Annotated in this window: 57 protein-coding genes (1 of these 57 cut by a window edge); 31 read left to right on the forward strand and 26 right to left on the reverse strand. The window is 58.1% G+C overall.

What is annotated here, in order from left to right; translation table 11 throughout:
- Positions 1-350, forward strand: the 3' end of a protein-coding gene (dusC, locus tag BHU62_RS04755; protein ID WP_073529450.1) for a tRNA dihydrouridine(16) synthase DusC. 583 nt of this gene lie to the left of the window's left edge; only the last 350 of its 933 coding nucleotides appear in the window; its start codon lies off the left edge, out of view; its stop codon occupies positions 348-350.
- 41 nt (positions 351-391) lie between these two features.
- On the opposite strand, the gene BHU62_RS04760 is transcribed toward dusC, so the two are convergent.
- The 9 genes from BHU62_RS04760 to BHU62_RS04800 all read right to left on the reverse strand — a co-directional run bounded on the left by BHU62_RS04760 (position 392) and on the right by BHU62_RS04800 (position 10,956).
- Entirely contained in the window at positions 392-658 is a 267-nt protein-coding gene (locus BHU62_RS04760; RefSeq protein ID WP_073529451.1) for a hypothetical protein, read from the reverse strand.
- 240 nt (positions 659-898) lie between these two features.
- A complete protein-coding gene (gene fbpC, locus BHU62_RS04765; RefSeq protein WP_073529652.1) occupies positions 899-1,945 on the reverse strand; it encodes a ferric ABC transporter ATP-binding protein in 1,047 nt (348 codons plus the stop codon).
- Positions 1,946-1,956: 11 nt separating this feature from the next.
- Entirely contained in the window at positions 1,957-4,035 is a 2,079-nt protein-coding gene (locus tag BHU62_RS04770) for an ABC transporter permease (RefSeq protein ID WP_073529452.1), read from the reverse strand.
- Positions 4,036-4,101: 66 nt separating this feature from the next.
- Complete coding sequence (locus BHU62_RS04775; protein WP_073529453.1) at positions 4,102-5,133, reverse strand: ABC transporter substrate-binding protein; 1,032 nt, start codon at positions 5,131-5,133, stop codon at positions 4,102-4,104.
- Positions 5,130-6,458, reverse strand: coding sequence for an MFS transporter family glucose-6-phosphate receptor UhpC (gene uhpC / locus BHU62_RS04780; protein WP_265341097.1), 1,329 nt, complete (start codon positions 6,456-6,458; stop codon positions 5,130-5,132). Before uhpC ends, BHU62_RS04775 begins: the two co-directional genes overlap by 4 nt.
- A gap of 60 nt (positions 6,459-6,518) precedes the next feature.
- The gene (locus BHU62_RS04785; protein WP_073529455.1) at positions 6,519-8,060 is read right to left on the reverse strand and encodes an MASE1 domain-containing protein; all 1,542 of its coding nucleotides are present in this window, start codon (positions 8,058-8,060) and stop codon (positions 6,519-6,521) included.
- Positions 8,060-8,689, reverse strand: coding sequence for a response regulator transcription factor (locus BHU62_RS04790; RefSeq protein WP_073529456.1), 630 nt, complete (start codon positions 8,687-8,689; stop codon positions 8,060-8,062). Before BHU62_RS04790 ends, BHU62_RS04785 begins: the two co-directional genes overlap by 1 nt.
- A gap of 123 nt (positions 8,690-8,812) precedes the next feature.
- Positions 8,813-9,577 (reverse strand): arylamine N-acetyltransferase family protein, encoded by a 765-nt coding sequence (locus BHU62_RS04795; RefSeq protein WP_073529457.1) that lies wholly within the window; start codon positions 9,575-9,577, stop codon positions 8,813-8,815.
- Positions 9,578-9,666: 89 nt separating this feature from the next.
- Positions 9,667-10,956 (reverse strand): oligosaccharide flippase family protein, encoded by a 1,290-nt coding sequence (locus BHU62_RS04800; protein ID WP_073529458.1) that lies wholly within the window; start codon positions 10,954-10,956, stop codon positions 9,667-9,669.
- 155 nt (positions 10,957-11,111) lie between these two features.
- On the opposite strand from BHU62_RS04800, the gene BHU62_RS04805 reads away from it, so the two are divergent.
- Positions 11,112-11,963, forward strand: coding sequence for an ATP-grasp fold amidoligase family protein (locus BHU62_RS04805; protein ID WP_073529459.1), 852 nt, complete (start codon positions 11,112-11,114; stop codon positions 11,961-11,963).
- A 52-nt stretch (positions 11,964-12,015) separates the two neighbouring features.
- On the opposite strand, the gene BHU62_RS04810 is transcribed toward BHU62_RS04805, so the two are convergent.
- Both BHU62_RS04810 and BHU62_RS04815 read right to left on the reverse strand, forming a co-directional pair.
- Positions 12,016-13,836: a hypothetical protein gene (locus tag BHU62_RS04810; RefSeq protein WP_073529460.1), complete on the reverse strand. Its 1,821-nt coding sequence runs from the start codon at positions 13,834-13,836 to the stop codon at positions 12,016-12,018.
- 197 nt (positions 13,837-14,033) lie between these two features.
- Positions 14,034-14,933, reverse strand: a complete 900-nt coding sequence (locus tag BHU62_RS04815) for a LysR substrate-binding domain-containing protein (protein ID WP_073529461.1) — start codon at positions 14,931-14,933, stop codon at positions 14,034-14,036.
- Between the two features lie 116 nt (positions 14,934-15,049).
- On the opposite strand from BHU62_RS04815, the gene BHU62_RS04820 reads away from it, so the two are divergent.
- Positions 15,050-15,829, forward strand: a complete 780-nt coding sequence (locus tag BHU62_RS04820; RefSeq protein ID WP_073529462.1) for a 2OG-Fe(II) oxygenase — start codon at positions 15,050-15,052, stop codon at positions 15,827-15,829.
- Positions 15,830-15,866: 37 nt separating this feature from the next.
- Here BHU62_RS04820 and ansP read toward each other — a convergent pair whose 3' ends face one another.
- Together ansP and BHU62_RS04830 are read right to left on the reverse strand one after the other, a co-directional pair.
- Positions 15,867-17,333, reverse strand: a complete 1,467-nt coding sequence (ansP, locus tag BHU62_RS04825) for an L-asparagine permease (protein WP_073529463.1) — start codon at positions 17,331-17,333, stop codon at positions 15,867-15,869.
- Between the two features lie 438 nt (positions 17,334-17,771).
- The gene (locus tag BHU62_RS04830) at positions 17,772-18,209 is read right to left on the reverse strand and encodes a PACE efflux transporter (RefSeq protein ID WP_019453963.1); all 438 of its coding nucleotides are present in this window, start codon (positions 18,207-18,209) and stop codon (positions 17,772-17,774) included.
- 112 nt (positions 18,210-18,321) lie between these two features.
- Between BHU62_RS04830 and BHU62_RS04835 the strand changes: the two genes are divergently transcribed.
- Positions 18,322-19,215: a LysR family transcriptional regulator gene (locus tag BHU62_RS04835; RefSeq protein WP_073529464.1), complete on the forward strand. Its 894-nt coding sequence runs from the start codon at positions 18,322-18,324 to the stop codon at positions 19,213-19,215.
- Between the two features lie 17 nt (positions 19,216-19,232).
- Here the strand turns inward: BHU62_RS04835 and BHU62_RS04840 are convergent, their stop codons facing one another.
- Both BHU62_RS04840 and BHU62_RS04845 read right to left on the reverse strand, forming a co-directional pair.
- On the reverse strand, positions 19,233-19,796 hold the full coding sequence (locus BHU62_RS04840) for a DedA family protein (protein WP_073529465.1): 564 nt from the start codon (positions 19,794-19,796) through the stop codon (positions 19,233-19,235).
- A 50-nt stretch (positions 19,797-19,846) separates the two neighbouring features.
- The gene (locus BHU62_RS04845; protein WP_073529466.1) at positions 19,847-20,524 is read right to left on the reverse strand and encodes a DJ-1/PfpI family protein; all 678 of its coding nucleotides are present in this window, start codon (positions 20,522-20,524) and stop codon (positions 19,847-19,849) included.
- A 91-nt stretch (positions 20,525-20,615) separates the two neighbouring features.
- On the opposite strand from BHU62_RS04845, the gene BHU62_RS04850 reads away from it, so the two are divergent.
- The 3 genes from BHU62_RS04850 to pbpG all read left to right on the forward strand — a co-directional run bounded on the left by BHU62_RS04850 (position 20,616) and on the right by pbpG (position 23,790).
- Positions 20,616-21,560, forward strand: a complete 945-nt coding sequence (locus BHU62_RS04850; RefSeq protein WP_073529467.1) for a GlxA family transcriptional regulator — start codon at positions 20,616-20,618, stop codon at positions 21,558-21,560.
- A 45-nt stretch (positions 21,561-21,605) separates the two neighbouring features.
- The gene (locus tag BHU62_RS04855; RefSeq protein ID WP_073529468.1) at positions 21,606-22,709 is read left to right on the forward strand and encodes an adenosylhomocysteinase; all 1,104 of its coding nucleotides are present in this window, start codon (positions 21,606-21,608) and stop codon (positions 22,707-22,709) included.
- Positions 22,710-22,860: 151 nt separating this feature from the next.
- The gene (gene pbpG, locus BHU62_RS04860; RefSeq protein ID WP_025160019.1) at positions 22,861-23,790 is read left to right on the forward strand and encodes a D-alanyl-D-alanine endopeptidase; all 930 of its coding nucleotides are present in this window, start codon (positions 22,861-22,863) and stop codon (positions 23,788-23,790) included.
- Between the two features lie 34 nt (positions 23,791-23,824).
- Here the strand turns inward: pbpG and BHU62_RS04865 are convergent, their stop codons facing one another.
- Positions 23,825-24,280: a GNAT family N-acetyltransferase gene (locus BHU62_RS04865; protein WP_073529469.1), complete on the reverse strand. Its 456-nt coding sequence runs from the start codon at positions 24,278-24,280 to the stop codon at positions 23,825-23,827.
- Between the two features lie 76 nt (positions 24,281-24,356).
- Here BHU62_RS04865 and BHU62_RS04870 point away from each other — a divergent pair, with 76 nt between their 5' ends.
- The 21 genes from BHU62_RS04870 (at position 24,357) to BHU62_RS04970 (ending at position 43,514) form a co-directional block, all read left to right on the forward strand.
- Complete coding sequence (locus tag BHU62_RS04870) at positions 24,357-24,761, forward strand: VOC family protein (protein ID WP_073529470.1); 405 nt, start codon at positions 24,357-24,359, stop codon at positions 24,759-24,761.
- A gap of 259 nt (positions 24,762-25,020) precedes the next feature.
- Complete coding sequence (locus tag BHU62_RS04875; RefSeq protein ID WP_073529471.1) at positions 25,021-25,590, forward strand: methyltransferase family protein; 570 nt, start codon at positions 25,021-25,023, stop codon at positions 25,588-25,590.
- A gap of 14 nt (positions 25,591-25,604) precedes the next feature.
- The gene (locus tag BHU62_RS04880) at positions 25,605-25,886 is read left to right on the forward strand and encodes a 2TM domain-containing protein (RefSeq protein ID WP_073529472.1); all 282 of its coding nucleotides are present in this window, start codon (positions 25,605-25,607) and stop codon (positions 25,884-25,886) included.
- Between the two features lie 4 nt (positions 25,887-25,890).
- Positions 25,891-26,136, forward strand: a complete 246-nt coding sequence (locus tag BHU62_RS04885; protein WP_049053149.1) for an acyl carrier protein — start codon at positions 25,891-25,893, stop codon at positions 26,134-26,136.
- Positions 26,137-26,143: 7 nt separating this feature from the next.
- Positions 26,144-26,920, forward strand: a complete 777-nt coding sequence (locus BHU62_RS24820) for a hypothetical protein (RefSeq protein ID WP_073529473.1) — start codon at positions 26,144-26,146, stop codon at positions 26,918-26,920.
- Positions 26,907-27,599 carry an ABC transporter ATP-binding protein gene (locus BHU62_RS04895; RefSeq protein WP_139282247.1) on the forward strand — a complete coding sequence of 231 codons (693 nt, stop codon included), beginning with the start codon at positions 26,907-26,909 and terminating at the stop codon, positions 27,597-27,599. The genes BHU62_RS24820 and BHU62_RS04895 overlap by 14 nt, the downstream gene beginning before the upstream one ends.
- 106 nt (positions 27,600-27,705) lie before the next feature.
- Positions 27,706-28,272, forward strand: a complete 567-nt coding sequence (locus BHU62_RS04900; protein WP_139282248.1) for a hypothetical protein — start codon at positions 27,706-27,708, stop codon at positions 28,270-28,272.
- Between the two features lie 36 nt (positions 28,273-28,308).
- Positions 28,309-29,202: an alpha/beta hydrolase gene (locus BHU62_RS04905; RefSeq protein WP_073529476.1), complete on the forward strand. Its 894-nt coding sequence runs from the start codon at positions 28,309-28,311 to the stop codon at positions 29,200-29,202.
- Entirely contained in the window at positions 29,199-30,428 is a 1,230-nt protein-coding gene (locus tag BHU62_RS04910; protein ID WP_073529477.1) for an ABC transporter permease, read from the forward strand. Before BHU62_RS04905 ends, BHU62_RS04910 begins: the two co-directional genes overlap by 4 nt.
- Positions 30,421-31,191, forward strand: a complete 771-nt coding sequence (locus BHU62_RS04915) for an outer membrane lipoprotein-sorting protein (protein WP_078062013.1) — start codon at positions 30,421-30,423, stop codon at positions 31,189-31,191. The genes BHU62_RS04910 and BHU62_RS04915 overlap by 8 nt, the downstream gene beginning before the upstream one ends.
- Positions 31,192-31,200: 9 nt before the next feature.
- On the forward strand, positions 31,201-32,118 hold the full coding sequence (locus BHU62_RS04920; RefSeq protein ID WP_073529479.1) for an alpha/beta hydrolase: 918 nt from the start codon (positions 31,201-31,203) through the stop codon (positions 32,116-32,118).
- 14 nt (positions 32,119-32,132) lie between these two features.
- Positions 32,133-33,275, forward strand: coding sequence for a hypothetical protein (locus tag BHU62_RS04925; protein ID WP_073529480.1), 1,143 nt, complete (start codon positions 32,133-32,135; stop codon positions 33,273-33,275).
- 127 nt (positions 33,276-33,402) lie between these two features.
- The gene (locus tag BHU62_RS04930) at positions 33,403-34,815 is read left to right on the forward strand and encodes a class I adenylate-forming enzyme family protein (protein ID WP_073529481.1); all 1,413 of its coding nucleotides are present in this window, start codon (positions 33,403-33,405) and stop codon (positions 34,813-34,815) included.
- A 36-nt stretch (positions 34,816-34,851) separates the two neighbouring features.
- Positions 34,852-36,003, forward strand: coding sequence for a hypothetical protein (locus BHU62_RS04935; protein WP_078062015.1), 1,152 nt, complete (start codon positions 34,852-34,854; stop codon positions 36,001-36,003).
- Positions 35,990-37,051 carry a hypothetical protein gene (locus BHU62_RS04940; RefSeq protein WP_139282249.1) on the forward strand — a complete coding sequence of 354 codons (1,062 nt, stop codon included), beginning with the start codon at positions 35,990-35,992 and terminating at the stop codon, positions 37,049-37,051. The genes BHU62_RS04935 and BHU62_RS04940 overlap by 14 nt, the downstream gene beginning before the upstream one ends.
- Positions 37,044-37,871: a hypothetical protein gene (locus BHU62_RS24575; RefSeq protein ID WP_078062017.1), complete on the forward strand. Its 828-nt coding sequence runs from the start codon at positions 37,044-37,046 to the stop codon at positions 37,869-37,871. The genes BHU62_RS04940 and BHU62_RS24575 overlap by 8 nt, the downstream gene beginning before the upstream one ends.
- Positions 37,871-38,392, forward strand: coding sequence for a hypothetical protein (locus tag BHU62_RS04950; protein WP_073529483.1), 522 nt, complete (start codon positions 37,871-37,873; stop codon positions 38,390-38,392). The genes BHU62_RS24575 and BHU62_RS04950 overlap by 1 nt, the downstream gene beginning before the upstream one ends.
- A 2-nt stretch (positions 38,393-38,394) precedes the next feature.
- Positions 38,395-39,366, forward strand: a complete 972-nt coding sequence (locus tag BHU62_RS04955; protein ID WP_139282250.1) for a hypothetical protein — start codon at positions 38,395-38,397, stop codon at positions 39,364-39,366.
- Positions 39,367-39,376: 10 nt separating this feature from the next.
- Positions 39,377-41,188 carry an acyl-CoA dehydrogenase gene (locus tag BHU62_RS04960; RefSeq protein WP_073529485.1) on the forward strand — a complete coding sequence of 604 codons (1,812 nt, stop codon included), beginning with the start codon at positions 39,377-39,379 and terminating at the stop codon, positions 41,186-41,188.
- Entirely contained in the window at positions 41,181-42,497 is a 1,317-nt protein-coding gene (locus tag BHU62_RS04965; RefSeq protein WP_073529486.1) for a hypothetical protein, read from the forward strand. Before BHU62_RS04960 ends, BHU62_RS04965 begins: the two co-directional genes overlap by 8 nt.
- 96 nt (positions 42,498-42,593) lie before the next feature.
- The gene (locus BHU62_RS04970) at positions 42,594-43,514 is read left to right on the forward strand and encodes a DUF808 domain-containing protein (protein WP_073529487.1); all 921 of its coding nucleotides are present in this window, start codon (positions 42,594-42,596) and stop codon (positions 43,512-43,514) included.
- Positions 43,515-43,538: 24 nt separating this feature from the next.
- Here the strand turns inward: BHU62_RS04970 and BHU62_RS04975 are convergent, their stop codons facing one another.
- The 5 genes from BHU62_RS04975 to BHU62_RS04995 all read right to left on the reverse strand — a co-directional run bounded on the left by BHU62_RS04975 (position 43,539) and on the right by BHU62_RS04995 (position 47,145).
- Positions 43,539-44,078 (reverse strand): GNAT family N-acetyltransferase, encoded by a 540-nt coding sequence (locus BHU62_RS04975; protein WP_073529488.1) that lies wholly within the window; start codon positions 44,076-44,078, stop codon positions 43,539-43,541.
- Between the two features lie 158 nt (positions 44,079-44,236).
- Positions 44,237-45,049 carry a MetQ/NlpA family lipoprotein gene (locus BHU62_RS04980; RefSeq protein WP_073529489.1) on the reverse strand — a complete coding sequence of 271 codons (813 nt, stop codon included), beginning with the start codon at positions 45,047-45,049 and terminating at the stop codon, positions 44,237-44,239.
- Positions 45,050-45,179: 130 nt separating this feature from the next.
- Positions 45,180-46,031, reverse strand: a complete 852-nt coding sequence (locus BHU62_RS04985; RefSeq protein WP_073529490.1) for a DUF1460 domain-containing protein — start codon at positions 46,029-46,031, stop codon at positions 45,180-45,182.
- A 104-nt stretch (positions 46,032-46,135) separates the two neighbouring features.
- Entirely contained in the window at positions 46,136-46,678 is a 543-nt protein-coding gene (locus BHU62_RS04990; protein WP_073529491.1) for a GNAT family N-acetyltransferase, read from the reverse strand.
- A complete protein-coding gene (locus BHU62_RS04995; RefSeq protein WP_073529492.1) occupies positions 46,678-47,145 on the reverse strand; it encodes an acyltransferase in 468 nt (155 codons plus the stop codon). The genes BHU62_RS04990 and BHU62_RS04995 overlap by 1 nt, the downstream gene beginning before the upstream one ends.
- A gap of 205 nt (positions 47,146-47,350) precedes the next feature.
- On the opposite strand from BHU62_RS04995, the gene BHU62_RS05000 reads away from it, so the two are divergent.
- The gene (locus BHU62_RS05000) at positions 47,351-47,941 is read left to right on the forward strand and encodes a Yip1 family protein (protein ID WP_073529493.1); all 591 of its coding nucleotides are present in this window, start codon (positions 47,351-47,353) and stop codon (positions 47,939-47,941) included.
- A gap of 54 nt (positions 47,942-47,995) precedes the next feature.
- On the opposite strand, the gene BHU62_RS05005 is transcribed toward BHU62_RS05000, so the two are convergent.
- The 4 genes from BHU62_RS05005 to BHU62_RS05020 all read right to left on the reverse strand — a co-directional run bounded on the left by BHU62_RS05005 (position 47,996) and on the right by BHU62_RS05020 (position 51,787).
- Entirely contained in the window at positions 47,996-48,847 is an 852-nt protein-coding gene (locus BHU62_RS05005; RefSeq protein WP_073529494.1) for a DMT family transporter, read from the reverse strand.
- Between the two features lie 539 nt (positions 48,848-49,386).
- Positions 49,387-50,037, reverse strand: coding sequence for a hydrolase (locus BHU62_RS05010; protein ID WP_073529495.1), 651 nt, complete (start codon positions 50,035-50,037; stop codon positions 49,387-49,389).
- Positions 50,038-50,303: 266 nt separating this feature from the next.
- Positions 50,304-50,879 (reverse strand): isochorismatase family protein, encoded by a 576-nt coding sequence (locus tag BHU62_RS05015; RefSeq protein WP_073529496.1) that lies wholly within the window; start codon positions 50,877-50,879, stop codon positions 50,304-50,306.
- Between the two features lie 59 nt (positions 50,880-50,938).
- Entirely contained in the window at positions 50,939-51,787 is an 849-nt protein-coding gene (locus tag BHU62_RS05020) for an NmrA/HSCARG family protein (RefSeq protein ID WP_073529497.1), read from the reverse strand.
- Positions 51,788-51,871: 84 nt separating this feature from the next.
- On the opposite strand from BHU62_RS05020, the gene BHU62_RS05025 reads away from it, so the two are divergent.
- Both BHU62_RS05025 and BHU62_RS05030 read left to right on the forward strand, forming a co-directional pair.
- Positions 51,872-52,249, forward strand: coding sequence for a winged helix-turn-helix transcriptional regulator (locus tag BHU62_RS05025; protein ID WP_078062018.1), 378 nt, complete (start codon positions 51,872-51,874; stop codon positions 52,247-52,249).
- Between the two features lie 217 nt (positions 52,250-52,466).
- Complete coding sequence (locus BHU62_RS05030) at positions 52,467-53,366, forward strand: pirin family protein (protein ID WP_201788366.1); 900 nt, start codon at positions 52,467-52,469, stop codon at positions 53,364-53,366.
- A 112-nt stretch (positions 53,367-53,478) separates the two neighbouring features.
- Here the strand turns inward: BHU62_RS05030 and dld are convergent, their stop codons facing one another.
- Complete coding sequence (dld, locus tag BHU62_RS05035) at positions 53,479-55,185, reverse strand: D-lactate dehydrogenase (protein ID WP_073529499.1); 1,707 nt, start codon at positions 55,183-55,185, stop codon at positions 53,479-53,481.
- Positions 55,186-55,309 lie beyond the last annotated feature (124 nt).

A 55,309-nucleotide genomic window follows, 5' to 3' on the forward strand; every position in this document is an offset into this window, starting at 1 on the left:
TCCCGGTGATCGCCAACGGCGAGATCTGGGATTACCAGAGCGCGCAGGATTGCCAGCAGGCGACCGGCTGCGACGCCATCATGCTGGGGCGCGGCGCGCTCAACGTGCCGAACCTGAGCCGGGTGGTGAAGTACAACGAACCGCGCATGCCCTGGCCGCAGGTGGTCGAGCTGCTGCAAAAATATGTCCAGCTGGAAAAGCAGGGCGATACCGGCCTGTATCACGTGGCGCGTATCAAACAGTGGCTGGGCTATTTGCGCAAAGAATATGACGAAGCCACCGAGCTGTTCAGCGAAATACGCGCGCTGACGACCTCGGGAGATATTGCACGCGTCATCTGCCGCAGCTAAAAATAAACCCGCACGCGGCGGGTTTATTTAAATCGCTATTATCAGGCGGCTTTGTCGAGACGGTTCATTTCAATCTCGATATCCTGAATGGTTTTTTCCAGCCCTTCCAGACAGGCGCCTTGTTTATTCAGCAGATCGTTGACGGCTTCGGCGAATGCCTTATTTTTGCATTCGCCGTGATCGAAGGCCAGCCAGTGTGCGGAGAGCGTCTCGGTGTTAGACTGCGCGTAGTGGCGCATTTCCTTCAGCTGAGAAGCGACGTTGCGTAAATTATCCAGCTGCGCCTTTGCGTTTGCATTGTTGCTCATGAATTTCTCCTTGAGTTGGCCGTTAAATAATTTTCACTGCGGGGTTAAGCTTAGCCTATCTAAATAAAAATATCACCCATGATGATTCGGGTGGTTATTTTTATTGAGGGTGCCGCGTTTATGCTTCGGTTGGACAATGACTTGGGTGGCGTTGTAAAAATAAATACGGTTTCTATGGCAGTTATTTTCGGCCACCCCATTCGGGATGGCCGTTATTTTAACGCTTAAGCGTGATGCTTATTACGCCGCGTCCGCCAGCACAAACATGCCGTAGGGGTGAATTTCCAGATAATACTGCTCGCCGACGTTCGGCTGCAGGCGGGTGGCGTTGACCTGCAGCAAAATCTGCTGCCCGCGCCACGTCACCGTCACCTCATACTGCGGCCCCATGTAGGCGACATGTTGGATCACGCAGCGCTGGCTGTCATCGCCACGCTCGCTCAGCGTGATCGCCTCCGGCCGCACGCCCACCGTGCCGGCGCCCTCGGCGGCAAAATGCGCAGGGCGTGGCAGACGATAGCCGCCGATATCGACATGCTCCGCGCTGAAGTTGGCCGGGAACAGGTTGGCGTCCCCCATAAAGCTCGCCATAAAGCGCGACGCCGGTTGCCGATAGAGGTCCTGTGGCGAGCCTATCTGCATGATATGCCCCTTGTTCATCACCAGCACGGTGTCTGATACCGCGAAGGCCTCGCTCTGATCGTGGGTCACGTACAGCGAGGTGATATCAAACTGCTTTTGCAGCTCGCGGATCTTTTCGCGCATGCTGCGGCGCAGGTTGGCGTCGAGGTTGCTCAGCGGCTCGTCAAACAACAGCACTTTCGGCTTGAGGATCAGCGCGCGCGCCAGCGCCACACGCTGCTGTTGGCCGCCGGAGATCTGATCGACATAGCGATCGTCGAACCCTGCCAGATCCACCATCGCCAGCGCTTCCTGCACGCGCGCTTTCACTTCGGCGCGCGGAATGCCGAGCATCTTCAGCCCATAGCCGACGTTTTCCCCCAGCGACATATGCGGGAACAGGGCATAAGACTGGAACACCATGCATATATCGCGTTGCTGAATGGAACTGTGGGTGACGTCTTCACCATCAATGAATATCTGCCCGTCGCTCGGTTTTTCCAGCCCGGCGACCAGGCGCAGAATAGTGGTCTTGCCGCAGCCGGAAGGGCCGAGCAGCGTCACCATTTGCCCCTGAGGGATGGTGAGCGTGATGTTATCGATCACCGTGTTGCTGCCGAATCGCTTGGAAACGTTGCGCAGTTCGACGAAATTTTTCTGACTCATAATGCGCTCCATTACGCCTGGTTTTTGGCTTTTGAACGGGAGATGCGTGCCTCGCCGATCAGCCAGTCAAAGATGAAAATAATCGCCAGCATCACCACGATCAGAATTGAACCGTAGGCAATCGCCACGCCGTATTCGCCGTCTTCCACGCGGTTGAGGATGTAGGCGGTCGCCACGCGGGTATCGGGCGTCACCAGGAAGACGATGGCGCTGACGGTGGTGATGGCGCGCACGAAGCTGTAGATCAGCGCCGACAGGATCGCCGGGCGTAGCAGCGGCAGCAGGATGTGCGTGATGGTGCGCAGCGAGCCGGCCCGCAGGCTGAGCGAAGCTTCGTCCAGCGATTTGTCTATCTGGCCCAGCCCGGCGATCCCGGCGCGAATGCCCACCGGCACGTTGCGCATCACCATGGACATAATCACGATGGCCGCCGTACCGGTGAGGTACACCGGCGCGCTGTTAAAGGCGAGAATGTAAGAGACGCCCGCCACGGTGCCCGGTACCGCAAAGCACAGCATGGTGGTGAACTCGATGGTCTTTTTGCCCTTGAACTGTTGGCGTACCACGATCCAGGCGATCAGCAGACCGAACGCGGCGGTGATCGGCGCGGCGATCCCGGCGTACAGCAGCGTGTCGAGCAGCGAAGGCCAGGCGCCGTCGCTCATGCCTTGGCCGAACAGCTTGATGAAGTTATCCAGCGTCAGCGTGTAATCCACGCCCCAGTTAACGGTGAAGCTGCCGTAGAAAATGCTGCCGTAGAGCAGGGCGTTAAAGGCGATCCACACCGCCAGCAGCGCGATTACGCTCCATACCAGCGTGACCGGCAGCGGTTGCACGTCGCCGCGATACGATTTGCCGGACACGGTGACGTAGGAACGTTTGCCGATCCACATATACTGGATGCAGAACACCAGCAGCGAGAACAGCAGCAGGAAGGCGCCGAGGGTGCTGGCGGCCTGATAATCGAGCTGCGAACCGGTGATGTAGAAATAGATTTGCGTCGCCAGCACGTCGAAGTTGCCGCCGAGCACCAGCGGGTTGCTGAAATCGGCCAGCGATTGCACCACCACGATCAAAAACGCGTTGGCCAGCGCCGGTTTCAGCAGCGGCATGAACACGCCGTTAAAGGTTTGCCAGCGGCTGGCGCGCAGGGTGTAGGAGGCTTCTTCCAACGACGGGTGGATCGTTTTGATCGCGCCGTCGAGGATCATGAACGCCATCGGGGTGAACGCCAGCACCTGTGCCAGCCAGATGCCGGTAAAGCCGTACAGCCAGTTGGTGTTGGTCAAGCCGAACCAGGCCACCATCCATTCGGTGACGTAGCCGGAGCGCCCCATCATCAGCGTGACGCCCAGACCGACGACGAACGGCGGCGTGACGATGGGCAGGATGGAGAAGATGCGGCCGATAATGGCGCTGCGCTTGGCGATGCGGGTGGTGTAAATCGCCAGCACCAGGCCGAAGAAGGTGCAGCCGGCACCCACCGCGATCGACAGGGCGATGGAGTTGAGGATCACCTGAATGATATGTGCCTGCGACAGCACGCCCATAAACGCCAGCGGCGCGAACTCACCCGCCTGGTCGGTGAACATCGGGACGAAAATGGCGATGCTCGGCCAGACGATAAACACGCCGATCAACGCCACGATGGCGACCAGCGCGCCGATCACGAAGCGGTCGCCGCCCAGCCATTCGAGGCGGGTCAGCGCCAGCGTCATGATGGCGCCCAGCGCGGCAAATTGCACCAGGGTGGCGTAGCCTAAACCGCGTCCCGCCACCGTGGCGCTGGCGACGATAAAGGCCATGCACAGCAGCGCCCAACCGGCGTCGAACGCGTGGCGGCTGCGCCGTTCACGGCCCGCCGCGGTGTAAGGGCGAAGCAGCAGCAGGCTCGGCAACAGGCACCAAAGCCAGCTGATATTGCGGTTTGACCAGCCGTAAGCCGCGAGAATTTCATCGCCGGTGGACTCCAGCAGGCCGTAATCCAGGCTCCAGCTCGGCAGCAGGGCGAACGCCAGCCAGCCAAGCAGAACCCAAAGGAATATCGCATCTCGTTTATTTACGAGATGGAGTGCATGTGTATGTGACATAAGTTTCCCGGTGTTCAGGCCGGGTAAGGCGCGAGGCTTACCCGGCAACAGGCGCAGAATGTGGGTTTATTTACCCATCTTGACTTCGCTGACCCATTTATTGATCAGCGCCTTGCGGACGTCGGTCGAGCCGTACTTATCCATGTCGTAGTTGATCAGCTTCAGGTCGTCGAGCTTCAGCGAGTTCGGCGAGGTTTCGGCGGTGGTGTTGGTCAGGATCTGATAGGACTTGCCTTTCTTCCACGCCAATTCCTGCGCCTCTTTCGACAGCACCCAATCCACGAACAGTTTGGCGTTGTCGAGGTTGCGCGCGTCCTTGAGGATGCTGACGCCGCCGATTTCGTAGCCGGTGCCTTCACACGGCGAGATCAGTTCAAGCGGCGCGCCCTGTTCTTTTTCGAGCGAGTAGTCATGCAGGAAACCGATGCCGATCGCCGTTTCACCGCGGGCGGCGTTGCGCGCCGGGGCAATGCCGGACTTGGTGTACTGCGAGACGTTGGCGTTCAGTTGCTTCAGGTAATCGAACGCCTGATCGTCACCCCACAGTTGGGCAAAGGTCGCCAGCGCGGTGTAGGCGGTGCCGGAGCTTTGCGGATCGGCGATTTGAATCTCGCCTTTGTATTCCGGCTTGGTCAGGTCTTTCCAGCACTTGGGCACCGGCAGGTTTTTCTCTTTGAGGCGCTGGGTATTGACGCCAAAGCCGAGAATGCCGACGTAGACCGCCGAGGAGTAGTTGCCTTTCAGCTTCGCCGGGTCGCGGAATTGCTCCATCACCTGTCCGAGGTTCGGCGATTTGTACGGCTGCAGCAGCCCCATTTCACCGGCCTGGGATTGCGGATCGAGCGTGCCGCCGTACCAGACGTCCGCCTGCGGGTTTTTCTTCTCGGCGTCCACCTTCGCCAGCGTGCTGCCGGAACCGTTGCGGATGAACGAGGTTTTCACGTCATATTTCTCGCCGAAGGCTTTGGTTTCCGCTTCGCACATTTCATTGGTGGCGCTGCAGTAGACCACCAGGCGGCCCTTGGCGTGCGCGGTGCCGCTCAGGGTCGCCAGCGCGATGCCGGAGGCTATCAGGGTAGTGACCAACGTTTTTTTCATTGTTTTATCCTTTGATCGGTAGAGGTAGTAACGCTCGCCATCAGCAGCGGCATCAGCAATAAACCCATAAGGACTGCGGCGATCGACAATAAACTGAACATGCCTGACCAGCCGTAACCTTCGATGACCCGCGACAGGGGCCAACCCGCCAGCGCTGCCCCCAGATAGGCGAACAGGCCGAGAAAACCGGTGATGGAGCCCGCCGCACCTTTGTGCCCGCATTCCACGGCGGCGAGGCCAATCAGCATCTGTGGGCCGAAGACAAAAAAGCCCACCGCAAAGAAACAGCCTGCCAGCAGCGCGTAGTGATGCACCGGCGCCAGCCACAGCGCGGCGACGGAAACCATCAGCCCGAGTGTGAACAGCAAAATCATCGGCGCGCGCTGCCCGCCGAACAGCAAATCCGAACCCCAGCCGGCGAACAGCGCGCCGAGCAGGCCGCCTATCTCGAACAGCATCACCGTCGCGTTGGCGCTGAGCAGGTTGACGCCGTGGCTTTCCGTCAGCCAGAGATTGCCCCAGTCGTTCAACGCGATGCGGATCAGGTAAACCAGCACGTAAGAGACGCCGAGCAGCCAGATCATCGGGTTCTGCAGCATCGTGGTGCGCAGCATCCGCCACAGCCCCATCGGCGGGCTTTGCTGTTCCTGCCGCAGTTCCAGCGGATCGTGGCGCCACTGGCCGACCGACGGCAGGCCTTCTTCCTGCGGCGTGCCTTTCAGCTGCCGCGTAAGCCAGATCCCCAGCGCCATGCTGACGGCGCCCGGGATCAACATCGCCGCCTGCCAGCTCCAGCGCTGGGCGGCGAAGGCGCTGATCAGCGGCACGAGCGCGCCGCCGAGGTTGATCGACATATTCCAGCAACCCCACCAGAAGCCGCGCTCGTTGCGCGAATACCAGTGCGTCAGCAGCCGTGCGCAGGGCGGCCAACCCCAGCCCTGAAAGAAGCCGTTCAGCGCCCAGACCGCCAGCAGCAGCGTCAGCGATTCGCCGAAGGCGAACGCCACGTTCAGCAAACCGGTGGCGAACAGGCCGATCCCCATAAACCCGCGCTGCCCGTGGCTGTCGTGCCACAATCCGGCGGCGAATTTCGACAGGCCGTAGCTCAGATAAAACAGCGAGCCGAGCAGGCCGATATCCCCTTTATCCAGCCCCAAATCCATTTGCAGCGCCGGCAGCACGTAATTCACGCTTTTGCGCGTCAGGTAAAAGGCGGCGTACCCGATGACCATGTACAGCAACAGTCGCGGGCGCAGCGCGCGGTAACGGTGATCGATTTCAGATGCCGAGCGTGCCTGCATAGCCGCCTCCCTGGTGCTGACTATAAGAAGGTGAAAAGGAAAGGGGATGAGATAAAGTCCGGAGTGGCTAAGACTTTTTCCTAGTTAGTCGGCGGTTTGTTGCAAATTTGTGGGCAGGTTAACAATTACCCGCGTGCCGCGCTGCGTTTCCAGCGTCATTTCGCCGCCGAGCGCGCTGACCCGTTCGCGCATCCCTTGAATGCCGAAGCCGGGCTGCTTGCCCGCACGGATGCCGACGCCGTTGTCCCGCACCTCAAGGTGTAAAAGCGCGCCTTGCTGATACAAAACGATGGCGACCTCGCTGGCCTCGGCGTGCTTGCACACGTTGTTGAGCAGTTCTTGCAGCAGCCGATAGAGGGTGAAGCGCACCGTTTCGCCGGCGGGCGTGTCGGTCAGCCGGTAGTCGAAACGGCAGCGGATGCCCCGTTCGGCAAAGGCGAATTCGTTCAGCAGGTGGTGAAGTGCCTCTTCGAACGCCAGTTCGTCCAGCGCGGGCGGGCGAAGCTGGCGCAGCAGCTGGCGCGTAGAGTGGTGAATGCGCCGGGCGAGTTCGCCTATCTGGTGTGCGGCGGCCTGGGTTTGCGCCGGATCGTGCGCCCGCTTGACCAGCTGCGACTGGATTTGAATGGCGGTGATGTTTTGGCCGATTTCATCGTGCAGCTCGCGCGCCAGGTTTTTCCGCGTGTCTTCTTCGGTGTGGATCAGTTGTTCGGTCAGCGCCCGCCGCGCCGCCAGCTCTTCTTCCAGGCGGCGGCGATAGTGGTGCAGGTTTTGCGCCAGGTGTTGCTGACGGCTGATGGCGATGCCCAGGCCGATGCCGAGCAGCGCCTGCGTCGCCAGAAAAATTTCCAGCTCGACCAGATTGCCGAACCCCACGCCGACCTGCCGGGCTATGGTGATCATCATGCTGCCGAGCAGGCCGGACAGCACGCCGCCCTGCCAGCCGAATTTCCACGCCATCACTACGTTCGGCAGAAACACCACGATCAGCAGCAGGCGCTCGATTTCCGGTGACAGCACCATCTGCGTACCGATGCCGATCACGAAGAACAGGCTGCACCAGATGATTAAAGACGCGCGCAGCGGCGGGTTGGTGGTGTCCAGCCCCAGCAGGTGGTAACGGTGCTGCTGGCGCAGAAATTCAAAGATCAGGTAGACGAACGGGGTCAGCAAGACGCCGCCGGTAAATGATGCCAGGCCGAGCAGCATCGTCGGGCTTGGCACGAACGGTGAAAGCAGGGCGGTGTTGAGCAGCGAAGTGGCGGTCACCGCGGCCAGCAGCAGCGTCAGCCGCTGCCAGTAGAGCGGAAAACGGTGCCAGAGTCGTTGCGCGACCGCAGCCGGAAGCAGGGTGATGAACGGCGCGGCCAGCAGGCCGTAGCCGCTCAGCAGGCGTTCGCCGTGCAGCCAGCACAGCAGCAGCAACGGTGGCACGATCAAGGCGGGCCAATAGCGACGCGCCAGCAGGATCAGCAGCGCGAGATAGACGCCGTGCGGCAGAAACAGCGCCGCCTGATTGCCGTTGTGGGTCAGATAAAAACCGAGCGTCCACAGCATCAGCCAGCCGCTGCCCCAGGCCAACAGGATAAACAGCGAGATAACCCAGGGCCGGAGTTTGGGCGACATCAATGCCCCGCCAGCAGCTGATGATCGAGGGCGAAGTGCACCAGCTCGATGGTGCTGTTGCATTGCAGCTTGCCCAGCACGTTGGCGCGATGCACGTGCACCGTTTTATGGCTGAGATCGAGCTTGAAAGCGATCTCCTTTACGCTGTCGCCTCTGACCAGCAGATCGAAAATTTCGCGCTCGCGCGGGGTCAGCGCTTCCAGCGCCGTGGCCGGCTGTTCGCCGCCGCGCAGCGCCCGCAGCGCATCGGCGCACAGGTAATGGCCGCCCATATCGACGGAGCGCACCGCTTGCACCAGCTCTTCCGGCCCGCAGCGTTTGGTCAGATAGCCGCTGGCGCCGGCATCCAGCGCGCTCTGCACGAAGGTGGGGGAGTCATAAATGCTGAGTATGATCGCGCGGAACTGCGGCTTCTGCGCCCGCAGGCGTTTCAACAGGCTCAGGCCGTTTTCATCCGGCATGGCGATGTCCATCACCGCGACGCTGACGTCGTCGCGCAGCAATGCCGGCCAGGCCGCCGCCGCACTGCTGTATTGCCCCACCACGTCGAGGTCGTCCTCGAGGCTGAGCAATTGCGCAAAGCCGGAGCGCACCACCACATGGTCATCCACCAGTATCACACGGATCATTTTTCGCACTCTGTTGCCGAATCATGACCCTATGATGCCTGCCGCCGCGGAGCTGGCAATCGGCCAAGCGCGGTTATGCAATCGGTGTAACAGAATCGTAATAAAAGGGCGCCGCCGGCGCCGTCAACGATCCAAATCGATGGCGAAATGCCGCCACAGCGCGGCGCGCCGTTCCTCTTCCGAATGCAACGTCGTTTCGTGGCGCTGGTGATCTTCGGTCACGATCAGCTTGTTGTCGCTGAGGGTCACCCGGCCGTGTTCCGTCGGCCGTGAACACACCAGGCGCTGGGTGAAGTGCGACTGCGGCGAGGTGCTGTGGAAGCGGCACATCTCGTCGAACTCATGCGGCTCGCGCGGCTGAACGGTAAAGCGATACAGGGTTTTGGCATGCGAACGTTGGTCGCCGTTGCGGCGCTCCAGCAGGTAATACTCGCCTTCCCGCTCCAGGTGGAAGGTGCCGCTGGCCTGCGGTTGTGGCTCGGCGACGACGATCTTCAGCGGCGTCAGGAAGGAATCGCCGAAACCGACGTCCACCAGCCAGGCCTGCTCCTCCAGGTCCACCCGCAGTGCCAGATGGTCGTAGGGCGGGCCGAAATGGCCGTCGCGCGCGCGGATCTCGCCGGAGATAAAGCTCACCCTGAAACCGAGCTCCCGCAGCAACAGGGCGAACAGCGTGTTCAGCTCATAACAAAAACCGCCGCGGTTGCGTTCGACCACCTTGCTGAACAGCGCTTTCGGCGCCAGCTGAATGCCCTGATGATAAATAATGCTCAGGTTCTCGAACGGTACGCTCAGCATGTGGCGATGGTGCAGCTGTTGCAACGTGGGGAGGTCAGGGCGGGCGGTGCCGGTAAAGCCGATGTGCTGCAGGTAGCGTTGGGTATCCACAGGGCGTCTCGCATGAGAAAAAGTAGGCATAAAATAGCGGGCTTTGCGGCTTTTGTGAGCGCATTACGTGCTGCGCTGCGGTAACCGGATTATTTCCCCGGGGGGCGTTTGAGGTAGAGCGCAGGGTTCAGTGAACGCAGATGCATTTTCAGCACGGCGCCCCGATGGAAGATATAGTTGAGTACGGTCAATGACAGCAGTTCGGTCAGCAAGGTGCTGTAAGCTGCGCCCATCATGCCGTATTGCCGAATCAGGCAGTACGATAGGGGAATATTGATGATAAATACCAACAACATTTTGCGGGAGAGAAATCCGTAACCGGAAAACAGCACGATATATTTATAGGCCACGGTACCCAAGGCGGAGAGCAGGGTGGCGACGGCCAGCACGCCCATGGCTGAATAGGCCGCCAGGTATTGCTCGCCATACAACAGCGTGATGACCGGCTTACCGAGCCAAACGATCCCGGCGACGATAACGAAGGCGATGGTCAGCACCAGCCCATTCAGTTTGGCGGTGGCGCGCATCGCGTCTTCGCGCCGATAAGCGAAGATTTTCGCGAAGAACGAGGTGATAACGGCATCCGTGACGAACATCCAGGCGGTCGCCAGGGTAATGGCGACCGAGTAAATTCCCAGCACCGTGGCGGAAACGAACCACATTAAAAACAGTTGTGCCAGCCGGGTATAAATGGCAATGGACACATTGGATACCGCTAACGGCAGGCCGCTGGCGAGCAGGTAGCGCACGTATTTGCGACGAATGCGGCCGGTGGCGGAAAAGCCGGGATGGCGGCGATGATAAAGGTGACGGCGGATCAGGTAAGGGATCAGGTAAACCATCACGATAGGGATGCCCAGAAAGTACAGATGCAGATCAAAATACACGGTCAGCCAGCGGGCGAGCAATGCGCTGGCTAAGCCAGCCACGTTGGCCATGGTATTGAAACGCGACTCCAGCCGGGCATCGTGGTAAATGGCGAAAACGTCTTTGAGCGAAAAGAACGAGGCGAGGAACGTGGCAGCGCAGAAGTAAAACGTCGTGAAGTCTTCCCGCAGCCCGGTATAAAGCAAGATGATCGCAGAAAGCGCGACGAAACAGGTCTGCCTCAGCCGGTTGGTGGAGAACATGAGCGCTGCGCCGGATTGCGGGTTGCGGCTAATGCGCTTGAAGAGGATGGTGTCCGAGCCCAGCAGCGCCAATGTTTGGGTAATGGCGAAAATCGCGGTGGCAAAGGTAATCTTTCCGAAGCTTTCCGGTCCGATATATTTTGCCATATAAGCGGTAATGAAAATAATGCCGAGGATAGATACCGTTTTTTCCGCGATCATCCAGGAAGCGTTTCTTATTATGCTGAAGTCTATGGCTTTTAATTTCACTGACGCTTCCTTGTCACTTTGTGGTATGGGGGGGCTTCGGCTTTTTCATCCTTTCACTATCACGAAGGTTGTTTTATATTTTACAACTGAAGCCAATTGCATTTAAACTTTAGCTGGGTCTTACATCATGTTGCATTAATGGATGAATCAACAGAATGAGAAAATTCGTAAAATATCTTTATAAGGTATCACCTGACTTTATTTATTATCAGGTCTCGCATTACCTTGTTCACGGGAGCTTTGTCAATTTTTTGAATCCTAAGCGTTTTTCAGAACGCATTTATCACCGAATGCGCTACCCGCGCGAAGATTTCAGCCTGCTGGCAGACAAGGTAGCGGTAAGAGATTATATATCCAGTCGCGTTTCGGAAAAATACCTAACGCCGGTCATCATGATCACTGAGAATTTTACTGAACAGGACTATTTGTCTCTGCCGCAATCTTTTGTTATCAAAACCAATAATGCTTCTCAACAAGTGAAAATCGTCGGCGATAAAAACAGGGTGAGTTATAAGGAGATTGCGAATACTCTTAACGAGTGGTCGAAAATAACGTATTGGAAACGCTTTCGTGAGAAACACTATGCGAAGATCCCGCAGCAGATCCTGGTTGAAAATCTGTTAGATATCGAACGTGACGGTGAATTGATCGACTACAAAGTACATGTTTTCAACGGCAACCAGCCCTATTTGTTCGTGGAGCTGCTGCGCGGTGGCCCGGAGCCGACCTCGCTGGAGTTTTTGGATCGCCATGCGCATCACTGCTTTTTTACCCAGAAGGATATCCCTCAGGTTAATACCCTGCGCGAGAAGCCTGAATTCTGGGATGAGATGATTGAGGTTGCCCAAGCCGTTGCCGCCGACCTGGACTATTGCCGCGTCGATTTCTACCTGACGCGAGACAGGCTCTATATCGGCGAGCTGACGCTCACCCCCGGCGCAGGCAATGAAGTGTTTCAACCGCGCTCCACGAACCTGTTGCTGGGTGAGCTGATGGCCAAAACCTGAACGCTATATCGGGCGCTACTGGAAAACAGGCCCCTCGAGGGGCCTGTTTCGGTTACCAGGATTTATGCGGGTTGCGTGAGACGATGTCGATCTTTTGGCACAGCAGTTGGGTGATGTTCACCGACGTGGGTTGGGCCGCACTGCCGGTAAAGTTTTTCAGCACGATGGCGATGCGCGCGTAATTGACGTAGCCCTCAGGCAGCGGCAGGTACTCGGCAACGTCGAGTGCGGTAATGCGATCCGACGTCATCGTCGCCGAAGTGGTCGGCGTTACCGTACCGGTGCGGCCCCACTGGCAGGCTTTTTCCAGCAGGGTGGTGACGCCGGCATCGCCGTTCAGTACATACTTGCCTTGGTAGGTGCCGATGATGACATCAAGGCTGTTCAGGCCCTTCAGGTTTTCCAACGTGGCGCGCCACAGCACCAGATCGTTTTTCGCGATAGGGAAGTAGATCTCGACGCGTTTGTCCGCCGTCGTCGCCGTTTTGGTGGTGGCGGTGAGGACGCCGTTTTGCAGCGTCACCGCCAGATCGGCGGTCTCCGTTTGCGAAACGCGGGCACCGCCGAAGGCGTAGACGTTATTCAACGCCAGCGCGCCGTTCTCTTTCCAGCTCGGCTCCGGCAGATGGTTGACGCCATCGCCCAGGTAGAGCAGACGCCACATGTTGACATAGCCGGGCGCGCCGATCTTCTTCATCTCAATGTGGTTGTTGGACCAGCCTTTTTTAATGTCTGCGTTCACCAGATCGAAACCGTCGATATAACATTTTCCGCTCAGATCGCTGGACTTATCGAAGAAGAAATACTCGACGTACTGGTAGGGCACGCTGCTGCCGGCATCGGTGTTGTTGGTCATCACGCTGTGCCATTGGCTGTCTTTGATTTTTACCGTACCGCCGTTGTTGCTGGTAAAGACCGGCCGGTAGTTGCGGCAATTGGCGTTGCCCCATTCGAAGTGGCAATTTTTAAAGTCCAGCGTGCCGCCCTTAAGGTCGAACAAACCATAGTCGGTATTGGCCAACTGTTCGGTTTCATTGCTAAAGCCGCTGTAGTCGAACGAACAGTCGCGGAAGGCCAGGGCATGCACCCCCTGATAGTAGTTTCTGCTGTCGCCGAACAGGCATTTGTAGAAGACAATTTTTTCGCCGGCGTTGGCGGTGGTTTCAGACCAGATCGGCCAGAAGCAGCCGCGCACCATGATGCTGTGCCAGCTCTGGATATAGGCGTTGTTGCCGAAGACGATGCCTTTGTACAGGTTGGTCAGCCAGACGTTTTGTACCAGCAGTTGGCAGGCCGGCAGGCCGTGCATGTTCGAGGCATCGCTGTAGACGCACAGGCCGCGCAGGTTGGCTGCCGCGCCGGGCGCCCCGACGATGCGCAGGTTGTAAATCGCCGGCGCGCCCAGCGAATATTGCACGCGCACGCACTCGATGTTGGCGGCGCCGCTGAAATCCAGAATGGTGCCCTTAAAATCGACGGCGTTTTTCCACAGCTTCAGGTTGGCGGTGGTTTTGCACGGGCGAACGCCGCCGGGGCCAACCAGGGTAATCCCCGCCGGGGTGGTTGGGATCGGCAACTGCCACCACTCTTCGCCTTTGACCTGCAAGAAGTTGCATGCGCGGGTGATGGTCAGCGAGTAATCCAGCTCGTCGCCCGGCAGGTGCCACCAATCGATGCTGTAATCGCCGTCATTGATGATGCGTTTCCAGCGGCGGTTTTGCGCGTCGACGAGCAGGGTGACGCCGTTGTCCTGGCTGCTGGTATCCGCATCGTCTCGGGTAAATACGCCGTGGTGGTAGCGGTTTTCGAGCATCACTGCGGTTTCGCTGCCGGCATAGCTGCGCAGGTTGGCGTAATCACTTAATGAAATCATGGAGTAACCCTCGTTTTGGACAATAAGCGGCCGGTGCAATATGGCGATTGCAGGGGCGGCGGCATAGGGAAATGGCACTGTGGCCGAAGGGCGAAGCGGTTCGCGAACCCGGTCGGCAGGCATAAATTAACAGGCTAAAACGAGGGCATTAAGCGTTGGGCGTTGTGTCCGGCGCCAGCAGACATTGCGTGGCAGGTTCAGGTTGTTTCTGTAATAGCGAGAGTTTGCAACCAGTTGAGAAACGCCGCTGCGCCGGGTTTTTCCAGCGTGCGTGCCGGGTAGATCACGTAGTAGGGTTTGCTGAGCGGCAGCGCCGGTTCGGCCAGCGTGACTAACTGACCGGACGCCAGTTCTCGGGCGATCAGCCGCCGCTGGCCGAGCAGCACCCCGCGCCCTTGCACGGCGGCGTCGATGGCCAGCGAGGTCAGGTTATAGGTCAACCCGTGCCGCGCCGGCGGCATGCGATCGGCGGCGGTGAACCACTCGTGCCAGCCCGGCAGAAACTGGCTCTCCTTGCCCCAGTCGACGTGGATCAGCGGCTGCTGCGTCCAGTCGCCGCGATCGCGCAGCGCCGGGCTGCACACCGGCTGCACCCGATCCTGAAACAGCTGCACCTTTTCCAGCAGCGGGTAATCCTGATCGCCGAAGCACAGCGCGAAGTCCGCCGCCGAATGGGCGAAATCGACCGCCGCATGGGTGGCGTGCAACCGCAGATCGCCGTCGGGGCACTGCGCCAGCCAGGCGTCCAGCGCCGGGTTCAGCCACTTGGAGGCCAACGCCGGCAGGGCGAACACCGTCAGCGCCTGCTTGCCGCGCTGGCGCTCGACGTGCTGCTGCGCCACGCGCAGCGTTTCGAACGCCTCCTGAACGTAGGCCAGGTAATCCGCACCTTGTTCGGTCAGCGTGACGCCGCTTTTGGCGCGGATGAACAGCGTGATGCCCAGGTGCTGCTCCAGCTGGCGGATCTGCTGGCTGACGGCGGCGGCGGTCAGCGCCAGCGTATCCGCCGCCCGGGCCAGGCTGCCGGTGCGGGCGGCGGTTTCGAACGCCAGAATGGCGCTCAGCTTGGGCAAGCGCGCGCGGGAAGGTGAGTGCATGGGCAGGGCTATCGCTAAGAATTGGTTAGCTTATCCATAACGTATTTTTGTTATGGCGGCAATGCGCCATTCGCTACAGTGAGAGGCATCCGGCTATCGCACACGAGGGGAACGTCATGCCGCAACTTGCCGATATTATCGATCTGTCCGCCCATCCCATCGACGACGCCGCGTTCCGCGCCCGTTGCAGGCAAACGCTGGAGAGCACCGGCGCGCTGGTGCTGCCGGGCTTTCTGCGCGCCGCCGCGCTGGCGACGGTGCGGCTGGAAGGCGCCGAACAGCACCACGCGGCGTTTTACGCCACCAGTAAACACAACGTGTATCTGCGGCCGCAGGACGACGCGCTGCCGGCCGATCACGCGCGCAACCGGCTGGTGGTGTCGTCCAAAGGCTGCATTACCGACGAAGATATTCCGCCGCAGTCGCCGCTGCGCGCGCTGTACGACGCCCCGGCGTTTCGCGCGTTCCTCTGTGCGGTGCTGGATGAGGCGCAGCTGTATCCCTACGCCGATCGGCTATCGTCAATCAACCTGCATTACGCCCATACCGGCCAAGAGCTGGGCTGGCACTTCGATAACTCGTCGTTCGCCATCACGCTGCTGATCCAGAAACCGGCGGCGGGCGGGCGTTTCGAATACGTGGAGAACCTGCGCGACGCGGATCGCGGCGAAATGAACTATGCCGGGGTCATGCAGGTGCTGGACGGGGAGCGGGCGGCCAAACGGCTGGCGATCGAGGAGGGGGATTTGGTGCTGTTTCGCGGGCGCAACGCCATGCACCGGGTGACGCCGACCGAAGGCGACACCACGCGCATGCTGGTGGTGCTGGCCTACAATGCTCAGCCGGACGTCATGCTGTCGGAAAGCGCCAGAATGACGTTTTACGGCCGGTTATAGCGGATAAAAAAACCGCCCCGGAGGGCGGTTTGTCGAGTCAGTGCGGGTTCTGTTCTTCGTGAGCCTGCTGCTCCAGCTTCACTTCCTGCGCGCGTTTGCGCAGGCCGAACCAGCCCAGCGTCAGCAGCACCGCCAGCACCGGAATGGTGGCGATAGTCCAGGTGCCGTTCGGGTAGTCGAACGCCATCATCACCACCACGGTCAGCAGGAACGCCAGCGTCAGCCAGGAGGTGAACGGTGCGCCCGGCATTCTGAACGACACCGGCTGAGCGCGGCCTTCACGGATGGCTTTGCGCAGGCGCATCTGGCAGACGATGATAAACGCCCAGGAGGCGATGATGCCCAGCGAGGCAATGTTCAACACGATCTCGAACACCTGCGAAGGTACCAGATAGTTGAGCACCACGCCGATCACGTAGATGCCGCAGGTGACCAGGATGCCGGCGTAAGGTACCTGCTGGCTGCTCATTTTAGCCATCAGCTTCGGCGCGGAGCCGCCCATTGCCAACGAGCGCAGGATGCGGCCGGTGGAGTAGAGACCGGAGTTGAGGCTGGACAGCGCGGCGGTCAACACCACGATGTTCATGACGGTGCCGATATAAGGCACGCCCAGCTTGCTGAAGAAGGTGACGAACGGGCTTTGGCCGGCCTGATAGGCGTTCCACGGCAGCAGCAGCACCAGCAGCACCACGGAGCCGACGTAGAACAGGCCGATACGCCAGATTACGCTGTTGATCGCCTTCGGCATCATTTTGGCCGGATCTTTACACTCGCCGGCGGCGGTGCCGATCAGCTCGATGCCGGCGAAGGCGAAGATCACCCCTTGCACCAGCACCAGTGCCGGCAGCAGGCCGTGTGGGAACATGCCGCCGTTTTCGGTGATCAGGTGCAGGCCGGTGGTATTGCCTGCCACCGGGGTGCCGGTGCCGAGGAACACCACGCCGACGATCAGGAACAGCGCGATGGCGGCGACCTTGATCAGCGCGAACCAGAACTCCATTTCGGCGAACCATTTCACGCCGATCATGTTCATGGTGGCGACGATGCCGAGCGCGCCAAGGGCGAACAGCCATTGCGGCACGTCGGCGAAGGTGCCCCAATAGTGCATATACAGCGCTACCGCGGTGATGTCGACGATGCCGGTCATCGCCCAGTTGAGGAAGTACATCCAGCCGGCGACATAAGAGGCTTTCTCACCGAGAAACTCGCGGGCGTAAGAAACGAAGCTGCCGCTGGAAGGGCGATGCAGCACCAGTTCGCCCAGCGCGCGCAGAATGAAGAAAGAGAAGATCCCGCACACCAGATAAACCAGTGCCAGCGCCGGCCCGGCCAGTTCGAGACGGCCGCCGGTACCGAGGAACAAGCCGGTGCCGATCGAACCGCCGATGGCGATCATTTGGATCTGCCGGTTGCCCATGCTTTTGTGATAACCGGATTCATGGGAGTCTAGCCAGCGTCTTCTGGCGGCGTGTTTGTCATCCGCCGACTTTTTTTGTGAGTGCATTATCCGTCCTGTTTACCTGTCTATGATTAACTCCGCCCTGAGCTGCAGAGCAAACGATTGCCATCAGCAATCGTAATGAGAATGAGGTCGTGGCATCATTCCGCTGTTTATTGTGTATACAGCCGCCGTAAAATAATGGCGTGGCATGCTACCGTTTCCCGTTAAATGTGGCAAAAAAACCTGTGTGCAAAGCGTGAACAAGTGTGTTTGTTTTTTAAACTGAAAACAAAAGCGCATATTATTCAGTAAGATGAGTCTCATTATCAACACGGAAATATCGAACGATAAAAGTGATTGAAATCACAGAATAATAATTACCGTGCAAATTAAAGGGAATTGGCGGCTATTTTGCGTGAGGGAGACGGCGGGCGGGAAATAAGACGGGGCTTTGCCTGCGCCGTGGTGAACGTGCGCAGGCGAAAAGGGCGGGCGTTAACCTCAGGCGGATTCACCGGCCGGCAGGGCCGAAGCCGGCAGGCCGAACAGTTTGTCGAATGCCCAGTTAAACAGGAAGGTGTAGCAAGGAATGATGACGATCAGCGCCATATCCAGCAGCAGCGCTTGCCACAGCGTGATGCCCATCCACCAGGCGATCAGCGGGATCAGATACACCACCAGCGTCAGCTGAAACCCGACCGCGTGCAAAATGCGGCGCTTGAGGGTACGGGCGCGCGACGCCTGGCGGCTCTCCCACCACTCGAACAGGTAGTTGTAAATGAAGTTCCAGCTGACCGCGATAGTGGTGATCACCACCGCCAGCGGCCCGGTGCTGGTCGGCGCGTGGCCCGACAGCAGCGCCAGCCCCAGCGCCGAGATCGTCATGCCGATAATTTCATAAGCGGTGACATACACCAGTTTGCGTTTGACGCCTTGCATTGTTTTCTCCCGATCTGTTTTTAGTTGCCTCTGTGGCGACGGCGGCTAAGATAGCGTCAATCACATTGATAGAAAAAGTCAGGAGCTGTCAGTTTTACTGACAGGTTGAGCGATGAATTTTTCCAGCGACAATATCGAACTGTTTTTGGCGGTGCTCGATCGCGGTTCGTTTTCCGCCGCCGCCCGCGCGCTGCGGCGCGTGCCGTCTGCCGTCAGCATGGGCATCGCCAACATGGAGGCGGAACTCGGTTTCGCACTGTTCGATCGCTCGCACCGCGAACCGACGCCGACCGCGCTGGCGCTGGCTTTGGCGCCGCACGCCCGGTTGATCGCCGGGCAGCTCAAGCAGCTGCAGGTGCATGCCATCGAACTTTCACAAGGGCTGGAGAGCACGCTTTCGATCGGCGTGGCGTCGGACATCAACGGCGCCGGCCTGCTGGCGGCGGTGAAAACGCTGTCGCAGCGTTACCCGCTGCTGAATATCGAAGTGCTCACGGCGCCGCAGGACGACGTGCTGCACATGCTGCATCAGGGGCGCATCGGCGTCTGCCTGGCGTTCGGCGGGCTGAACATCAACAGTGCGGAGCAGTTCCACTCCGTCGGCGCGGAGTCACTGGTGGCGATGGTGTCGCCGCAGCATCCGGCGCTGGACGGCGCGGCGGGCGAGCTGTTTCTCGAGGATCTGGTCAACGTGCGGCAGATCATGGTGGCCAGCCGCGATCTGCCGATCGGCGATCTGCGCCCGCAGGTGGCGGAGGCCTACTGGCGCACCGACAGCCTGCCGATGGCGATGAACATGGTGGAAGCGGGCCTGGGTTGGGGCAACTTCCCGCTGTCGCTGGCCGAACCGCTGCTGGCGCAGGGGCGGCTGGTGCCGCTGAAATTCAAAAACACCAAGAACGAACTGCGCTTGCCGATGCATCTGATCTGGCTGAAGAGCCGCCCGCTGGACAAGGCGGCGCGCGAACTGGTGGCGCTGATGCGCGAAGCGCCGCAGGAAAGCTGACGGCCGGGTACGCTTGTTCAATCCGCGTGGCGCTTGCGCCACCAGAAGCGCACCAGCAGGATGGCGGCGATCGCCAGCGCGACAAACAGCAGGCTGGAGAGTTTTTTGTCGAAGCCGGTGACGAAACTTTCGATCGCCTGGCCGCCAAAATAGCCGAGCATGACGAAGATCGTCGCCCACAGTATGGCGCCGAGGATATTGAGCGGCACGAAGCGCGACGGCGGCAGGCGGCTGGCGCCGATCAGCACCGGGCCGATGATGCGAAAGCCGTACATAAAGCGCACGCCGATCACGAACAGCATCGGGTGGCGGGCGATCAGCCTTCTGGCGCGCGCGATGCGCTTTTCCTGCCCTTTGAGCCGCGAGATGACCCGGCCTTCGAACCGGCGGCCGGTGAAGTACAGCAGCTGATCCCCCAGCGTGCCGCCCAGCGCCACCACCGCGATCACCCACGGCCAGTGCAGCAGCCCTTCATGGGCGGCGATGCCGCCCAGCAGCGTGATGGTTTCCCCCTCCGCCAGGCAGCCGATAAACAACGCCCAGTAGCCGTAGTCCGTAATGTAGTGGGCCAAATCGGTCATTCCTTACTCCTTATGTGACTGACGCATAAGGGCAAGTATACGCCCGATCGCTAGCCTTGGGCGATCTGGGCCACCAACGCTCTGCGCCGCGCCAGGCTTTCCGCCATTTGTGCCTGTACCCTGGCGTAAATGTGCGGCGGGGCCAGTTCCGGCGTGCCGCCCGTGAACGGCGGGGCCGGGGCGTATTCCAGATAGAGTTGGATCGTCTGGGCGGTGTCTTCGCCGTGCAGTTCGGCGATCAGCGCCAGCGCAAAGTCGATGCCGGCGGTGACGCCGCCGCCGCTGATCACGTTGCCGTCGCGCTCTACGCGTGCAGCGCTGGGTATGGCGCCGAACAGCTGCAGGCTGTCGCGCATCGACCAGTGGCAGGCGGCGCGTTTGCCCGGCAGCAGACCGGCGGCGGCCAGGATCAGCGAACCGGTGCATACCGAGGTCAGGTAGCGGGCATCGGTGCCCAGCCGCCGGATTTGCTGCATAAACGCCTTATCCTGCAGCGCCTGGGTGCAACCGCTGCCGCCTGGCACGCACAGCACGTCGCAGCGCGCGATCTCCGGCAGCGGGCGCAGTTGGGTGAAGTGCAAGCCTTCCGACTCGACATCCGCGCCGTCTACCGAAGCGACGATGATTTCCGCGCCCGGCATGTGGCGCAGAAACTGCAGCGGGCCGGTGAAGTCGAGTTGAGTGACGCCTTGATAGATGGGAAATACAATCACGAGTGGTTCAGACATGACATTCGCCTCATTTTTATCGTTGGACCTGGGCCATAATAGCCGCCCTGTTTTTGGCTGATATGACAGATAACCCTCAAAAAGCGCCATCATGAAAACGATCGGTTTTGTGGTTTTTCCCGGTTTTAACCTGCTGGACTTTGCCGGCCCGCTGGCGGCGTTCGATAACGTCAGCCAGTTTACCGATCCGCCGGCCTACCGCTGCGTGGCGATCTCGCCGCAGGGGGGGATGATCGCCAGCTCGGCCGGGGTGGAGATCGCCACGCAGCCGTGCGGCGACGAGCGTTTCGATACGCTGGTGGTGGCCGGCGGCAGCGGCAACGTGATGGCGGCGCAGTCACCGGCGCTGGCAGCGTTCCTGGCAGCCCACAGCCGGCGAGCGCGGCGCATCGCCAGCGTGTGTACCGGGGCGTTTATTCTGGCGGCCTGCGGCTTGCTGGACGGCAAACGCGCTACCACCCATTGGTATCATGCGGCGCGGCTGCAGCAGAGTTACCCGCGCATCCGCGTCGACAGCAACCGCATCTTCATTCGCGACGGCGATATCTGGACCTCGGCCGGCATCAGCGCCGGCATCGATCTGGCGCTGGCGTTGATCGAAGACGACCTCGGTGCCACGATGGCGGCGGGCGTGGCGCGGCAGCTGGTGGTTTATCACCGGCGCCCCGGCGGGCAGTCGCAGTATTCGCTGTTGCTGGCGTTGAATCCGTCGTCGGATCGCATGCGTGCCGCGCTGTCGTTCGCCCGCGAGCATTTGCATCTGCCGCTGTCGGTGGCGGATCTGGCCGACGCCGCCTGCCTGAGCGAGCGCCAGTTCGGCCGGCTGTTCCGCGCCGAAACCGGCCAGACGCCGGCCAAGGTGATCGAACAGCTGCGGGTGGAGGCGGCCAGAGTGCGCATCGAAGAGAGCGCCGAACCGCTGGAGGCGATCGCCCGTTCGGTGGGATTCAGCGATCCGGAGCGCATGAGGCGGGCGTTTATCCGCGTATTTGGCCTGTCGCCGCAGGCGATCCGCCGGCTCGGCCGCGCGGGATGACTTTTTTGCCACGCCTTGCGGCGGGGCACAGCAGAGGAGCAACGGATGTATCAGGATTTTGAGAGCGAATTAATCTGGGCGATGCGCCATATGCCGCGCACCCGGGCGGCGGTGGCGGCGTTGCCGAATCTGCACGGGGTGCGGTTGGCGTGCAATATGCACCTGGACCTGAAAATGGCGCCGCTGGTGGCCGGCCTGCTGGATAAGGGCGCGGCGATCTTCCTGACCACCTGCAATCCCACCACGGTGCAGGACGACGTGGTGGCCTGGCTGGAACGGCGGGGCGCGCAGGCCTATGCCTGGCGCGACATGAATGCCGGCGAATGGTCGGAGTCCTTCGACCGCGCGCTGGACTGGCAGCCGACCCACCTGTGCGAAATGGGGGCGGATTTAACCACCCGTTTGCACCAATCGCCGAGCGGCCCGCAGATCGTCGCCGGGTTGGAGGCCACCGGATCGGGCATCAACCGTTTGAACGGGGTGGCGCCGCGCTACCCGATCTTCAACTGGGACGATCTGCCGGTGAAAGAGGGGCTGCACAATCGGCATATGGTTGGGCTGACCGCCTGGCACACCTTCTTCCAGACCACCCATCTGACGCTGCACGAAAAGCGCGTGCTGGTGATCGGCTACGGCCTGGTCGGGCAGGGGACGGCGGCGGCGGCCAGGGCTTACGGCGGCCAGGTGATGGTGGCGGAAATCGATCCGGCGCGCGCGCTGCAGGCGCGCTATGACGGCTGGCAGGTGGTGGATCTGGCGAGCGGGGTCGCGCAGGCGGACGTGATCGCCACGGCGACCGGGGCAAAAAACGTGCTCTCGGCGCAGCATCTGCAACAGGCGCAGGACGGCGTGTTTATCCTCAACGTCGGCCACGTGGCGGAAGAGATCGATGTCGGCTTCCTGAAAGACCTGCCGCACCACGAGCCGATGCCTTATGTGAACGCTTACCAACTCAATGAGAAGACGGTCTATTTGCTGGCCAACGGCTCGATGTTCAATCTGACTGCCGGCTATGGCGACAGCCTCAACGCCTTCGACGTGACGCTGGCGGTGATGGCGGCCGGCATCGGCCATATCGTCGGCGCGGGGGCGCGGCAAACGCCGGGGTTGTACCTGCTGCCGCAGTCGGCCTGGCAGCCGGCGCTGTAACTTTTCCTACGCGGGCGCTCATCCCAGTGTGCCCGCGGTTTGCGCCATTTTTAGGCCGACAGAATTTGTCACAAATCCGCCATACAATCCCAGTGCCAAGCGCCGAACCCTCACCTATAATTCGCTGAGTTTAAGCCCCCATTTCAGAGTAATGCCTGTGAAAATACGTGTTTTGGTTCTGACCCTGCTTGCTTTGCAGGCGGGCGCCGGCTTTGCGCCGCGCGCATTGGCCAGCGACAACGCCGCTGCCCTGCATGCCACCCAGCCGGAATTGGCCTCCGGCAGCGCGATGGTCGTCGATATGCAAACCCATAAGGTGATGTACGCGCGCAACCCGGATGAAGTGGTGCCGATCGCCTCGATCACCAAGCTGATGACCGCCATGGTCACGTTGGACGCGCATTTGCCGCTCGACGAGATGCTGTCGGTGGATATTCACCAGACGCCGGAGATGAAAGGGGTTTATTCGCGGGTGCGGCTGAACAGCGAAATCAGCCGCAAGGATATGCTGCTGCTGGCGCTGATGTCGTCGGAAAACCGCGCCGCCGCCAGCCTGGCGCACCACTATCCGGGCGGCTACAACGCCTTTATCAAAGCGATGAACGCCAAGGCCAGGGCGCTGGGCATGACCAATACCCATTACGTCGAACCGACCGGGTTGTCTATCCATAACGTGTCGACGGCGCGCGATCTGACCAAGTTGCTGATCGCCACCAAGCAATATCCGTTGATCGGCCAGCTCAGCACCACCACCGAGCGCATGGCCAGCTTCAAAGACCCGAACTACACGCTGCCGTTCCGCAACACTAACCACCTGGTGTACAACCCAAAATGGAACATTCAGCTGACCAAAACCGGTTTCACCAATCAGGCAGGCCACTGCCTGGCGATGCGCACCGTGATCGGCAACCGCTCGGTGTCGCTGGTGGTGTTGGATGCCTTCGGCAAATACACCCACTTCGCCGACGCCAATCGCCTGCGCAGTTGGATTGAAACCGGCAAGGTGACGCCGATCCCGGCCGCCGCCCGCGACTATCGCCGTCAAAAAGACGCCAGCCTGGCGAAAAACGCCACCGAATAACCCGCCCGGCGGCCTGCTCGTTCGCAGCAGGCCGCTATCGGCCTTCGGGCCGCCTGATGACAAATCCCCGTTCGCGATCGCCGTCGAAGCCCGCTTTCAGATAAAGCTGGTGCGCGCCGGTGCGTTGCTGCCCCGACAGCAGCATCACTTTGTAGCAGCCCTTGCGCCAGGCCAGCTGCAGCGCGTATTCGATCATGGCGAGCGCCACGCCGTGGCCGCGATAGGGCTCCGCCGTCACCACGTGTTCGATGACGCCGAACGGCTGCGCCTGATGCGCCAGCCCCGGGATCAGCGCCAGCATGCAGGTGGCGATTGGCTGTTCTTCCGCCGCCGCTACCACCAGACGGATCGCCGGATCGTCCAGCAGGCGCTGCAGGGTGCGGCGTGCGTCGTCGGTGCGCAGCGGCGCGTCCTGCGGCCGCAGCTCGCAGTACAATGCCAACAGGCCGTTGAGATCGTCCGGCTGCGCCAGGCGATGAATGATGTTCATGGTTGCTCCTTTACGCCGCTTCAACGGTAATCCGCTATCCTCCATTAATACCACATCGTTTGCCGGAGAGGATGCTATGAGTCAGGTTTCGACCTTTGTCATGTTCCAGGGGGAGGCGCAGCGGGCGATCGACCTCTATAGCCAGGTGTTTAAGCACTTTCGGCTCGAACAGGTGCAGTATTACGACGCCACGCACGAAGGGCGGCGGCTGATCAAACACGCTTCGATCGATTTCGATCGGCATCATCTGGTGTTCAGCGACAGCCCGATCAGCCATGACTTCGGTTTTACGCCGGCGGTGTCGCTGTTCGTCAATCTGGCCAACGAGGCGGAGCTGGAGCGGGTATTCACGCGCCTGGCGAAGGGCGGCAAGGTGCTGATGCCGCTCGATGATTACGGCTTCAGCGCCCGCTTCGGCTGGCTCAACGATCGCTTTGGGCTGTCCTGGCAGCTCAATGTGCCGGCGGGCGATTTGGGGTGACGCCCGTGGCACCTGGATTTTCTGGGGAATGCTGCCCTGCGGGCGGCATCTCTCTACGCAACGCGGTATTGAAACGGCTGTTTTTCAGTAAAGTATGACACGTCACACAAATTACCGGTTCTCATTAAATTTTTTTAACATTTGGGGTTGAATTTACAAATTAAGATGTTATCTTACATTTGAAACATTTTGTTATCATTCTGTATTTATTTTTCCGTCTTATTTGACGGGTATTTAATTTTTCTAGGGATAATATTAAATGCTTTTCAATTACGCATTTCTTGCAATCGGATTGCTGTGGATCATTTCTGAATCATGCATTGGCGCAACAAAAAATGCGAATTCAGATTCTGCAAATATAAAAGACAAAGGCTCGGTCAGGTTGCTTAATGTGGTGACCTATAGCGCCCTCTTGCTTGCCTTTTGGATTAACACCTTAAAACTCCCTCGCTTTGCAAAGCCGGATGACATTATATCCTGGTGCGGCCTGTTCATTATTATCCTCGGCCTGACGTTGCGCTGGTGCGCCATTTTGAAGCTGAAGAAATATTTTACGGTAAACGTCGCCATTTTGCATGACCACCAGTTATTGACCAGCGGGTTGTACCGCTACATCAGGCACCCTGCGTATTTGGGGGTGATCGTTGCCTTCGGCGGCATGGGGCTGGCCCTGGGAAGTTACCTGGCGATGGCTGTGCTGGTCGTTCCGGTGACGCTGGCTTTTCTTTGGCGCATCCGCATTGAAGAACGGGTTCTGCTCGCGGCTTTCCCTGAGTCCTATCGGTCGTATCAAAGAAACAGCTGGCGTTTGATTCCTCTTGTTATTTGAAAGGAACAATTACCGTGCACCCTGAAAATGAATATGTGGTTGCGGCAAGGAGAGCCAGAAAGAAGCTGGCATTTTACTTTCACTTCTTTATCTATTTAATTGTAAATATTCTATTGCTAACGATTAACCTGATACAGGGCGGGAAGCTTTGGTTCTTCTACCCGTTATTGGGGTGGCTGTTAGGGATATTGATTCACGCCTTCTTTACTTTTTCAAATCTGCATGCGCGTTGCTGGCGAAAAATGGTCGAGAAGGAAATTAACGCACTTGAGAAAAGTAAGAACATAAGGAGATAACGCGATGACTACACCAACGGCTTTGGAACAACTGTGTGAAGAAGTGGCCAAGATTTTAAAGGTAAACACGGTCGATGCAGATTGCCCACTGGGTCAATTAGGCATTGATTCATTAAATGTGGTTGAGTTAATCCTGGCTTGCCAGTTGATCTACCCGAACGTGATGGATTTCGACGATCTCAGCTTTGACGAACACTCTACGCTGCGGGAGATCGATAGCCGCATGATGGAAAGCAGCGTTACGGTCTGAGGTCATTATGCAAACTATCGCAAAGAAAAAGGTCGGGTTTATCGTAGTGAGGGTGTTGCTCATTACGTTTGTCGTGGGCAATGCCATTGCCTGGCTGTCCGGCGCCAAACCCATTGATTTCCCCAAGTTGCCTTATGCGGCGGCTGACCAGACTGCCGTCAAGCAACTGGAAAGCACCCCGATGGGGGAGATGTCCAGCGAACACGCACAGAGCCTGGGCATGCACTATTTCCTGCACAATCACCTGGAGGAGGCGCATCAGATCCTCCAAAGCGCATTGAACAGGGATGAGAGCAATGCTTCCTTGCAGGCGTTGAAGGCGGCAAATGACGTTAAGCGCGCGGGAGAGCGTCTGGATCTGCTGTTCGGTCAGATCAAGCTTTATGACCTGAAGCAGGCGCTGCACACACTAAAATCGGTGTCTGACGCTTTGCCTGAGCAGTTGGATATCCAACTTTTGGCGCTGTGGGCGTTTACCTCGGTTCCCGATATCAATGACAGCGCGCAAAATGCCGTCGTTATTGCCAAACGCATCGAGCCGATACTGAATGCCGAGCAGTCGATGCCGCAGGCGCTGTCCGCCTCCAGCTGGTTGGCGATGGCGAGATTGTATCTGCACATGGCTGAATCGGCAGACGGCGCCACTCCAGCTGCGAGCTGGCAGCTGCAAGCCAGGAACGCTTGGCAACATTACCAGGCGCTGAAGAACCCGCCGATCTGGTTGGAGCGGGAGAGCGCGGTGGTTGCGCAGGGCATTGCCGGGTTACCCGATGTTAAAGCCTGACAGCATGGAAATCGCAGTGGCCGAGCGGGTGGGGAAGCACTATCAGCGTGGCGACGTGCGCGTTGAGGCGCTGCAGTCAGTTTCTTTCTCATTGCGTCAAGGCGAGTTTCTGATTATCACCGGTGAAAGCGGCAGCGGAAAAAGCACCTTGCTGAATCTGTGCGGTGCGCTGGATGTGCCGGACACCGGGGTATTGCGGCTGTTTGGCCAGGATGTCGGCACGTTAAGCGATAACGAGCTGTCGCGGCTGCGAAAAGAAAAGATCGGGTTCATTTTCCAGGATTTTCACCTCATACCGGTATTAACGGCGCAGGAAAATGTCCGCTACGCCTTGGACATTCGTCACAGCGCCAACGCCGGCAAGAAAGCCCAGGCGCTGCTGGCCTCCGTCGGTTTGGCAGATAAATGCCAGGCCTTGGTGACCGAACTGTCGGGGGGGCAAATGCAACGGGTGGCGATAGCCAGAGCGTTGGCCGGTTCGCCGGCCTTGATTGTTGCCGATGAGCCGACCGCTAACCTGGATAGCAAAAACAAAGCTATCGTAATGACGTTGCTTAAAAATTTGTGCCGTGAACGGAATGTCGCCGTGGTGCTTGTGACTCATGACCGCTCTTTGGTCAGTTGGGCGGATCGGGTGCTGGTCATGCAGGATGGGAAGGAGTGTGGCAAAGATGAATAGGTTCTTTTGCGCGTTAGGTTTGCTGTGTTTTTCCTTTCTGAGTTACGGGCAAAACGCCGTCTTGTACCCAACGGCCATTCCCGATTCGGAGCAGGAACAGCGGGCGTTGAAGCAACAGCTGTTGTCGACGCCGGCGGCGCAACGCACTCAGCAACAGTGGCGGCAACTGGCCATCGTCAGCATTTCATTGATTGATAATGCCGACGCGCCCGAGGTAAAAGAGGCGACGGCGGTTTTGCACCAGGCACTGACGATGTATCCTCAGGACGCTGAGCTTATGGCCGTTCAGGGGAGCCTGTTTTGCATTCAGGCAGGCAGCCGCAATATTGATGGCATGCAAGCCATGACCTTGGCGAATAAGGGATTCCGCCAGTTGGACCGGGCTGTGATTATGGCGCCTGATTGGCTGGGGCCGCGTTTACAACGTGCGATCACCGCCAGCCGAGCGCCGGTTTTTCTCGGCAAGCGCCCGCTGGCGCGGGAAGATTTCACTTATCTCATAGCTGCGGTACCGGCCACCCCTGAGACGCAGGTGCTGAGGGCGATGTTGCTTTATCAATTTGGCGAGCTATCGCAGCAGGATAAGGCATTGGCCAGCTCTCTGTGGCAACAGGCGGCGGCTCTGGAAGGCGGCGTCTGGAGTGAGCGAGCCAGAGGGCGTCTGTCGCCCTGATATTGGAACTCGAATAATAATACGGAAGAACCGACATTGATTGATTTCAACAGCTACACCGAGCAGGCGAAGCATTACGATGAGACGATTGAAATCGTTGCCAAAATCACCGCCGGAAGCGTCGAAAATCTGAGCTATCGGTTGTATCGGCAGAGCGCCGAGCCAACTGACGTGATCATCGTTTATCACGGCGGCGGCGTTAACCGTGATGCCGGTTACGACATTCTTGCGCGTCAACTTGCCGCCTTGCAAGGCGTGGCGGTTTGCCTGGTTGATATTCGTGGGCATGGCTGTTCCGCCGGTGAACGGGGAACCGTCGAGCAGCCTGAGCGTATCTGGCGCGATGTCGATGTGATGATGGCGGAGATGCGGCGCTATTTTCCTCAGGCGCGCCGGCATCTGTTCGGCCATTCCAGCGGCGCTGGAATGTTGCTTAATTATTTTACTCGTTATCCTTTCGAACAGCGTGCTGACAGCCTGATCATGCTGGCTCCGGAACTGGGGCCGTTCGCGGGCACGGCGCGTAATGCGGCATCGAGCTTTGCGCAAGTGCGCCAATGGCCCTTTGTCGTCAATGCCCTGAGCGGCGGGCGGTTATGCGGGCAGTTCCGCGCCGTCAAGTTGAATTTCACGCCAGAGGTGCTGGAAATGGCCCCCAGCTTTGTACGGCAATACAGCGTCAACATGGCCAATGCGCTAACGCCGCGCCACCCCGGCAAGCAGTTGGCGGAGTTGCCGGTTCCGACGTTGTTGTTGGCCGCTGCGCAGGACGAATTATTTAGTCCGCAGGCGATGCGCGACTTTGCCGGGAAGCATGGCAACGGCTGGCTTGAGTTTCGCTTTATTGAGGATAGTACGCACCTGGACTGTGTGTTTAAGGCCCACCGTTATATCCATCAGTACATTGCCGGCGAGCGGCGGGGGGCATGATGGTGCGGTTAAAGTTGGCTTTGCGAAACCTGTTTCGAAACAAAAGAAGAACGCTGGTTTCCGTCACCAATCTGGCGTTGGCATTGGCCGCAATCCTGCTGTTTTCCGGCTTTTGCGAGTCAATGTATCAAGGGTTGCGTGAGAGTATGATCCGCTCTCAGCTTGGTCATATTCAGTTATTCAAACAAGGTTTTAATCAATTCGGCGCTTTGAGCGATGCCGGCATGCTGCTGCCGGAACCGTTGAAAAATCGCATTGTGGCGCAGGCGCAGGCTTTGCCCGATGTAGAAATCGTTACGCCGCGGCTTGAAACCGACGTTTTAATTACGAACGGCGATGCGCAAATGTCGTCGCATATCGTCGGGATCGATCCTGACAAGGAAGCGGTGCTGAGTTCGGCGATCCAATTGCTGCAGGGAAGCAACCTGTTTCCTGAACAGCAGGACGGCGTATTGTTGGGCGCGGCCCTGGCGAAGGCGCTGAAGGTTAAAGTGGGCGATAGCCTGACGCTGTTGGGCACGGCGGCGAACCAAACCATCAACGCGATGGACGTGACGGTGATCGGCATTGTCACCACTGGCGTGCAGGAGCGGGATCTGCGGACGGCCTACGCCAATTTGTCGTTGGTGGAGAATTTTCTCTTGAGCAAAGGGGCGACTCGCGTCGTGATTCTGCTTAACGATACGGCGAAAACCGATCGGGTATCCGGGCAGCTGCTCCACAGCTTGCAGAATGACGGTTCGGACTTTGAACTGCGCACCTGGAGCGAACTGGCTACCTATTATCATCAGGTTGTGGGCCTCTTCAGCGCCATTTTCACCTTTGTTAATGTGATCTTGCTGGTGGTCGCGGCCTTTGCCGTCTCCCATGCCCTGTCGATGAATGTGGTCGAAAGAACGCGGGAGATCGGCGTGATCAGAGCGATTGGCGCCAGCCGTAGTGAAGTCGTCGGTCTGTTCGTTATGGAAGGGGGAATGCTGGGCGTTGCGGGCGGCGTGCTGGGTGTTCTGCTGGCTTGGACGTTGGCGGCTCTGCTGAATCAATCTGGTTTGATGATGCCGACGCCACCCGGCAATACCGTGACGTATCCACTGAGAATTCTGCTTACACCGCTCATGTGTCTGTACGCATTTGCCGCCAGCGTGTTCACTGCGTTGGTCTGTAGCGTATTGCCCGCGGCGCGGGCCGGAAAACTGATCATCATAAGAGCGCTCAACCATGCATAGTTCAATAAGCCGACGCCGGTTAATCCAGTTGGGTGTCGCGGCGTGTTTACTGCCCGCGATGGTATTTAACGGCCAGGCGATGGCCGAACAGAAAGAGGCTCAACAGTGGTTCCGTCAACTTGGTCTGTTACGCGGCTTGCCCGGAGCCTTTAGCTTCACGCTGGACGTCACGTCTTACCGCAACGATGCGGTGGACGGTGAAAACCGTTTGGAGGTGATGTTTCAGTCTCACCAGCAGGTTTTGGTGCTGTTCCGCCAGCCCCAGAGCGCGGCCGGCCGGCGGATATTGGTCGACGGTGACAACATGTGGCTGACCTTGCCGAGTTCACGGCGGATACTGCGGATCTCTCCGAGTCAGCGCCTGCTGGGGGAAGCGAGTAATGGGGATGTCATCAACACCAACTTTGCGGATTACGCGCTCAAGCAACAGCGCGATGTCGTAGAGAACAATGCGCGGTTCATTGAGTTGACGCTGGTGGCGCAAAGCAGCAATCAAAGCTATCAGCGCGTGGTTTATCTGATCGATCCGGCGACGTCGTTGCCGCGTGTCAGCCGCCATTACACCGCAGCCGATAAGTTGATCAAAGAAATTCACTACGAACGTTATGTGACGGAGCAGGGGCAGCCGCGAGTTGAGCGTATGCGCCTGGTTAATCCGATCTTCAGCGATCGCTATACCGTCATGACGTTGGGAAAATTTACGCCTAAAGATTTTCCCGTCGGCATCTTCAAAAAAGAGAACCTGCTGAATTTGGTGATTTAGGGAGCCGGCATGCAGAACGAAGATGAAATTGACGATTTTCCTGTTCGGGATGGGTGTCGCATTAGCTGTCGTATCTACCGCCATGCGCAGCCACAGTCAGTGCTCTTGCTCTTGCCGGGATTTGGTTTAAGCAGCGACGATTATATTTCATTTTGCGAGCGTCTGGTGAAAACCAGCCCGACGGTTGTCTACAGCCCTGACTTGCGAGGGCATGGGAAATCACAGGGCGCGCCGGGGGATGTCGCCTATATCGGCCAATTGCAGGATGACTTGAGCGACCTGTTGACGGCGATCAAATACCGACACCCAGGGATACCGCTGGTGTTGGCGGCCCATTCCGGCAGCAGCTCTTTGGCGATTGCCCATCTGGCTGCACGGCAGGATTCGGCGGTTCGGGCGTTATATCTGATCGCGCCGGTATTCTTTGGATACATGGAGTTTGATAGGCAGGTTAAACCCGCGTATCGCTACATTTACTATGGCCGATACCGTTGCTCGCCGCATGAAAATGTGGCTTCGCAGTTTAACGTCAATCAGCAGTTCCGCTATTCGCTGAAGCGGCACCTGATCGCGGCAGCATTGCCGTTTCAGCGCAAAATATGCGTGTTGCAGGTGCGGCGCGACGAAGAGCAGCCGTGGAAAAAATACAGTTTTCGCTTTTTGCAAAGTTACCGTTGCCCCCACCTTCAGAGCGCTTTGGAGAAGATCTCGGTGCCGGTACGGGTTTTGGTGGGCGCCGAGGATGAAGTGATGTTGCCTGATGCCGTGGTCAGCACGTTGAACTGGCATCTGGCCCCCGACATCTTACGTGAAATGCGGTGCCTCAGAGGCATGGGGCATTTCAGCATTCTGGCCGTGTCCGCTCTCTTGGTCAGCCAATGGTTGCGTATGACCATGGCTGAAATAGATGGCGAGAGACAACAGTAAAAGGGGGGAGCCGCATGGAGAGAATCTATGGTTGGTTTGGTGCAAGCGGCCCTGCTATACCGGGCGAAATGCAGCAAACGGTTTATCATGTTGATGGGAGTGTAGCAGGGCAACTCTCTGAGTCGGCTTTAGTTTATTGCCAGTGGGACGCCGGGCGGCGTCTGTTGATCCTGTCGCGAACGACAGAGGCGGCCTTGCCACTGTATTACTTATGCCGGCATGGGCAGCTGTTGTTTTCCAATCACTTGCCGTGGCTATTGTCGCAGCTGGGCGATGTGGCTTCGGCAATCGACATGAACTGCCTGGCCGATCTGGCGATCGTCGGTTTCGTTGCGGCACCGCGAACGCAGTATCGGGATGTATTCCAACTGCCGCCCGCCGCACAACTCCAGTGGTGCTGGGGAGAGGGCACGCCCAACGTGGCCTTGTTGCAGGCATCGCGAGCGGCACCACCGGCCGTCGGCGTTACTCTCAGGCAGCGGCAGGGCGGGAAAGCGCCCGACATGGTGCAGTTGTCCGATAACGTGATGATGTATAACGCGATTCCGCATGGCGCTGCAATGCTTGGCGAGTCGCATGGCGATCCGGCATTGTTGCGGTTGTCATTACATATGCGCCAACTGCGCGCAGAGGCCGCGCATTTTCGGCTGGGGGCAGGTGCGCCTGAGGCTTCGGCTCTGCAACGGTTGTCGGTGCCCTGGCTGAAACGTCGATGGCAACGCCGTTTGCATGATTATTGGCAAACCACCCGAGTGCCTGAAATAGCGCGATGGTTTGCCGCAGAAGAAACGATGTCGGAAGCCGAGTGGCTCAGTGCGCTGATTGCCAGTGAACGGCAACGCATCATTCGTCTTATGGCGCAAGCTTATCAACAGCAGGCCGATTTCTATTACGCCGCCAAGGAGACGGAACTGCATTTATCCGCGGAACAAGTGGATGAAAGTTTTAATTTGGATGCGCCAGAGGCCGGCAACTTATTCTGCCATGCCGTTCTGTTGGGAAAGTCATCGCTAAAGGTGAAACGATATATGACGTTGTCACCCGACAAAATACGGCGTGAATGGGGTAAAGAAAGCAATAGGCAATTGATAGGGATGATCTGCGCGATTTCATCGTTGGACTATCTTGACAGATTTTATTATCGCCTGCCTGTTTGATGCTTGAATAATTATTAACTCGCTGTTAATTCAATTTAAACAAACTATTTTTACAGTAGGGATTATGCACAGCCATATAAAGCATTCACTCGCAGATATATATAACGAATTAGCCAATGGTTTGCCGATGCCAGATATTCGCGCCGTTGGTGAACAACCGCTGACATTGGCCATGATTGAACGCTGGCGCGCGGCGCTGATCGCGCGCGGTGTGATGCACGGCGATCGTTTGCTGCTGTTGGCTCACCCGAGCGCCGCCAGCGTAGCGATAATGATCGCCGCCTGGCATGTGGGCGCGGTCGTTTGCCCGTTGCCGCCGCAAACGCCTTCGCCGGCGCTGAACGTTATCGCTCAAGACTGCGGTGCGGCCTTTGCTCTTGATGGCGCCAGTGAAGCGTGGTTGGAGACGGAGGGCGAGCCTTCGCCGCGGCAGTTTATCTACCGCACGGCGCCGGCGGTAACCGGCAGCGATCTGGCGTTGATCATCTACAGTTCCGGCAGCACCGGCGCACCTAAGGGGATCATGCTGTCCCACAACAATGTGCTATCGGCGCTGCGTTCAATTACGGCCTATCTGCAATTGCATGACAAGGACACGATCCTTTCCGTACCGCCGCTGCATTTTGATTACGGCCTGTATCAGGTGCTGTTCGGTTTCGCGGTGGGATGCCGGGTACTGCTGGCGCCGCCGGGCTGCAACGCCATGCAGTTGTTGAAGTTGATCAAAACGGAACAGCCGAGCGTGTTGCCGCTGGTGCCGGCTATCGGCGGAGGTCTTGCGAAGCTGGGCAATGCGCTGCGCCAGCAGCATGACTCGATTCGGCTGATCACCAATACCGGCGGCCATTTGCCCGCCGCCGTCGTCCAGAACCTGAAACGCGTGTTTCCAGAGGCGGCGGTATTGCTGATGTACGGCCTGACGGAATCCAAACGCGCTTTGTTCTTGCCCGCAGAGTTGGCGGCCAGTAAGCCTGACTCGGTGGGGAAACCCATGCCGGGTTTGGAGGCGAAAGTTTTCATTCAAGAGTGGCATGACGAGCGCCAAATTTTCCGCGAGTGTGCGCCTGAAGAAGTCGGCATGCTTTATGTGCGGGGCAGCTCGGTCATGCAGGGTTATACCCGAGAAGAAAATGGCGCCGGCGCACGCATGATTGACGGCGCCTACCGTGACGATAATTGGTTGGCGACCGGCGATCTGTTCCGTTATGACCTGGACGGCGACTTCTATTTTTGCGGGCGAGAAAAGGAATTGATCAAGCAAGCAGGGTATTGCCTGTATCCGCGCACGCTGGAAGCGGTTGCCGAAAGCCATGAGTTGGTCATCGATTGCGCCGTCGTTGGCGTGAGCGATGCGGATGGCGATGAACATGCCTGTTTGTTCGTCAGGGCCGAAGGCCACTTGGAAAAGCATGATCTTTTGGCGTGGCTGAAAACCCATTTTGAACACCACTACTTACCCCGCCGTATCGAAATCATCGAGCACTGGCCGATCAATCAGAATGGGAAAGTCAATAAAAAGGCATTGTGTGAGTTGCTATGAAAACGGTTAATCAAATTATATCTATTCGAGGGTAATGTGACAGAGCTAATAAAAAAACTGGCTGACGGCCTGGCAGGGGGGCATTATTCTTTTGAGTCTCCGTGCTATATCTTTGATCCCAGCCTGATTAATAAGAATTTGGATGAACTTGAAGACTGCCTGGGGACTAAGGTCATTATTTCCATTAAGGCAAACCCGAATGTGGATGTGAATTTGCGTTTGGTGCATCGTCAGGGCGGGGTGGAGGTCGCCTCATTGAAGGAGTTGAACCTGGCGGCGCATTCTGCTCAGGTTTATATCAATAATCCGTCAATGGACAGAAACCTGATGCGTGCGGGGATTGCGGCGAATGCTTATTTCATCGTCGATACGCTGCAGCAACTCAATAGCCTGGTGGAATTGGCGGGTAAGCGGCCGCTGAAGCCGGTGATTCTGCGCTGCAACGTTGCGGTGATTGCTCAGCTGCAATCCGGAGCGCCTGTGATTCGCAAAGATCATTTCGGCATGGATTTGGAAACGCTATTCGAAGCAGTGCGTATTATTCGGCAAAGCGACAAGCTGAAGCTGCATGGATTCCATCTGTTTGCCGGCTCTCATACCTTCCTGCGTTTTGGCACTTTGGTGGCCGAAACCGCATTGTTGTTACTGCCACAGATCGAAGCGCATTACGGCGAGAAGATATCGTTGATCAATCTGGGCGGCGGTTTCGCTGAACGCTGGTCGGAACAAACGGCAGGCTTCGAAGCCTATCGTTCTCTGCTGGCGAAGTTTCCGAGCCATGTCACGCTGGTCCATGAGGCCGGACGGGCGGTGTTTGCCTCCAGCGGCGTCTTTATGACCAAAGTGGTGGCGACCAAGCGGGTGGCCGATCAGCACTACACCATTTGCGACGGCGGCATGAATCAGAGCTTCCTGCTCTGCCAGACGGAAAACAACTTTCGGAAGTTACGCCAACCTTATCTGGTGCGCCAAAACGAAGGTGAGGCGTGCCTCCCGGCGGGCGGCGCGGAGCATACGGTCTTAGTGGGATCGACCTGTAGCCGTGACGATGTCATCGGTCAATACGGCGACCGGAATGTGAAAGCGGGCGACATCTTCCTGTTTGACCACTGCGGCGCTTATCACAGCACGTATACCGTTAGCCGCTTCCTGGGGTTAAAGGAGGCGACGCATTATGTCATCTCATGAAACGTTAGCGAGTATGCATAGTTATGGTGAATGCATCACGCGGCATTTGGCGCGGCATGTCGCGATGCCGGCGGCGACGCGCCGGTGCTTGAATGACAGCGTATTGCGTCATCTGGACTCGCGCATGTTGATTGAAGATCCCCTGACGCCGTTGCAGCCTTTGCTAGAGGCGACCCCATTTCCTCTGCCGGCGATGGCCAGTCTGCCGGTGCTGGATGAGCATGTGGATGCCGTCGGCAGAGAGGGATTTGGCGGCCATTTCCTGAATATCATCGGCCTGTTCGGCCATATCATGCTGACGCTTGCCGGGAACGAGCGGCAGAATGAGCAGGTCAGACAGTGGGTTGCCGAAGGGAAGCGCGGCGCATTCCTGATGACAGACGCCGGCGGTCCATCGCTTCATCAGTGGCGTTCGCAGGTTATCGGCGATGCGGCGCAAGGCAGCCGGATTACCTTGGATAAAGAGTGGGGCATCGGCGCCCTGGAATGCGAGTTCGCGATCGTCGTGTTGGCGCGTCCGGGGCAGATGATCCCCCAGGCCTATCTGTTGCCGCCTGACGCCTGCGCTCAACTGAATCGCCAATCCATAGGCGCCGCTTATCTCGACGGCCACGTTCAGCTGGGCAACTGCCAGGGGGATATGGCAAGCGATCCCGATTGGGCCTTGCGCCGTGGCGGGCTGATGGCGGTGAAACAGTTTTTGACCTTTGTGCGCCCGCGATTTGTGCGGGCGTTAATGCAACATCTGCATTGGCTGGAGGCTCAAGGCCGGTTGTCGCTTGACGAGCAGCAAAACGAGATGCGCGCCTATCTTGAGGATGTGGCGCGTCAGCTGTCTGAGCAACAGAGCTTCACCCGTTATTCCGAAGATGATGTGATGGCGCTGAAGTTCAGTTCTAACGCCTTGTTGTTCGATTTGGTCGAGAAGCAGCGCGTCCCCCAGTTGATGGATCAACGCGACCTGCTGGGATTCACAAAAATGGAGGGGAGTTCTTACCGCTGTCTGTTGGAGATTTGGCAACGCAATCGGGGGAAGAAGCATGCATGAGCTGCGTCTGGCCCGAGCGGCCTTTACACGTTATTCCCGCCCGCTGATCTCCACGTCGGCCGCGTTGGAGCAGCTGTCGCCCGCATTGGCGGAGGCGGTTGGGCAGCAGGTCGCCCATTGCTTGACCGGTTATGACGGCCCTGCGCCCGATCGGCACTTTCTCTGTTCCACCATCATGGACTTGCCCTTCGCCAATCGGCTTATCGATTGGCGCACGTTGCAACAACAGATGCGTCGTTATACCGACGCCGCACCGGATACGCTGGTGAACGCGTATGAATGCGCCAGCTGGGGATACTGCCTGCGGCAAGCGCTGATTGCACCGCAACCGGTCTCTCGCGTGATGTGCACCATTGTCGATCTCAACCTTATGGATCTCTCTTTTTGGCAGCAGAACCCCAACTGGGGCGCTTCCGGGTTTGGCATTGCGACGCTGTTGTTTAACGTCGAACCCGGTGCGGCGAAGCATCTGAATGTCGGCGTGGCGAAAAGCGCGAACTTCATCGCCGAGTTCAGCATCGCGGTGCGTCAATGTTTGGAAGACAAAGCGGCGTGCAAACTGGCCCTGCCGTTCTTTCCTGAACAGGTGACCCAGCTGTTTCAACGTTTATTGCCACAGGCCGACGCGCTGCCGGATCTTCACCCGCAGCTGGGGCACTGTTTTGGCGCCGATCCCTGGATTTCCTTAATCGAGCACGCCAAAGAGGCCAGAGACGGTCAACGGTTTTTGGCCACGTCTGTCGCGCTGAACGGCTATTGGGCGATGGCGGATGTCAGCCTTGAACCCGGCGGTGTTTATCGTTTTACGGAGGTCGGGTGATGACTGACTGTCTGGCTTTTTACGGCAAGTTTTTAGGGCGTCCATTCCCTTACGGCGTCAGCCGGGCGAACGCAATGGTGTTGCCGATGGAACAGGCCGAGGATTATGAATCGCTCAGCCGGATGCCGAAGCCAATGCGCCAATCGCCGGTACTGTGCAGCTTCTCGGAAAAATACCTGTTGCTTGAACAGATCGTCATTGCGGCATTCGCCCACCTGCATTCGCTGGATCGCTGCGTCATGACGGCCATGATGCCGGGCGGCGTTCGGCTTCCGGCGCGTTTGCTGATGGAGGACGTTTTTCTGGTGCATCACGTCGATGATGAGGCCGAGCGACTGCGGCAAGGCGGGTGCAGTGTGTTGGTGATAGAAGAGTCGATCATTCGTCATCCGCTGGAGGCAGGGGACAACACCTTGCATCTGCGCTGGCTTGGCGCTGAGCAGGCAACCGCGCGCCAGGACTGGAGCGGGTTTCTGCGCGTCTTATCCGGGCTGAACATTGTGCCGGCGGGCGGAGCCTGACGATGAACGGCGTTGCATTACATGGGATACGGCTTTTTCCCTGGGCGAAATTACGCTCTTTCCTGCCGACGTTGCCCCCACCGGGAAGCGAGCTGCCCGGCGCTGAGCTCATCCTGTTTTGCAGTTCCGGCGAGGTTGAGGTGCTGCAGCAACCTTGGGTGGTTGAATGGATGGCGAGAGAAGTGCGGCGGGGGACGGCGCCGCGACGCGCTTTTGTCTCGATGGCTTGCGCAAGCTGGTACGCCGCAGTGCTGGAGTTCATGCGGAGCGATTGCCGCAGCGCCGAGATTTGGGTCATTGAAGCCTGCGCGGATTTTATTCAGGAACGCTTGGATTGCGCGGGGCTGGGGCGAGGCGGCGAGGGATTATTGGCCAACGGCGGCGTGGCGTGCATCAGTCTGCGCAAGGGCGACGCGCGGGAAAGCGGTGTGCGTCTCGATGACTGTGCGCTGCTTTCCAAACCGGCGGGGTTACGGGGAACCGAACTGCTGATCAAACGTTATGCACAGTGGCTGTTGGCGCATCAGTGCGGAGATGAACGCGCCGACTGGGTGTCCTTCGCCATCGAGACCCACTGGTCCAGGCAACTGCAGGCCGGTTTGGCGCTGTGGGGGAAAGACGCCATGAGAACGTTAGTCGCCCAACCGAGCCTGGAACAGGGGAAAGACCATTATATGGCGCTGAAGCCCCTGCATGAACTGGCCACTCATCTTCAGCGTCCCCTGGTTCGCCCGGTGATCCTGACCACGCTGGCCGCCGGCGGGCGAATTGGCTGCGCTATTTTTCGAGCCTGTGGAGATGATGCGGTGAACGCCGCGCCGGCGGGGGATATTTTGCCGATTCGTCTGCCCCCCGTCGCGTTGCCGAGCGGCGCCCCTCCCCGTTACTGCGAGCGGGAATACCGCTATCGCGACAACGAATATTTTCTGACTGAGCTGGATGAGTCCGGGCCAGCCTTACTGATGCATTCATAATGGAGCTTATATGAAAAACTTACCTGTTTATCGGGCGCCGTTGGCTGACATTCGTTTTGTCATCTGGGAACAAAACCAGCTTGAAGAGAGCCTGGCCATCAACTATCCGCATCTGACGCGCGCCAGGGTTGATCGGGTGTTGGAAGAGGCTGCCGCTTTTGCACAAGACGTGCTTGCCGACAGCTATCAGCAGGCAGACAGTCAAGAATGCTGGATGGATGAGCAGGGTAAGGTGCATGTGCCTGAGAGCTATCCGTCGTTGTTGGCCCAATTCCGGCAAACCTGGGGCGAGCGGCTGAAGCCGCAAGACCAGGGCGGATTGGGGCTGCCTCCTCTGGCGCAATATGCGGTATTGGAGATGTTTATGGGGGCTCATCCCGCCTTCATGACCTATGTCGGTTTCAATGGCCCGGCCATTCAGCTGTTGACGCGCTATGGCACGCCGGAGCAATTGGCGGAGTACGGGCCGGCCTTATCCGAGTATCGCTGGACCTCCTGCTTATGCATCACCGAAGCAGAAGCGGGTAGCGATCTCAGCCGCCTCGTTACACAGGCTGAACGGCAAAGCGATGGCCGTTACCTGATCTCCGGGGAGAAACGCTTTATCTCGGCGGGTATGCATTCGTTGGCTGAAAACATTCTCTATTTCGTGTTGGCTCGGGTGAAAAACGGTCCGCAGGGCATGTTGGGCTTATCGTGTTTCATTGTGCCCCAGTTTGATCATGGTGCGGATAATCAGGTTCGCTGCCGTGAGGTGGTGAAGAAAATGGGCCTTAAGGGATGCGCCAATACCCATTTGCAGTTTGGTGAAAACGGGAAGTGCTACGGCTATCTGATGGGCGGGAAAGAGAACATCGGGTTGGTGCAACTGCTGAGCATGATGACCCCGGCGCGCATCAGTACGGGTATTTATGCCCTTGGGATGGCTTCCAGCGCCTATCTGAATGCGCTGGACTATGCGCAAAAACGGGTTCAAGGCAAACAGTTCGATCGGGCTATGAGCGCCAGCGCGCCTTCTCTGCCTATCATTGCGCACCCTGATATTCGCCGCATGCTGTCAAAAATGAAAGCGCAAACCGAAGGGTGCCGTGCGCTGTTGGGCAAACTGGGCATGGCGGAAACGGATTATCGCACCGCGTTACAGCGTGGGGAGCAGACGGCGGCGGAGAAACACCTGGCCTTTTTTGAACTGCTTACGCCATTGGTGAAAGCCTACTGCTCCAACGAGGCCTGGAACGTGGCGGAGAACGCTATCCAGGTGATGGGGGGGAAAGGGTACCTTAGCGCGTATCCGGTTGAGCAATATGCGCGCGATTGCAAAGTCCTGTCGATATGGGAAGGCACCAACCATATTCAGGCGCAGTTCTTGTTGCGTGACAAGTTGGGGATGGGGCTGCGAGAAACGCACGCCTTGCGGGAGCTACGTGCGCGGCTGGATGCGTTCATCGCACAGGCGAAGTGCCAGGTTGAGCTGGCGCCGCTGACGGAGGCGTTGTTGACGGCGCAACAGGCCTTGGAGGGGAGTTTGACCGAATTGGGTGACGCCGTGCGGCAGGGGCACTTACTGAGCGTGCCGGCCTGCGCCAATGTGCTGATGGAAATGGTGGCGGAACTGATTATCGGTTGGTGCCTGGTTGAGGCGGCGTATTGCGCTCGCACCCTGACCGATCCCGTTTTGCGCGACGGGAAGCTCGCCACGGCGCGTTATTTCCTGTCTACGGTGTTGACGTTAAGCGGGGCGAAAGCGCAGCAGGTACGTTATCTGATCCAGGCGGACAGCGTTTCCAACGTGGCCTTCTCGTGGAATACGGCTGATGCCTGAGCGGATGATCAAAAACGCGGCTTTAGCCGCGTTTTTCGCAGCCGGAGTGACGCCGGTTTTCGCAATGGAATGGCGGCCTGAACTGCAGGCTCAAGGGCGTTACTCGCAGCAAGAGTACAATGCGGGATCCGCCCTCTCTCCCCAACGTTTTAGCTCTGCCGGCCGCGCGTTTTCGGACGTGGATGTGCTGTTTTCCCCGACGCTGATTGTCGACCAAAATCTACAGGGATTTTTGGGCGCGGCGGCGGGCTGGCAGAGGGCGGGGGGCCATGAGTCCCACAAGCTCCGGTTACTGGAGGCGGGGGCCTCACTGAGTAACGATCAACAAACGGAACGTCTTACGCTCGGTAAAATGAAGGTGCGTTGGAGCCAGGATAGCGTCTATCACCCGCTGGATCTTTTCGGCCGGTATAACCAGCCCAAAAGCAGTCTGGGGGTTAATGAGTTCGACGATTTTAAAAAAGAAGGCAACGTCATGGCTCGCTGGCAACGTACCGGCGACGTCCTGTCCCATGACGTTCTCTTGGTTGAGGCGGATAACAACGCGTGGATGCCCGCCGCGCATCAGGTCGCATGGCGAGGCGTCATGCAAAGCGGAGAAAGCGAGTTTAGTCTGATTGCGGAAAAATCGGCGAACTACCGCCCGCGCTGGGGGGCGGGGCTCAGCCAGGGGATGGGTGAGCAATGGACGTTATACGGTGAATATTTGCTCAGTCGCGATCGGGACATTCCGGTCTTACGGCAGGTACAGCCTGAAATTCCGTTGGCGCCGGGCGTGGCGTTACCGGCGCTTTACGATTACCAGCGGGACGATAAACAGAGAAATTGGCAAAAATTATTGCTGACTTTGCGCTATTACTCCCAGGTTGGCGGCAGCGTTGAAGGCAGCCTGTTTTACAACGGCCACGGCCTCAATCGTCGCGAGTGGTCACAGTGGGAAAGCCGGCAATGGAGCGCCGCGGAAACCTTGACCGATGCTCAATTACGGCCCTACCTGGCCGGGGGGAATCCCTATATCCCCATGCTGGGCGACTCCGCCCGCCTGATGCAGGATTTTTACTTGCGCAGGTTTTATGCTTCGGTGCGCCTGGATAGCCTGGAGCGTTTTACCCAGGGGCGGATCGAAATGAATATGATCTTCGGCCTGGAAGACGGTAGCAGTTCATTGTGGATGGCGGGGGAATATCCGCTGAACGAGAAATTGCTCGTTAAACCCTACCTGATGCTGCAAAGCAACGTGCGTGGCGAAGGGCAGATGGCGCCGTTGAGCGCGTTGTTCGGGCTTAATTTTACTCTGGCGCTGCTTTAATGTTGCGTGGTGATTGCGTCCATCCGCCTATTTGAATCCCATTGCCGCTATGCTAAAGAGAGTGTGTTCGCAATAACTTCAATAAGGATACGCACTTTGGCTGGAAGCAGTTTGTTAACCCTCATCGACGACATCGCCTCATTGCTGGACGATGTCTCTTTAATGACCAAGATGGCGGCGAAAAAAACCGCCGGGGTGCTGGGGGACGATCTGGCGCTCAACGCGCAGCAGGTGTCCGGGGTGAAAGCCGATCGCGAACTGCCGGTGGTGTGGCGCGTTGCCAAAGGTTCGTTGGTCAACAAGGCGATCCTGGTGCCGTTGGCGTTGTTGATCAGCGCTTTCGCGCCCTGGGCCATCACGCCGCTGCTGATGGTGGGCGGTGCCTACCTGTGCTACGAAGGGTTCGAAAAGGTGTTTCATAGTCTGAGCCACGGCAAGCGGGCGCACGAGGAAAAGCCAGACGGGCCCGGCGCCAATGAGGACGTGGCGGCCTATGAGCAACGCAAGGTGAAAGGCGCGATACGCACCGACTTCGTGCTGTCCGCCGAGATTATCGCCATTACGCTGGGCACCGTCGCCGGCGCCACCTTCAGCCAGCAGGTGATCGTGCTGTGCGGCATCGCCGTCGTGATGACGGTCGGCGTGTACGGTATCGTCGCCGGCATCGTCAAGCTGGACGATCTGGGCTTGTATCTGAGCCGCAAAAGCAGCGCGCTGGTTCGCTCGATCGGCGACGGCATCGTGCGCGCCGCCCCTTATCTGATGAAAACGCTGTCGGTTGTCGGCACGATCGCCATGTTTATGGTGGGGGGCGGCATTCTGACCCACGGCCTGCCGCCGGTGCATCATCTGTTCGAAGACTGGGCCTCCTACGCCACCGTGGTGCCAACGTTTGGCCATATTCTGCAGGGCGTCATTCCTGCCTTGCTGAACGTGGTGTTCGGGCTGGTTGCCGGCGGTGCGGTGCTGGCGGTGGTTTCGGCGCTGGGCGCGGTGCGCGCGCGTTTTAAAGCCTGACAATTCAGCCGCCCGGCCTGTGGGTTAGGGCCGGGTGCGGTCACCCGCGCCCAATGGGCGCTGCATAATGTGCGTATCGCGCCATTCCCCCAGCTTGAACCCCACCGCTTTCAACGTCCCTGCACTGGTGAAGCCGAGCGATTGATGCAATGCCAATGAGCCGCGATTGGCGGCGGAATCGCCGACGATCGCCAGCATCTGGCGCCAGGGGCCTTGCTCACAACGGGCGATCAGCGCGCTCAGAAGCGCCTTGCCGACGCCCTTGCCCTGTTGCCCTTCGGCGATGTACACCGAGTCTTCCACGGTAAAGCGGTAAGCCGGCCGGGGGCGATACGGCGTGGCATAACAGTACCCCAAGAGGCGTCCTTCGCTTTTCGCCACCAGCCAGGGCAGGCCGGCTTCCTGTACCTTGCTCAGCCGCAGCTGCATTTCCGCCAGCGTCGGCGGCTGCTCTTCAAACGAGGCCGCGCCATGCAACACGTGGTGGGTGTAAATTTGCAGCACGGCGGCCATATCGCCCGGCGTGGCGTCGAGGAGGCTGAGTACGAGAGCGGAACGCGTCATGAAGATGCCTGTTTACCTTGGAAATCAGCGAATAAACGGCATTATGCGCGCTGCCCGCCGCCGGGGTAAATCGGGTTTTCTTATGGTGCGATAAGAAAAGGCGATGATGATGTGGAAAGGGCTCTTTGCGTTGAGCCCATGAGGCGCTTGATCTTGAATTACCAGCCTTTCACCGCGCCGCCGTTGAAGATTTTCTCGGCGGCTTTGGCCACTTCGTCCGATTCGTAGGCCTTGATGAAGTTCTGCACGTTCGGTGCGTCCTTGTTATCTTCGCGGGTGACGATGATGTTGGTGTACGGCGAGTCTTTGTCTTCGATGAAGATACCGTCTTTGGTCGGCGTCAGGCCGGTTTGATTGATATAGGTGGTGCTGATGATGGCGACGGTGACTTTCGGGTCATCCAGCACGTGCGGCAGCTGCGCGCCTTCCAGCTCCATGATCTGGTAATTGTGCGGGTTGGCGCTGATGTCCAGGGCGGTAGGCAGCAGCCCCTTGCCTTGCTTCAGGGTAATCAGCCCGGTTTTTTCCAGCAACAGCAGGGCGCGCCCCAGGTTGGTCGGGTCGAGCGGGATAGCGATCACCGCGCCGTCCTGCAGCTCTTTCAGCGATTTTATCTTTTTGGAGTAGCCGGCCATCGGGAAGACGAAGGTATTGCCGACCGCCACCAGCTTATAGCCGTGATCCTTGTTTTGCTGTTCGAGGAACGGGCGGTGCTGGAACACGTTGGCATCCAGTTCGCCTTTGTCGGTGGCGTCGTTCGGCAGCAGCGAACCGCTGAAGCCGATCAATTCGACGTCCAGCCCGTATTTCTCTTTCGCCACCTGCCTGGCGACTTCCGCTACGTCCTGTTCGGCGCCGTTGATGACGCCGACCTTGATATGGTTCTGGTCGGTTTTTTGATCGCAGCCCTGAAGCGCCAATACGGCGGCGAAGGCCGCCGCCAGAGGGGTGATACGCCAGCGTGAGGTCATCGAAGTCTCCCTGAAAAGAACAATAAAATCAGTCGGTTTTTGTCTTTACAGCTAAGCCTGAACCGCGGATGAAGTCAAACGCTCGTTCAGCATAAACGGCTATAGCTTATAGCCGTTTATGCATGGGGGATTATCGGCGGAGCGAACGCAACACCACGATGCCCGGCGTGGCCATGACGTAATCCATAAAGGGCGAATCGACCACCCGCATGTTAGCCTTGCGCGAGGAGGCGTTGCGCAGCACCGGGCCGTTTTCGGTCATGACGAAGATGCCGGTATGGGTGACGTCCAGCCCGTCCAGGTTGGTGTAAATGCCGATGTAATCGCCGGTGTGCAGCTGGGCCAGTACCCGCTCGTCGACGCTGTCGCTGGGGATATAGGTCACGCTGCGCTGCACGTTGGGCAAGCCGGGCAGGTAGCGGCTGCCGTCCGCCTTCTGGTTGAGGTTTTTCACGAGGCTGACGGCGTGTGGGCTGAGCTGAGCGGTGATGTCTTCGGCCACCTTGTGCGGCCGCAGCGCCCAGTCGGTGAAGAAGTGTTTGCGCTGCGGGAAGGCTATCTTGCCGTCGACATAGCGGATGTCTATCAGACGCTGCGTGAACTCGGCCTCGCTGCGGGCGGTGCTGAGCGCTTCCACATAATCGATGTAGGTGAAGCAATCCAGACCGCGGAAGTCGATCACCAGCTGCTCGGGGGTGCTCTGCGAACCGATCAGGCGGTTGGCGAGATAGGGCGTGCCGAGAAACTCGTGCGAAATCAGGGAGACGGTGCGGCCATGAGGTTGTGCGGCGGGCCAACCGGCGCGCAGCGCGAGGATCGCCTGCAGCTTGCTGCGGGTGTTGTCGTCCATCTCCACCTGTGCGCCCGGCGGAGAAACGGCCGCGTCGGTCGGCGGGGTCGCGGGGACGACGACGGCGGGGCGCGCGGCGCATCCGCTCATGGCAATAGCTAACATCAGTAAAACAACCTTGTTCTTGTTCATACGGCCCTCCATGGGTGTCGCTGGCTTATCAAAGTAAACGATAACAGTTCTCATCCGATGGTAGGGGTTAAAAAGTCAACATCGCCTCAATGGCGGTCGATAAATCAGTAACCGATTTCGCTATTGAACGGCAAATACCAGAACAGCGCGATTTCATGATCGGCGATCTCCGGCTCGGCGCGGTACAGCAAGTGGTCGATGCCGCCGAGGATAAACCCGTAATGCTGGTAGCAGCGGCAGGCCGCCAGATTGTTGTTCTGCGTCTCGAGCATCATACCTGAGGTTTCCTGCTGCCGCGCCCACTGTTTGGCGCAGTCCAGCAGCGTTCCGGCGATGCCGAGGCGGCGCGCATGGGCACTGACGGCGATCTCTTCGATCAGGGTGTAACCGTTCCAGTTTTTGCTCAGGGTGATATGACCGACGGCTTCATCCTGGAGGTGCGCCAGGAAGGTGACGCTGTCTTCATTGGCGAACGGCGCCAGGGGATAATGCTTGCGAAACGGCGCCACCGGGCGGGTTGGCCAGCTGTCGACCGGGCTGTCGAACTGCGGCAGGGCGTAACAGGCGATGGTAAAACCGAAATCGCCGCAGGCCAGATACTCGGCGGGCAATGCTGCCACGGCCACAACGCGGATGGCCGGGTTCATTACGGCAGCTCCCGCAGCAGGCGCGCCGGGTTGCCGGCATAGATCCCCTTGCGGGTGATGTCGCGGGTGACGACCGCGCCGGCGCCGATCACCGTATCGCTGCAGATCTCGACCGCCAATACCGTGGCGCCGGAACCGATGGAGACGCGATCGCCGATGCGCGTGCGCCCCCAGCTGGCCGGATCGGCATTGGGCGCGCCGTCTCTGAACAGATCGTTGGCGAAGGTGACGCCGTGGCCGACAAAGCACGCTTCGCCGAGGGTGACGTATTCACAGATAAAGCTGTGCGACTGAATTTTGCTGCGCGCGCCGATGCTGACGTGGCGCTGGATCTCGACGAACGGGCCGACGAAAACGTCGTCGCCGAGCCGGCAGCCGTACAGATTGCAGGGTTCAATGACGGTGACGTTGCGCCCGGCGTCGACATCGACGATCCCCGCCTGGCGGGTGGTGATGACGGATGGCATGGCATTCCTCGCGGTCTGGATTGAATGGAGGGAGTATAAGACAAAGCGCCGCGCCTTTGCGCTTTCCGCACGTTTTCTCGCCAAAAGACTATAATTAGTACAGGGGAGAGAGCCCCGTGGCCGCAATCCTCGCACGGGTAGCTGTCCGTCGGAGGTGTGAAATTCGTTCGCCGATCGCGGCCTACGGCGAGATAGGAGGTGTCTCATGGTTAATCATGTTTGGGGACTTCTGGCGCATCCCAGCGCCGAGTTCGAACAGATCAAAAGCGAGAATGAAAGCGTCTCGCACCTCTACACCCATCACGTGTTGCTGTTGGCGGCTATCCCGGTGGTGTGCGCTTTTATCGGCACCACCCAGTTGGGCTGGCTCTCCGGCGAGGGACATGCCATCAGGCTCGACATGTTTACCGCGCTTTATACCGCCGTGGCGTTTTACCTGCTGATGCTGGCAGGCGTAGCGGCCATGGGGCAAGTCATTCACTGGATGGCACGGCGTTATGAATCGCGCCCAAGCCTGCACCGTTGCATGGTGTTCGCCGGTTATGTGGCGACCCCGATGTTCCTTAGCGGGGTGGTGGCGCTCTATCCGGTTGTCTGGCTGTGTTTGTTTGTCGGCATCATCGGCCTGTGCTATTCGGGCTATCTGCTGAATCTGGGGATCCCGCACTTCCTGAATATCGACAGTAAGGAAGGGTTCATCTTCTCCAGCTCGACCTTCGCTATCGGCATTCTGCTGCTTGAGCTGTTGCTTGGGCTGACGGTGCTGCTGTGGGGGTATGGTTCCTGGTTGTTCTGAGTTAACGGTTGTTGTCGCCCCCGTGCCGGCGGAACGGCGCGGGGGCTTTTGCTTTTATGCGCGGCGGAAGACCAGCATCACGCCGAGCACGATGCCCGCCATGCCCAGCAGGCTCAGCGCGGCTAACGCGTGGCCGAGCAGCAGGTAATCCAGCAGGGCGGTGACCGCCGGGATCAGGTAGAACAGGCTGGTGACCTGCACCAAATTACCGCGTTGGATCAGGCGATACAGCAGGAAGGTCGCCAGCACTGAGATGACCACCGCCATCCACAGCAGCGGCAGCACGAATTCAGGCCGCCACGCGACCCGCAGCGGCTCAAACGGCAGCGCCAGCGCACACATCAATAGTCCGACGGCATACTGCAGCGGCAAGACCGCCAGCGGCGGCTGCGTCATGCCTTTTTGCAGCAGGGTGCCGGCGGTCATACAGCCCAGCGCGATAAAGGCGAACAGCATGCCGCTCAGCGAGAAGCGCGCCACCATCAGGCTTTGATACACCACCAGCGTCAGCCCGGCCAACGCCAGTGCCAGCCCGAGCGCGCGCAGCCCGGCGCAGCGGCGTTCGGTGATCAACTGGGTGAGGATCGGCTGTACGCCGAGCAGCGTGGCCAGCACGCCGGGTGTAATGCCCCGCTCCAGCGCCAGCAGATAGCAGATTTGATAGCTGCCGATCATCAGCATGCCGATCAGCGCGACGCGCCGGCGGGTGCCGGGAGCAGGCAGGCACTGGCGCCGCCACAGGCCGATGGCCAACAGCACCGCCAGCGCGATGGCGCAGCGGAAGAACAGAAAAGCGAAGGCGGAGGCATGCTCCAGCCCCCAACGGGAGAAGATCGCGCCGCTGCTCCAAAGCAGGACGAACAGCACAGCCAGGCCGGCATTGGCCCAGAGAGAAGGTAATCGCATATCAATTTCACCTGTCGTGAAAATCACAGGCTCCGGCGCGCGCGGCGGTCTACGCCTGAACGCAACAGATCAATAAGCCGGAGGTAAAAAGTCGGTGTGGCTTAGCGCACGACCACAACGCGTGGCGGGTAAGCGGCAACCGCAGCAACGACAGAGGAAACGGCGGGTGGGGCGGAGGAAGCACACAGCAAAACGACGGCCGGAACGGTCGCGTTTGTCGGATCTGTGCTGTGCGCAAACTGAGTCATGTGGGTTCCTGAAAACCGGGAGTGAAACTAATCGCTTCAAACATAGCCAAGTTCGACGGGATGCGCAACTGCATTACGCAGGAAATAACGCGGTTAATAGCAATAGAAATCTTACTTTTTATATTTTGGTATGATGTTTTGGCTCACTAATCGTTTTTTAAGGGCAAAATGGCGAGGACTACGCTTATCGGGTTTCTGCCGCATAAAGTCTGCTTTGGTCACCCATGACCTAATGCGGCAGAATTCCTCGCTGTCAATAAGTATTATTCTCTTGGAATATATGCAGTTAGTTTAATTTGAAACAGGAGTATTGAGCAATTGCTGCTCCCAAAGATATGCTATACCGGTGCCGCCGGAATGCTGTATGACAGCATCCATTAGCTCAGGAAGGTGTTCACTTCGTGCCCAATCACGCTGCCACTCAGCACCCAACGCCAACCAAGTCAACATGTTCACTCCGGCGGCGAGCATACGCTGAATCGCAACCTCATGAGCTTCGACGGAAACGCCCCCGGATGCGTCGGTTATGACTGTGACATCCCAACCCTCACCTGCCGCCTGGATCGCGGGCATGGCGACACAAACTTCTGTCCACAGACCGGCAATGATTAACTGTTTGCGGCCGGTTGCCTTAACCGCATCGACGACCTTTTGATCCTCCCAGGTATTGATGAATGTCCGGTCAATCACCTCCTGATCAGGAAAAACATCGGTAATCTGAGGGAATATATCCCCACCATTCTTAGCAACAACACTTGTCAGGATAGTGGGTACATTAAAGGCCTTGCCAAGTTTAGCCAGTGCCGTAGAGTTATTAACAACAATCAATGGATCATGACTGTTTATGTTTGCCAATTGAAAAGGTTGGTGATCGATGAGAACCAGTACTGAATCTTGGGGGCGAAGCAGTGAATTAAGTCCATTGCGAATACGAAAAGTCATTAATATATCCTTTATATGGTTGTTGGCAGGAAATAGAGGGCGAAATGGGTATAAATAATTATCCTTCCGCCATTATAAAATTAACAATCACTCCGATATAATGCAAAATAATAATTTGTTCTATCCATATAATCCCAGTGGCGCTATTTTGTTGGTTTTGTGATGGCTTTGGTTATAAATAAGATATGTAGAGGTGAGTGGAATATAAAACCATTCCAATGGTTAGAAACTCAATTTCTGAGTTCGGCTATTTGCACCGATAGTGCTTAAGTTGGATTGAGCAATTGGGCAAGCATTTTCCCTTTATTCGTAGTCCAGTCAATCGCGAGTTCAGAAACGATTTGCGGTGTGGAGGTAATGACACCGCCCGCCTGCTCAATACGGCGTAATGCGGCATCGTCACCGGTTTTGGTGAAGGAAGCCGATGCGTCGGTGACGACCTGTACTTCATAACCCTCATCCAGCAACTGCAGCACGGGAAACACAACACAGACCTCTGTGGTAATTCCCGCCACAATGACTTTTTTACGGCCTGTGTTTTTTACCGCAGTATTAAAGTTCGGGTCGTGCATGGCATTAACAATGCCGCTGCGTTTGATCCGGTTAGCAAAGGCTTCCGGCGCTACAGCCTGTAATTCAGGGATCAAGGGACCTTGAGCCTGTTCCTCCAGGCTTGACGTTAGTATCAATGGGAGTTCGGTAGCCAGTGCGATTTTGGCCAACAGTACGGTGTTTTTCTTGATATCGGCGACATCATGCGAATGTGTCCAGGAAATCGTACCTGTTTGGTGATCAATTAACAGCAGGGCGCTGTTTCGCGCTGTATAGACATTGTGATGCATAAGAACTCCTTTTTGCTTTTGGGTCGTAATCCCAACGCAGGGTTAATGGCCAGACATGACTAGGCAGAGTTCTGCTGACGAAGCCAATCGTCCAGAGTGAGTAGTTCGGGCTGCCGGCTTCGCAGGCCGGAAATATCAGCGGCATAACCCGACTCACCGAACCATTCGAACATTCTACGTGCATCATAGGGCAGCAGCCGCAGCAGGAGCCTTGGGATGGGGAAGGGCAGACCTGTAGACCAACCGTGTTGACGTAAGGCGGCCACGATTTGTAGGCGCGTCAACTCGTCACCCGCAATTTCCTCTGCCTTGCCGATAAACTTGTCGGGATGCGAAAAAGCATTCGCTACCCACTTGCCGATGTCGGCCGTAGCGATCATTTGCAATTTTTTCTCTTTGGGGAGATAGCTTTTCATCAACAGCATCAAGACGGTACGAATGCGTGATTCGACCAGGTTATCCATAAAGAAGACAGGGCGAACAATGCTCACCGGCAAGCCGATACGGCGGATATATTCTTCTACCTGCCATTTACTGTCGAAATGGGGCACGCGTGAACGGCGGTCTGCTCCGCCTACGGAAGAGTAAACAAAATGTTTGACCCTGGCAGCCAGTGCTGCATCTGCGACTGCCTTACCCTGCTGTATTTCGATCGTAGCTCCTTGCTCGGAGCTTTGTACGGAAAAAACGCCGTATGCGCCGCTAAAGGCCGCATGTAGCGTATCTCGCCGATCGATGTCCGCTCTGACTAACTCCACACCTTGCAGAGTTAAGCGCTTCGCCATTTCAGAATGCGGGTTTCTGGACACGCAACGCACATGCCAACGTGCATCGCTCAAGAGTGAGCGCAAGACCGCCCCACCTTGATGCCCCGTCCCGCCCAGAACAACGATCGTTTTTTTCGTCATAAAAGAACCCTGAAATATAGAATAAATGCTAATTCATTTGTTACCATAATAAATATCAGATGTTTTATGAAAAGGACAAGTAGGATGAATAATGATACTAAGTTTGAAAATAATGATTGTAACCATTCTCCGGCGACGACGCATTGCCCGCCGACCGAGGCTGAACTTGCGGAATTTCGCCAAGGCGTAGCTATGATTATTGGCAAGTGGAAGGTTGAAATATTATGGGTTCTGCTAGGGGGACCATTGCGTTTTGGTGAGGTGCGCAGAGCATTGCCAGGGATCACTCAGCATATGCTTACGGCGCAACTGCGTGCATTGGAGGCCGATCTGCTGATTAGCAGAGTACAATTTGCTGAAATCCCACCACGTGTGGAATATGCGCTTACCGAGCATGCCCATACGCTTAAACCCGTATTTATTGCGTTATCCGAATGGGCCAGGTCAGTAAAAGTCAAATAGATTAATTCTTTGCGGTCATAGCAGGCAATAAGGGCGGTTTGATTTCTCACGTGGAGGTCGGTTTAGGTAATAAATAACTGACTTAGTCATATTTATTATACTAAGTTTCATTTTTTTGCCTTATTGCATGAGGGCGTTATTGATGGTTACATTCTCGAAAATAATTCAGGTTGGGCGACTTGACTAACAAGCTGAATGTGACATTCGGAGATGAACCATGCATATGCACCCTGCAACCGGATCGGAAATGATGCCAAGAGCCATTACACATCGTACCAAAGGGCAGAGTCATGGGCCTATTACACGGTTGATGAGTCCCTCCGACCTTGGGCAGATCATTAAGCCGTTCGTGTTTCTGGATTTGTTCGACGTCAATCGGCATACGGCAGCGGCCTTGGCCGATATGCCATTGCATCCCCATTCGGGCGTGGCGACCGTTACTGTTCCTGTCGAGGGGGGCTTACGTTACAACGACCCGGATAGTGGTCAGGGTACCCTGTATTACGGTGGGGTTGAATGGATGCTGGCCGGTGGGGGAGTCTGGCATGGCAAAGAGTTATCACCTGCCGATGTGCCACGTATTACCGGTTTTCAACTCTGGCTTTCTCTGCCCGCCGAGTTGGAAAACAGCACGCCCGTCAGCCGCTATATTGAAGCTGAACACACCCCGCAGGTTGGACCGGCTCGCGTGATCGTTGGCGCTTATGACGGCGCGAAGGGACCGGTTTCCGCGCCGGCAGGCATTAACTATCTGCTGGTGACCCTGAGCCCTGGTGAGCATTGGCATTACCAGCCTCCGGCCGGACATCGCGTTGGCTGGTTGGCTTTGGCCAAAGGTTCATTGAATGCCGAGACGTCAATTGAAGAAGGTGAGATTGTTGTCTTCGAATCCAATGAAACGCCAATCAGTTTGGCCAATGCGGGATCCGAAGAAGCGACTTTCGTGCTGGGCTCAGCAATACCGCATCCGTACTCACTGCATTTGGGTAACTATTCGGTACATACGTCAGCGGCGGCGCTTGAGATGGGAGAGCGGCATATTATCGACATGTGGCAAAAGCTGAAGCAAGAAGGCGATCGCCAAACATCATCAGGCACTATTCCGGTTTATCGCTAACGTAAGGCTGATTTCAACAGGGCGTCTGTACAGGGGTGAGCGGTTAGCCATCCGTTGGCGGCGAACTGTGCTGTGTAAAAGAGGCCCGCGGCGGCGGGCCAATCGGGCGGTCTTAGCGGGAGTTTTCGGCCCAGCCTTTGCGTTTGCTGGTTTTGCCGATGCCGGGATTGAAGCTGTTGGTCGGGTCGGCGGTGCGGTAGAACGCCTGCAGATCCGCCTTGGCGTGGTACAGGTGGCCGACGTTATGCTCCGCCGGGTATTCGGCGCCGCGCCGGTTGAGGATCTCGAGCATCTTTTCCTTCAGCGCGTGGCTGTCGACGCCCTTTTTCACCACGTAGTCCTGATGGAAGACGTGGCACATAAAGTGGCCGTAGTACAGCTTGTGCACCAGCTGGCTGTCGATCTCCGGCGGCAGGGTTTCGAACCAGTCGGTATCGTTGCGGCGCAGGGCGATGTCCAGCGCCAGAATATCCTCCACCTTGTCGGCATGCACCGCGTGGTAGCGCACCGCGGCGCCGGCGGCGGCGAAACGGTGCAGGAAAGCCTTTTTGCCCTCGTCAGGGGTACAGGTGAAGAAGGCGCCTTCGGCCTGGGCGAAATAGTCGGTCAGGTAGCGCTGCGCTTCATCCACGCCGGGGCCGGCCATCTTCAGCAGCAGGTGGTGTTCGAAACGTGTACGGTATTCCTTCATGCGCTTCGGCAGGTGGCTCGGCGCCAGATGGCTCAGGCCCTGCATCAGCCGATCGGTCAGGTTGTGCGGCAGCAGCGGCAGCTTGTTGAGGCTGGCGTCCATGCGGCCTTTCAGCGTGAAGAAGCGCGGCATCTGATCGGTGCCGAGCCTGTCGATCATCATGAAGGTGTCTTTGCCATACACCTCGGCGATGTCGAAGATATCGCGGTGCATGTACTCACCGGCCACCGGCAGGTTTTCGAACCGGCTCAGCATGTGGCGCCGCAGCTCGGTCAGCACCGCGGTGTCGTTGGTGCCGATATAAAACACCTGCTCTTTGCCTTCTTTCTCGAAGGTGTCGAGCCGCACCGCGAACACCGCCAGCTTGCCGGCGCAGCCGGAGGCCTCGAACAGGCGGCGTTTGTCGGCGTTGAAGCGGGAAGGGGTGTCGGCGTCGACGTCGCGCACCCGGCTGGCGTACTCGTTATCCGAGGCGCGCAGCTCGCCGTATTCAACGTCTGTCGGGCGATAGTCGCCTTTTTCCAGCCGGGTGATGATCTCTTCCGGCGTGTCGCCGAGCCGAATACCCAGATGGTTCACCAGGCGCAGTTGCCCGTCTTCCCCTAACTGGGCGTACAGCGCCATTTCGGTATAGGCCGGGCCGCGTTTCACCAGCGAACCGCCGGAGTTGTTGCACACGCCGCCGATCACCGAGGCACCGATGCAGGAGGAGCCGATCACCGAATGGGGTTCGCGGCCGTAGGGTTTGAGCAATTTTTCGAGGTGGTGCAGGGTACTGCCGGGGAAACCGACCACCTGCTTGCCGTTGTCCAGCACTTGAATATGGTCGAGACGCAGGGTGCTGACGATGACGATATCGCGGTCATAGTCGCTGCCGCTGGGGGTTGAACCTTCGGTCAGGCCGGTATTGGCGGCCTGCATGATGACGATTTTGTCGGCGGCCACGCAGGCCTGCAGAATGCGCCACAGCTGCAGCAGGCGGGTGGGGAACACCACCGCCAGCGCCTGGCCTTCGCCGGAGCGGAACCCCTTGCGGTACCGCTCGGTGTTGCGATCGCCGGTCAGCAGCTGCGGGCCGCCGACGATGTCTTTGAGCTGGTTGAGAAACGCCTGATTGCCTGACTGCATGCTGTCTGTCTCCCTGTCATCCCCGTTGCTTTGGCGGCGGCGCCGAAGCGCCGCGCGGCAAGCTAAGAGGTTATCAATTAAATAACTTATTAAGCTATCAACTTGGCAGGTTAATGGCTTGTTG

Source organism: Serratia marcescens (genome assembly GCF_001902635.1).
Taxonomy (GTDB): domain Bacteria; phylum Pseudomonadota; class Gammaproteobacteria; order Enterobacterales; family Enterobacteriaceae; genus Serratia; species Serratia marcescens_F.

What these genes read in the sequence shown, in the direction of transcription:
- BHU62_RS04760 (WP_073529451.1), bottom strand. Translation starts at nt 658, where the DNA reads ATGAGCAACAATGCAAACGCAAAGGCGCAGCTGGATAATTTACGCAAC.
- fbpC (WP_073529652.1), bottom strand. Translation starts at nt 1,945, where the DNA reads ATGAGTCAGAAAAATTTCGTCGAACTGCGCAACGTTTCCAAGCGATTC.
- BHU62_RS04770 (WP_073529452.1), bottom strand. Translation starts at nt 4,035, where the DNA reads ATGTCACATACACATGCACTCCATCTCGTAAATAAACGAGATGCGATA.
- BHU62_RS04775 (WP_073529453.1), bottom strand. Translation starts at nt 5,133, where the DNA reads ATGAAAAAAACGTTGGTCACTACCCTGATAGCCTCCGGCATCGCGCTG.
- BHU62_RS04785 (WP_073529455.1), bottom strand. Translation starts at nt 8,060, where the DNA reads ATGTCGCCCAAACTCCGGCCCTGGGTTATCTCGCTGTTTATCCTGTTG.
- BHU62_RS04790 (WP_073529456.1), bottom strand. Translation starts at nt 8,689, where the DNA reads ATGATCCGTGTGATACTGGTGGATGACCATGTGGTGGTGCGCTCCGGC.
- BHU62_RS04805 (WP_073529459.1), top strand. Translation starts at nt 11,112, where the DNA reads ATGAGAAAATTCGTAAAATATCTTTATAAGGTATCACCTGACTTTATT.
- BHU62_RS04810 (WP_073529460.1), bottom strand. Translation starts at nt 13,836, where the DNA reads ATGATTTCATTAAGTGATTACGCCAACCTGCGCAGCTATGCCGGCAGC.
- BHU62_RS04815 (WP_073529461.1), bottom strand. Translation starts at nt 14,933, where the DNA reads ATGCACTCACCTTCCCGCGCGCGCTTGCCCAAGCTGAGCGCCATTCTG.
- BHU62_RS04820 (WP_073529462.1), top strand. Translation starts at nt 15,050, where the DNA reads ATGCCGCAACTTGCCGATATTATCGATCTGTCCGCCCATCCCATCGAC.
- ansP (WP_073529463.1), bottom strand. Translation starts at nt 17,333, where the DNA reads ATGCACTCACAAAAAAAGTCGGCGGATGACAAACACGCCGCCAGAAGA.
- BHU62_RS04830 (WP_019453963.1), bottom strand. Translation starts at nt 18,209, where the DNA reads ATGCAAGGCGTCAAACGCAAACTGGTGTATGTCACCGCTTATGAAATT.
- BHU62_RS04835 (WP_073529464.1), top strand. Translation starts at nt 18,322, where the DNA reads ATGAATTTTTCCAGCGACAATATCGAACTGTTTTTGGCGGTGCTCGAT.
- BHU62_RS04840 (WP_073529465.1), bottom strand. Translation starts at nt 19,796, where the DNA reads ATGACCGATTTGGCCCACTACATTACGGACTACGGCTACTGGGCGTTG.
- BHU62_RS04845 (WP_073529466.1), bottom strand. Translation starts at nt 20,524, where the DNA reads ATGTCTGAACCACTCGTGATTGTATTTCCCATCTATCAAGGCGTCACT.
- BHU62_RS04850 (WP_073529467.1), top strand. Translation starts at nt 20,616, where the DNA reads ATGAAAACGATCGGTTTTGTGGTTTTTCCCGGTTTTAACCTGCTGGAC.
- BHU62_RS04855 (WP_073529468.1), top strand. Translation starts at nt 21,606, where the DNA reads ATGTATCAGGATTTTGAGAGCGAATTAATCTGGGCGATGCGCCATATG.
- pbpG (WP_025160019.1), top strand. Translation starts at nt 22,861, where the DNA reads ATGCCTGTGAAAATACGTGTTTTGGTTCTGACCCTGCTTGCTTTGCAG.
- BHU62_RS04865 (WP_073529469.1), bottom strand. Translation starts at nt 24,280, where the DNA reads ATGAACATCATTCATCGCCTGGCGCAGCCGGACGATCTCAACGGCCTG.
- BHU62_RS04870 (WP_073529470.1), top strand. Translation starts at nt 24,357, where the DNA reads ATGAGTCAGGTTTCGACCTTTGTCATGTTCCAGGGGGAGGCGCAGCGG.
- BHU62_RS04875 (WP_073529471.1), top strand. Translation starts at nt 25,021, where the DNA reads ATGCTTTTCAATTACGCATTTCTTGCAATCGGATTGCTGTGGATCATT.
- BHU62_RS04885 (WP_049053149.1), top strand. Translation starts at nt 25,891, where the DNA reads ATGACTACACCAACGGCTTTGGAACAACTGTGTGAAGAAGTGGCCAAG.
- BHU62_RS24820 (WP_073529473.1), top strand. Translation starts at nt 26,144, where the DNA reads ATGCAAACTATCGCAAAGAAAAAGGTCGGGTTTATCGTAGTGAGGGTG.
- BHU62_RS04895 (WP_139282247.1), top strand. Translation starts at nt 26,907, where the DNA reads ATGTTAAAGCCTGACAGCATGGAAATCGCAGTGGCCGAGCGGGTGGGG.
- BHU62_RS04910 (WP_073529477.1), top strand. Translation starts at nt 29,199, where the DNA reads ATGATGGTGCGGTTAAAGTTGGCTTTGCGAAACCTGTTTCGAAACAAA.
- BHU62_RS04915 (WP_078062013.1), top strand. Translation starts at nt 30,421, where the DNA reads ATGCATAGTTCAATAAGCCGACGCCGGTTAATCCAGTTGGGTGTCGCG.
- BHU62_RS04920 (WP_073529479.1), top strand. Translation starts at nt 31,201, where the DNA reads ATGCAGAACGAAGATGAAATTGACGATTTTCCTGTTCGGGATGGGTGT.
- BHU62_RS04925 (WP_073529480.1), top strand. Translation starts at nt 32,133, where the DNA reads ATGGAGAGAATCTATGGTTGGTTTGGTGCAAGCGGCCCTGCTATACCG.
- BHU62_RS04930 (WP_073529481.1), top strand. Translation starts at nt 33,403, where the DNA reads ATGCCAGATATTCGCGCCGTTGGTGAACAACCGCTGACATTGGCCATG.
- BHU62_RS04940 (WP_139282249.1), top strand. Translation starts at nt 35,990, where the DNA reads ATGTCATCTCATGAAACGTTAGCGAGTATGCATAGTTATGGTGAATGC.
- BHU62_RS24575 (WP_078062017.1), top strand. Translation starts at nt 37,044, where the DNA reads ATGCATGAGCTGCGTCTGGCCCGAGCGGCCTTTACACGTTATTCCCGC.
- BHU62_RS04950 (WP_073529483.1), top strand. Translation starts at nt 37,871, where the DNA reads ATGACTGACTGTCTGGCTTTTTACGGCAAGTTTTTAGGGCGTCCATTC.
- BHU62_RS04955 (WP_139282250.1), top strand. Translation starts at nt 38,395, where the DNA reads ATGAACGGCGTTGCATTACATGGGATACGGCTTTTTCCCTGGGCGAAA.
- BHU62_RS04960 (WP_073529485.1), top strand. Translation starts at nt 39,377, where the DNA reads ATGAAAAACTTACCTGTTTATCGGGCGCCGTTGGCTGACATTCGTTTT.
- BHU62_RS04965 (WP_073529486.1), top strand. Translation starts at nt 41,181, where the DNA reads ATGCCTGAGCGGATGATCAAAAACGCGGCTTTAGCCGCGTTTTTCGCA.
- BHU62_RS04975 (WP_073529488.1), bottom strand. Translation starts at nt 44,078, where the DNA reads ATGACGCGTTCCGCTCTCGTACTCAGCCTCCTCGACGCCACGCCGGGC.
- BHU62_RS04980 (WP_073529489.1), bottom strand. Translation starts at nt 45,049, where the DNA reads ATGACCTCACGCTGGCGTATCACCCCTCTGGCGGCGGCCTTCGCCGCC.
- BHU62_RS04985 (WP_073529490.1), bottom strand. Translation starts at nt 46,031, where the DNA reads ATGAACAAGAACAAGGTTGTTTTACTGATGTTAGCTATTGCCATGAGC.
- BHU62_RS04990 (WP_073529491.1), bottom strand. Translation starts at nt 46,678, where the DNA reads ATGAACCCGGCCATCCGCGTTGTGGCCGTGGCAGCATTGCCCGCCGAG.
- BHU62_RS04995 (WP_073529492.1), bottom strand. Translation starts at nt 47,145, where the DNA reads ATGCCATCCGTCATCACCACCCGCCAGGCGGGGATCGTCGATGTCGAC.
- BHU62_RS05000 (WP_073529493.1), top strand. Translation starts at nt 47,351, where the DNA reads ATGGTTAATCATGTTTGGGGACTTCTGGCGCATCCCAGCGCCGAGTTC.
- BHU62_RS05005 (WP_073529494.1), bottom strand. Translation starts at nt 48,847, where the DNA reads ATGCGATTACCTTCTCTCTGGGCCAATGCCGGCCTGGCTGTGCTGTTC.
- BHU62_RS05010 (WP_073529495.1), bottom strand. Translation starts at nt 50,037, where the DNA reads ATGACTTTTCGTATTCGCAATGGACTTAATTCACTGCTTCGCCCCCAA.
- BHU62_RS05015 (WP_073529496.1), bottom strand. Translation starts at nt 50,879, where the DNA reads ATGCATCACAATGTCTATACAGCGCGAAACAGCGCCCTGCTGTTAATT.
- BHU62_RS05020 (WP_073529497.1), bottom strand. Translation starts at nt 51,787, where the DNA reads ATGACGAAAAAAACGATCGTTGTTCTGGGCGGGACGGGGCATCAAGGT.
- BHU62_RS05025 (WP_078062018.1), top strand. Translation starts at nt 51,872, where the DNA reads ATGAATAATGATACTAAGTTTGAAAATAATGATTGTAACCATTCTCCG.
- BHU62_RS05030 (WP_201788366.1), top strand. Translation starts at nt 52,467, where the DNA reads ATGCATATGCACCCTGCAACCGGATCGGAAATGATGCCAAGAGCCATT.
- dld (WP_073529499.1), bottom strand. Translation starts at nt 55,185, where the DNA reads ATGCAGTCAGGCAATCAGGCGTTTCTCAACCAGCTCAAAGACATCGTC.